We start from the raw sequence: 57671 nt of genomic DNA, 5'->3' as shown, positions 1-57671 counted from the left end.
AATTCCAAGTATAGTCAAAAGGTTGATCACCAGTCACTGTAGAGGTAAATAAAACAGGTTCGCCAGAACAAGAATTATTTGTAAATGTAAAATCAACCGTAGGAGGATCTTGAATAGATGGTCGTAATTCTCTAATTTTATTAAAAGCCAAGGCGCTTGAAATCACAAAAAGTATGATTCCAAAGCTGGCGTACTTTTTCAAACTCATAATTGATTAATAGCTAATTATCAAGGGTTAAAATAGAAAAAAATATATAGCATGAAATATCTAAACTGTTATTTTTCGTTTAGATTACTATAATTCCTTTAAACGGTAACACTCTAATGCTAAATTAGTTATAGCTTCAGCGTAAAACTATACCCAGTAAAGGGGATATCTAAATTTAAAATTGCCTTTAGTATTGCCAATGGGGCCATATGGATGTAATTTATAACGATCTCATATCAAAGTCGAGTCTATCTCGGGTCTAATTCGGGTCATAAGCGGGTCATATTCGGGTCAAGGGGTGTTTTTTCTTACAGGAAAATAGAAAGGACAGTAAGTCAATAAAAGATGAAGCTTAACTAAAAACTAACAGCTTAAGGACAAAACCTTCACACTAAATTAACATCTAAAAATTGTACCTTTGCAACTTTGCTAGAAATAAAGAAGAAGCGATAACCATCTATGAGCCATTTCGACGAGTCTATTGAAGTAAAAGGTGCACGTGTCCACAACCTAAAAAACATTGATATTAGCATACCAAGAGAAAAATTGGTGGTAATTACAGGGCTTTCGGGTAGTGGAAAATCTTCCTTAGCATTCGATACTATTTATGCTGAAGGGCAACGTCGTTACATCGAAACCTTTTCGGCTTACGCACGTCAATTTCTAGGTAATTTAGAACGTCCAGATGTTGATAAGATCGATGGCCTGTCACCAGTAATTGCCATAGAGCAAAAAACAACAAGCAAATCGCCGCGCTCTACAGTCGGCACCATTACAGAAATATACGACTTTTTGCGCCTACTATTTGCCAGAGCCGCAGATGCCTACAGTTATGAAACTGGTGAAAAGATGGTAAGTTATAGTGACGAGCAGATTAAAGACCTCATTCTGGAATCTTACAGTGGCAAGCGTATCAATATCTTATCGCCTGTTATTCGTTCTCGTAAAGGCCACTATCGCGAATTGTTTGAGCAAATTGCTAAGCAAGGGTTTGTTAAGGTACGTACCGATGGTGAGATTGTAGACCTTGAAAAAGGCATGAAACTAGATCGCTATAAAACCCACGATATAGAAATCGTTATAGATCGTTTAAAGATCGATGATACGCAGGACAACGAAAAACGTCTTATGGAGTCCATCAATACAGCCATGTATCATGGAGACGATGTACTCATGGTCATAGATCAAGACACCAATCAACCACGTTATTTTAGCCGAAATTTAATGTGTCCATCTTCTGGAATTTCATATCCTAACCCAGAGCCTAATAACTTCTCTTTTAATTCACCTAAAGGGGCTTGTCCTAATTGTAATGGTATTGGAGAACTTTATGTAGTTAATGAAAAAAAATTAGTGCCAGATGAAAACTTATCTATAAGAAACGGTGCCTTAGCACCTCATGGCCCTGAGAAAAAAAGCTGGATTTTTAAGCAATTCCATACCATAGCACAACGTTTCGACTTTACTTTAAACGACCCTTGGAAAGACATTCCCAACGATGCCAAACACATGATTCTCTATGGTGGTAAGGACAAATTTGCTGTAGAAAGTAAACTGCTTGGGGTGACCAGAGATTACAATATAGATTTTGAAGGTGTTGCTAATTTTATAGAAAATCAATACAAATCAGATTCTACATCCTTAGTGCGTTGGGCTAAAGAATATATGGATAAAGTAGAGTGTGACGTTTGCGAAGGGTCTCGTTTACGGAAAGAATCTCTCTATTTTAAGGTTGATGGCAAAAGTATTTCTGACCTGGTTAAAATGGACGTTGTAGAATTAGCCAAATGGTTAAAAGGCTTAGAAAACAGACTTTCTAAAACACAACGTAAAATTTCTGAAGAAATCATCAAAGAAATAAAAGCACGTACGCAGTTTTTACTAGATGTAGGCTTAACGTATTTAACTCTCAACCGTAGCTCTAAATCACTTTCTGGTGGAGAAGCGCAACGTATTCGATTGGCAACACAAATTGGTTCTCAACTTGTAGGCGTCCTATATATCCTAGATGAACCTAGTATCGGATTGCACCAACGGGATAACGAAAAACTAATTAACTCTTTAGAATCCCTTCGTGATGTAGGTAACTCCGTAATTGTGGTTGAACACGATAAGGACATGATAGAACGTGCTGACCATGTCATTGATATTGGTCCTTTTGCTGGTAAACATGGTGGTGAGATTATTAGTGAAGGAACTCCAAAAGAGTTATTATCTCATAACACCTTAACTGCCGACTATTTAAGTGGAAAAAAAGAAATTGAAATCCCAAAAGAACGTCGCAAAGGTAATGGCAACAAAATTGTTCTGAAAGGCTGTACAGGTAACAACCTAAAAAACGTTAATGTAGAATTTCCATTAGGAAAAATGATTGGAGTTACTGGTGTTTCCGGTAGTGGTAAATCTACTTTAATTAACGAAACCCTCTACCCTATTCTAAATGCTCATTTCTTCAATGGAGTTAAAAAACCGATGCCATACAAAAGCATTAAAGGTTTAGAGCACATCGATAAGGTAATAGACATTAACCAATCGCCAATTGGAAGAACACCAAGAAGTAATCCTGCAACATACACTAAAACGTTTGATGAAATACGTAAGCTATTCTCGCAAATACCAGAAGCTATGATTCGTGGTTATAAACCAGGGCGTTTTAGTTTTAACGTAGCTGGTGGTCGTTGCGAAACATGCCAAGGCGGAGGATTGCGTGTTATAGAAATGAATTTTCTACCAGACGTATATGTAGAGTGCGAAACATGTCAAGGCAAGCGTTTCAACCGTGAAACATTAGAAATTAGATACAAAGGTAAATCTATTAGTGATGTTTTAGATATGACTATAGACGAAGCTGTAGATTTCTTTGAACACATTCCAAAAATATATCGAAAACTAAAAACCATTAAGGATGTAGGTTTAGGATACATTACCTTAGGACAACAAAGTACAACCTTATCTGGTGGCGAAGCCCAGCGTATTAAATTGGCGACCGAGTTGAGTAAGCGCGATACTGGTAATACATTTTACATCTTAGATGAGCCCACAACAGGACTTCATTTTGAAGATATTAGAGTGTTAATGAAAGTTCTGAATAAACTGGTAGATAAAGGAAATACTGTTTTAATTATTGAACATAACCTCGATGTCATTAAAACTGTAGATTACATCATCGATATTGGATACGAAGGAGGAAAAGGCGGCGGACAAGTTGTAGCAAAAGGCACCCCAGAGCAAATTATAAAAGACAAAAACAGCTACACAGCAAAATTTTTGAAGAAGGAATTGAAATAACACTATATTGTGCCTCAATAAACTAATAAAAAGACATCTACATAAATATGAGAAAAGAAAGCAAGCATAAAGGCTGGAATGAAATAAAAACCAATGACTCATGGGCAATTTTCAAAATCATGGGAGAGTTTGTAAATGGTTACGAAAAGCTTAGTAAAATTGGACCTTGTGTCTCTATATTTGGATCTGCACGTACAAAACCAGACCATAAATATTATCAACTAGCTGTGGATGTGGCTCAAAAAATTGTCGAACATGGCTACGGTGTTATTACTGGTGGTGGACCAGGTATTATGGAAGCAGGTAATAAAGGTGCTCATATTGCAGGCGGAACTTCTGTTGGATTAAATATAGATTTACCTTTTGAGCAGCACGATAATCCTTATATAGACAATGATAAGAGTCTAGACTTTGACTATTTCTTTGTGCGTAAGGTAATGTTTGTAAAATATTCTCAAGGGTTTGTTGTAATGCCAGGAGGTTTTGGCACTCTAGACGAACTTTTTGAGGCAATCACACTTATACAAACTCACAAAATTGAAACGTTTCCTATCATTTTGGTCGGAAAAGAATTTTGGGGAGGATTGTTTGATTGGGTTAAGACCACTTTACTAGAAGCAGGAAATATAAGCCCTAAAGATTTAGACTTAATTCACTTAGTAGACTCAGCTGATAATGTTATAGATATCTTAAATAAATTCTATAAAGAATACGGATTAAGTCCAAACTTCTAATTTTTCCTATTTTTATAGTCTATGAAAAAGAAAAAAATAGGTTTCTTAATCTTCGGATTACTAAGCATTATTAATATTTCTGCACAAGAAACTTTCAAGGTTATGTTCTACAACTTACTGAATTATCCCTTGGAAGATGCTGTGCAAGGACGCGAACAAGACTTGTTTATTATTTTAGAACATTACCAACCAGACTTGTTTTTAGTTTGCGAACTTAATAACATTACAGGTGCCAATAACGTTCTTAGCCTTACAAGATCGGCAATAAATCCAAATTTTGAGATGGCAACTTATGTTTCCAATACTTCTGATGACAATTTTGGAAATCAAAACGACCTTCAGAATTTATTGTATTACAATAGTTCAAAGTTTAGTATTGAAGAAGAAATTATTGTTCCTACAGACTTGAGAGACTTTAATGTCTATAGAGTACGTTTAGATACTGTTGACCAAGATATTAATCCAATTGACGTTTATATTATTATTTGCCACCTAAAGGCTTCGAGCGGTACAACAAACGCTCAAAGACGCTTTGAGATGGTAACTGAATTAGATGCATACTTAGAAACATTACCATCAGACTCTAACATTCTTTTGGGTGGTGACCTTAATTTATATACATCTTCAGAGCCTGCTTTTCAAGAGCTTATAGATCCTGGTGACAATATTACGTTTGTAGATCCACCAAACCGAATTGGAAGTTGGCATAACAATTCTAGCTATGTGGATGTCTTTACCCAATCAACAAGAACACAGACTGGATTAGGTGGTACAACTGGTGGTTTTGATGATCGTTTTGATTTTATTTTAACCTCTGAAAACATGATCAGTACTGCTGATATTATCTATGTACCCAATTCTTATCAGGTATACGGTAATAATGGACTAACTTCCTGTTATAACAGCGCTATTAATTCTTCAAACTGTGGCGGTGTTAACTCCGAATTTTCGCAAGAAATTAGAGATTCATTACATAATTTCAGTGATCATTTGCCTGTGACTTTGTCGCTAGAAGCTGATGTTACACTCTCAACCAACGATCACTCACTAAAACCTCAAGAAATAGTTCTTAGTAACACATTAGTTGATTGTAAATTAAGTGTTTACATCAGCCAACCTCAACTATTTAACAAACCTCTATATGTTTACAATAATTTAGGCCAATTAGTTGAAATTCTTCAGACTAACTCCAATAAAAATCAAACATTTAATATTGTTAACCTTAGTGAAGGTGTTTACTTCCTTAAGTTCTCTAAACCAAACTTTAAAGCCTTAAAATTTGTTGTTTCGCATTGATTAAAAGACTTCTCATATCGTTTATATTTATGCTCTTCTACGTATTTGCGTATGGCCAAAATTTTATGGACATCAATGCAAACGTAGATGTAGAAACAAAGACCATTACTATATCCCAAACTATCATTTATAAAAATGAAACAAATGATAGTCTTAACAAAATATTTTTACACGACTGGAATAATAGTTACTCTTCTAAATCTACACCCTTAGCTAAAAGATTTGAAGAAGAGTTTAGTACTAAGTTCCACCTTGCCAAAAGTGAACAACGTGGTTTTACATTAATTACAGGCATTACAGATAATACAGATAAAACAGATCTTGACTTTGAATATTTGGATGCGCATCCAGATGTTTTAAAGGTTGATTTAAGCAAAACTGTTTTGCCTGGAGAATCTTACAACATAAACCTCAGCTATATTTTGGTATTACCAGATGCCACATTTACAGATTATGGTTTTACAAAAAATCGAGATTTTGAGCTTAAATACTGGTATATAACACCTGCGGTGTTTGATGGAAAATGGCATTATTACAGTAACAAAAACCTAGACGATTTATTTGTACCTAAATCAGATATTAAAATTACCATTGAGCATCCTTTGAATTATAGATCGAATTCTGAGTTAGATATATTGACTTCTGATCTAGATATAAAAAGAAAAAGACAAACCACTACTTATTTTGGCAAAGAGCGAACAGATACATATTTAGCACTTCAGAAGTTTCCATTTTTTAAATCCGTTCAAACCGACGATTTAATAGTAGTATCTAACATAAACGAAAAAGGCTTACCTGGCCCAGAAAAAGCAATTTTAACTGATAAGATTTCGCGTTTTCTAACTGAGAACTTAGGCAAGTATCCTCACAAAAAACTTTTGATAACCACTATAGACTACAATAAAGATCCTTTGTATGGACTCAATCAATTACCAGATTTTTTAAGACCATTTCCAGACCAATTCCAATATGAATTAAAATTACTAAAAGTTGCCTTAAAAAAATACTTAGCGAATATTTTATTATTAAACCCAAGAAAAGAACATTGGTTGTCTGAAGGTCTTCAAATTTACTTTATGCTAAAGTATGTAGAAGAATATTACCCAGATACGAAACTACTTGGAACTTTAGCTAATATTTGGGGGATTAGAGCTTTTCATGCCGCAGATGTAGACTTCAATTTTCAGTATTTTTTATATTCAATGGAAATTGCGAGAAAGAACAGAGATCAGCCATTGACTACTTCAAAAGATTCATTGATTAAGTTTAATGCCAATATAGCTGGGAAGTATAAAGCTGGTGTTGGGCTCAACTATTTAGATAAGTTTACAGACGACATTGATTTATCTAAAACAATTACAGAGTTTTTAAAACAGAATAAACTCAAACAAGATATAAGTATTGCTGATTTTGAAGATTATTTAAATAATAAAACATCAAAAGATATTGATTGGTTTTTTACCGATTACGTTGGCACACGTAAAAAAATCGATTTTAAAATTAAACGTGTTGAAACTACAGAAGACTCTATAAAAGTTACTGTAAAAAACAAGCGTAATAATAGTATGCCAATTTCATTATTTAGCATTAATAATGATTCTATTATTGGTAAGCAATGGGTAGAAAATATTAAAGGCACAAAAACCATAAGTCTTCCTAAAGATGATACAGAGAAATTTGTGTTGGATTATAATAATATAATACCTGAGTTTAATCAACGTGATAATTACAAAACGGTTAACGGTTCATTTTTTAGCAACAAACCTCTACAATTTAGGCTATTTAAAGACATTGAGGATCCGTACTACAACCAAGTGTTCTTTATGCCCTTAGTAGAATTCAACAACATTTATGACGGTTTAACACTTGGGACCAAGGTTTATAACAAAACCATATTAAGAAAACGTCTTAATTATAGATTTTCGCCCCAATATGCCACAAAATCTAAATCACTAACAGGCTCTACTTCTATTTTTTATACTCACAACATAGAAAACAAGAACTTATTTGACATCACTTATGGAATTTCTGCTGGTTATCAATCTTTTGCTGAAGATGCTTTCTTTACTACAATAAGACCCTCTCTTACACTTAGGTTTAGAAATGATAAAGATTTTAGAGCAGATCAGATAGATAATATAACTGCAAGATATGTTAGTATAACACGAGACGTCGGTGAGAATGCCATCGTAGAGATTGACGAACCAGATTACGGTGTTTTCAACCTTAGATACACACACTTTAATCCTGGGCGAATCAACTTCTCAAGTTTCAGCACAGATTTACAACTTGCAAGTAATTTTAGTAAACTCTCAGCAAGTTATGAGTTTAGAAAATTAACCAAGAGTAACAGAAATATCAATCTGAGACTGTTTGCTGGTGTATTCTTAAATAACGATACCGATCCAAATTCTAACTATTTTAGTTTTGCCTTAGACAGACCAACCGATTACTTATTCGATTTAAACTATCTAGGTCGTTCTGAAGCTGCTGGCTTATTTAGCCAACAATTAATTATTACAGAAGGTGGTTTTAAATCTATGTTAGAAACGCCTTTTGCAAATCAATGGATGACTACTGCCAACTTTAGTACCTCAATTTGGAGATATATACAGGCCTATGGTGATATTGGTTTGGTTAAAAATAAATTTGATAGCGCTCACTTTGTCTACGATTCTGGTGTTAGGCTTAACCTTGTTGAAGATTTTTTTGAACTCTATTTTCCTGTATATTCTAACCTAGGCTGGGAAATTGCAGAACCAAATTATGGAGAACGCATTCGGTTTATAATTACTGTAGATCCTCAAGTGCTTTTAGGTCTTTTTAGACGTAAATGGTATTAGCATATTCTTACTAAAATGTTAATTTTTTGTTTTTTTTTAAATAAAACCTAACAAAAACACAATTCTATTGAGAATTATTTAAAATTATCCATCTTCCAGCTATTGCACAAAAGGTCTATGTTTAGTACATTTGTAAGACTTAATATTCTGCCAATATGAAAACAAATCCCAACACAAAAACGGAAATAACTTTCGAAGATTTTAAAACAGAAGTAATCAATGATTACAAACTTGCGGTAACGAGTAGAGAATGTAGTTTATTAGGTCGTAGAGAAGTTTTAACTGGTAAGGCTAAGTTTGGGATTTTTGGTGATGGTAAAGAAGTACCACAAATTGCATGGGCAAAAGCGTTTGAAAATGGTGACTTTAGATCCGGTTATTACAGAGACCAAACGTTTATGATGGCTATTGGAGAATTAACCATAGAGCAATTCTTTGCAGGTTTATATGCAAATACAGATTTGAGCGAGGAGCCAATGTCTGCTGGTCGTCAGATGGGAGGACATTTTGCCACACATAGTTTAGATGAAAATGGGAATTGGAAGAATCTAACAGAACAAAAGAATTCTAGTGCAGACATCTCTCCTACTGCTGGTCAAATGCCAAGATTATTAGGTTTAGCACAGGCTTCTAAAATTTATAGGAATGTCGAAGGTATAGACACAACTAACTTTTCTAAAGAAGGAAATGAAATTGCTTGGGGAACCATAGGCAATGCAAGTACAAGTGAAGGTTTGTTTTTTGAAACCATCAATGCTGCAGGTGTACTGCAAGTACCAATGGTTATTAGTATTTGGGATGATGAATACGGTATTTCTGTTCATGCAAGACATCAAACAACAAAAGAAAATATTTCTGAAATACTAAAAGGCTTTCAACGAGATAAAGATACTAATGGGTATGAAATCTTTAGAGTAAATGGGTGGAATTATGCTGAATTAATAGACACCTACCAACGTGCTGCAAAAGTTGCAAGAAAAGAGCACGTACCTGTTATGATTCATGTACAAGCACTTACCCAGCCACAAGGTCACTCAACATCAGGTTCTCATGAGCGTTACAAAAACAAAGAACGTTTAGCATGGGAGGCTGAGTACGATTGTAATGCCCAGATGCGTCAATGGATGATTGACAATAATATTGCTACAGATGAAGAACTGTCTACATTAGAGAAGGAGATAAAAAAAGCTGTGAGAGATGGTAAAAAAGCTGCTTGGTCTGCTTTTATAAATCCAATGAAAGCTGAAAAAACTGAGGTTGTTTCATTATTAGAATCTTTAGAAAAATCGAGTTCAAACGGTGTCTTTATATCAAAGTTAAAGAATGATTTAAATGCTATTGACGAGCCTATTCGTAAAGATATTTTGTCAACAGCGCGTAAAGCATTACGTTACGTTATTTCAGAAACATCAAATGAGAAAATTGCACTCCAAGATTGGATAGATAATTATATCGAAAAGATTCAACCTAAATATAGTTCTCATTTATATAGTGAGTCTGAGTCAAAAGCCGAGTATCAATCGGAAGTATTACCTACTTACAATGCTGATGCCACAGAAGTTGATGGACGCGTAATATTAAGAGATAATTTTGAAGCCATTTTCAACAATTATCCTGAAGCTTTAGTATTTGGTGAAGATGCAGGGCATATTGGCGATGTTAATCAAGGCTTAGAAGGTTTACAGGAAAAGTTCGGTGAGCTTAGAGTTTCTGATACTGGTATACGGGAAGCTACAATTTTAGGTCAAGGTATCGGTATGGCTATGAGAGGTCTAAGACCAATTGCTGAGATTCAGTATTTAGACTACATACTTTACGCTCTGCAAATAATGAGTGATGATTTGGCTACTGTACAATACAGAACCAAAGGCCGCCAAAAAGCACCATTAATCGTAAGAACCCGTGGTCATAGACTAGAAGGTATCTGGCACTCTGGTTCTCAAATGGGTGGAATCCTTAACCTAATTAGAGGTATTCATGTTTTAGTACCTCGTAACATGACTAAAGCTGCTGGTTTTTACAACACGCTTCTTGAAAGTGACGAACCTGCGCTTATCGTAGAATGTCTTAATGGTTACCGCTTAAAAGAAAAAATGCCAAATAATATCGGTAAGTTTAAAACACCTATTGGAGTTGTTGAAACTATTAAGGAAGGAGAAGATATTACACTTGTATCTTACGGATCTACACTTCGCCTTGTGGAACAAGCTGCAAAAGAATTACTAGAGGTTGGTATTGATGTCGAAATCATAGATGTACAATCTTTATTGCCTTTTGATTTAAATCATGACATCGTTAAGAGTATTGCAAAAACTAATCGTGTTATGGTTATTGACGAAGATGTAAAAGGTGGTGCTTCGGCCTATATTTTAGATCAAATCTTAAATGAACAAAACGCTTATCAATATTTAGATAGCCAGCCAAAAACGTTAGCTGCTAAACCGCATAGACCAGCATATGGTACGGATGGAGATTATTTCTCTAAACCATCAATAGAAGATATTTTTGAAGCTGTTTATGACGTAATGCATGAGACAAACCCTAATGATTTTCCTAAGTTAAGATAGATTAACTTACATTTAAACTTCACAAAGCCTTTCAATAAATGAAAGGCTTTTATTTTACTCTCAACCTAATGATATTTATCATAAAATTTCTACTTACTAAGGTTTAAATTTGATATTCACCATATCAAATTTAATGCATGCTAACACAAGATACACTAACAACTTTTAGAAAACACTCAGACATAATTTCGTATTTAGAAAAACATAAAGCAGAAGACCCATTGTTTCAAACTGCTTTAGAGAAATATGAATATGAAAAAGAGCTACTTCTACTGCAGGCCGAACTTGTAGATTTTCAAAGATGGGTTCAAAAAGAAAATAAAAGAATCGCTATAATTTTCGAAGGACGTGATGCCTCAGGCAAAGGCGGAACCATAAAACGTTTTAAAGAACATTTAAATCCCAGAGCAATGCGTATTGTCGCATTAAATAAACCTACGGAAGTCGAAAAAACACAATGGTATTTTAATCGTTACATTAAAGAACTGCCAAATGCAGGTGAAATTGTGTTTTTTGATAGAAGTTGGTACAACAGAGCTGTGGTAGAACCTGTAATGGGATTTTGTGACAAAATACAATATAATCGATTTATGATTCAGGTACCAGAATTTGAGCATATGCTTTACGAATCTGGCACACACATCATAAAATTTTGGTTTTCAGTATCTAAAGAAGAACAACAAAGACGTTTTGAAAGCCGACTGAACAATCCATTAAAAAAATGGAAATTTAGTCCTGTTGATGAAAAAGGCCAAGAGCTGTGGGATGAATTTACCACATATAAAAACCAAATGTTTTCGAGAACTCACAATGCATTTGCTCCTTGGGTGATTATTAAATCAAATGATAAAAAACGAGCGCGAATAGAGAGCATTAAATATGTGCTTAGCTTATTTGATTACGACAACAAAGGAAACAATTACAAGTCTATACTACCAGACCCAAACATTGTACAACGTTATTTTAGAAACTCAATTCAATTAGATCAATAATGAGTCCATTAAGAAATTTATCCGATAAAGAATTAAGTATTATCAATACTAAGAAAGGCTTAGGTGCTTTACTAAGACAAAGCCACTTAGATATCAACAAAACGGTAAGAAATGTTAAATACGAAAAACGTCTAGAAAAACTTCAGGAAGAAATGCTCATTCTTCAACAATGGGTTGTAGCCAATAACAAAAAAGTTGTGATTTTGTTTGAAGGTAGAGATGCTGCCGGAAAAGGGGGTGCTATTAGACGCATCATTCAACATTTACCACCAAGAGCCATACGCGTTGTTGCCTTACCAAAACCAAACGAAACAGAAGTTGGTCAGTGGTATTTTCAACGTTATATAAATCGTTTACCAAACAACGGAGAAATCGTATTCTTTGATAGAAGTTGGTATAACAGAGCTGTTGTAGAGCCTGTAAATGGTTTCTGCACAAAAAAGCAATACGAGGTATTTATGTCGCAGGTTAATGAATTTGAAAAAATGATACAAGACTCTGGTATTTACTTACTAAAACTTTATTTCTCTATTACAAAAGCTGAACAGGAGCGTCGTTTCAATGATATTATTAATACTCCAACAAAAAAATGGAAATACAGCGATGTAGACAGACGTGCTTTAGCCTTATGGGATGACTATACTAAATACAAAGAACTTATGTTTAAAAAAACACAAGAATATGCACCTTGGAAGGTTATTAAAGCCAACAGAAAAACAAATGCTAGAATTAGAGCCTTTGAGTATATTTTAAAAATGATACCATACGAAACCAAAGATTTAGAAACCGTAAGGCCTAGAACAATACGATCAATTTTAAATGAATAGTAATCTCAATGTATTTTAAAATACAGATCTAAAACCATCATTTTTATGATGGTTTTTTTATATTTAAATACTAATAAAAGTCTTCATGCTAACAAAGTCAGATAAATCTCAACTAAGAGGTATAATTTTTCGTCATTTAGATGGTATAGCCACAGCAACTTCAGCATTTGCTTTGCACAAAAAGCAAATTCTAGGCTATATCTTAGAAAAAGAATCTATTACTTTAAAATCACTTTCTGACATTTTTGACGCTAATGAAGGCTACCTTAATGTAGCGCTTAGAGTTTTGTGCTCTCAAGGCTGGCTTAATCAAGACCTTAATAATAAAGACAATACAATAACATACACTACCAATGAAAAGTCTGAAGCAGCATTTCAATTAGTGTATCTTTATGAAGATGCTGTAAACCTATTACGCTATTCTGATAGATTTGCAACTGAAAAAATGATAAGTACAGATGCGTTTATTGCATTAGAACGCATTTTTAAAAAGTTTGAAAACAACTTTGGTCTAAACATTTCGGATGAGACTTCAATAGAATACCAAATCTACAAACATATTGAAGGCACAATTGCAGGACCTATTATTGTTTTGCTAGGCGTTAATGGGTTGTTTCACAAGTATTTTATGGAAGCCTCTTTTACAGCTGAAGAATACCATAAAGATCCTGAAAGCTTTAAAAAAATCCTCGATTTCTTTTCGCATTTAGGATGGTTTAAAAAGAAACGAGATACGTATCAATTTACAGACAAAGGCCTCTTTTTTGCAAAACGTGCCAGCGCTTATGGTGTAACCGTATCGTATTTACCAACATTTTTACAACTAGACGAACTTATTTTTGGTAATCCATTAGTACTTAAAACAGACTCGCCAAATGATACTGAAAAACACGTACATCGCGAAATGAATGTTTGGGGAAGTGGTGGTGCTCATGCCACGTACTTCAAAGTTATAGATAAGGTGATCATCGATTTATTTAACAGACCTATTGACCACCAGCCAAAAGGCATTTTAGATATGGGTTGTGGTAATGGTGCATTTATAGAGCATATTTTTAATATTATTGAGCAACAAACCCTTCGTGGTAAACTATTAGATGACCATCCATTATTTTTGGTTGGAGCAGATTTTAACAAAGCCGCTTTAAAGGTTACCAGAGCCAACCTCATTGCAGCAGATATTTGGGCTAAGGTGATTTGGGGAGACATTGGCAGACCAGATCTTTTAGCTTCAGATTTAAAAGAAGATTATAATATAGATCTCAAAGATTTACTCAATGTTAGAACCTTCTTAGACCACAATCGTATTTGGGAAGCACCAAACAGCAACTATGATTTTATTAGCACATCAACAGGCGCATATGCTAGTGCTGGTAATCGATTAAATAATAATGATGTAGAAGCCTCACTATTAGAACATTTAAGTAAATGGAAGCCTTATGTAGATAAATTTGGTCTCTTAATTATAGAACTACACACTATTGACCCTTCTCTAACAGCTAAAAATATTGGTAAAACTGCAGCTACAGCTTATGATGCCACTCATGGTTACAGTGATCAATACATTGTAGAAGTTGATGTGTTTAGAAACATCGCAGAAAAAGCTGGTTTAGCACCAGACGACATGCACTTTGCTAAATTTCCTGATAGTGAATTGGCAACTGTAAGTATTAATTTATTAAGAGGAAAAGATTAAATGCCCGAAATTAATAAAGACGAAAGCAAACCATTAACAACTCGCGATTGGCTTGCCATAGAACGTACCAAGCTTGCTAACGAACGTACTTTTTTAGCTTACTTTAGAACATTTTTGGTCATTCTCGGTACAGGAGTCACTATTTTGAAACTAGAGTTCTTTTCAGATTTAAAATCTTATGGTATTATTCTTATCATAGCCTCTGCTTTTATTCTAACTATAGGTGTTTATCGATTATTTAGAGTGAAACGCACCATTAGAAAACACTATTAAATTTACTTTAAAAGATTATCTCTAAATGAAGATAGCATCTATCGTTACCATAAAAAAAGAACTTCAACATTTGCCAAAGGAAGATTTATTAGAGCTTTGTCTTCGTCTTGGTAAGTTTAAAAAAGAGAATAAAGCACTACTCACCTATTTATTATTCGAAGCACATGACGAAGATGGCTACATTACAAGCGTGAAATCTTCGTTAGATGAATTATTTGATGGTATAAATACAGATAGTTACTTCTACATGAAAAAAACTATCCGGAAGATTTTGCGTCAGATTAGAGTTTACAGCAGATATTCTAACAAAAAATCTACTGAAGTTGAGCTCCTACTCTACTTTTGCGAGCAACTAAACGAACTGAGACCATCTATACATAGAAACAGAACACTGAGTAATCTATACCAAAGACAAATTCTGGCTTTAGAGAAAAAAATCAGTGTACTTCATGAAGATTTACAGTACGATTATAATTTGCAATTAGAAGCACTTCGGTAATTTTTCAATACACTATATTTGCCTTCAAATTTTTAGCAGCAAAAAATGAATAAAGCGAAACTATCTAACCTATTAAGGCAACTCAATCTTATTTACGTTGCTGATCTTATTAGATTTCGCATTCAAAAATTCAAAAATAGAAAAGCTAACGCTCAGTTTAAAAAAGTACATCCAGACGTTGTACTTCCGCCAGATTACCTAATGTATGAGTCATTCCAAATGAATTATGATAAATACTACAATGGTGGACGAAACATGGCTAAAACCCTATCGGAATACTTAAAAAAACACATAGAATTAAAGAATAAAAATGTTCTAGATTGGGGCTGTGGACCAGGCAGAATTATCAGGCATATGCCAGAAGTAATAAATAATGGCTGCCAATTCTTTGCAACAGACTACAATAAAAACTCTATAGATTGGTGCTCTAAAAACTTACCAAACATCCAGTTTAATAAAAATGAACTGGAAGCCAAACTACCATACAAAGACAATTCAATGGATGTTATCTATGGTATTTCAATTTTTACACACCTCTCAGAGCAAATGCATTACAACTGGTTTAAAGAATTACTTCGTGTCTTAAAACCAAATGGTATTATGCTATTAACCATGCATGGAGATAATTTTAAAGTAAAACTAACTGAGGCTGAGCTTTCAGATTACAACCAAGGTAATTTAGTGGTTAGAGGCAGTATTAAAGAAGGTCACAGAACTTATGCCGCTTTTCACCCAGAGGCATTTGTAAAAGATTTATTTAAAGCAACAACTGTTTTAGAACACATACAGTTGACCTCAGACACAAAATCTTGGGTACCACAAGACATCTGGATTATTAGAAAACCGTAACATACTCTTAAACTTGACAAATGTCATAGTAATTGTGAAGTAGAATTTAGAACTTTAAGAACATTCTAAATTACTGCGTTATGAGAGTTTATTCAATGATTTCGGGATTTTTGTTACTACTGCTTTTTAATTGTGCTGCAACAAGTGAAGTGGTATACGACTACAACTTAGAGGTAGATTTTAACCAATATGATACCTACGTACTCTGTATTGAGGATTTTACTGTTGAGCATCTTAACTATCCGCAACTAGATAACGATTTGGTAAGACAAACCATTGGTGATGCTGTTGCTTTAGAAATGGAAAACAAAGCGCATAAAACCAATGTTCTTAATCCACAATTGCAAGCTGGTTTTAGAATTATCATCAGTGAAGAGACTGTAGCGTTTGAAAACTGTGAGCATTCTAAACATTTAGAATATTGGGAAAGTTGCACCATACATGAGGAAACCTACGAAGAGGAAACACTCATTGTGTATGTTGCCGATTTTGAAACCAACAAGGTATTATGGCATGCCTCAGTATTGTGCGAACTCAACAAACCAGACAAAAAATTGATACCCTACATTAATGGTTTGGTTAAAGATTTATTTGATACCTACCCAAAAACACAAGTAGGCCGTAATCCTGATGAACAAAAAGAGCTTTAATCGTTTTGTTTTTTGGCTTTTCGGCTGCCTTCGTACATTTCGTATTTAACTAAGCGCGATTCTAATTTTGCGTTAAATACTTTTATTTTTCGAGATGGTCGCAAACCAATGTACTTTAAAGCTTCGAGATTAGAGGTTACCAGCCATGCATCAGTATTTGGGTAACCATGTTTTAGTGTTGTGCCAATATTACCATAAAACTCTTCTACATTAAGATTTTCTAAACGCTCGCCATACGGAGGATTAAAAACCATATGTAATTTAGATGAACCTGCTTTTTGAGTTTTAAAGAAATCCTCATGCTGTATATGAATAAATTCATCTAAATGCGCATTCTTAATGTTTTCCTTAGCTTTTTTTACAGCAGAAGGAGACTTATCATAACCTATAATTTTATGATGAAAATCTCTGGTTTTTTTCAGTAAAGATTCTTCAATCTTTTCAAATAAATCCACATCCCAATCTTGCCAACGTTCAAAAGCAAATTCCTTTCGCATTAAGTTTGGCGGAATGTTACATGCAATCATAGCTGCTTCGGCTAAAATAGTACCGCTACCACACATAGGATCCATAAAATCAGTCTGACCATCCCAACCACTCATCATAATTAATCCTGCCGCCAAGACTTCGTTTATTGGAGCAATATTAGTCGCTGTTTTATAGCCGCGTCTATGTAAGGATTCGCCAGAAGTATCTAATGAAATGGTACAGCGTTGACGGTCTATATGCACATTGATTTTTAAATCTGGAAATCGCAAATCTATATTAGGTCTGTTTCCATCTTGTTCTCTAAAACGGTCTACAATGGCATCTTTGGTTTTTAAAGCAGTATACTTAGAATGTGTAAAAACACTGTGATGTACCGTAGCATCAACAGCCAAAGAACCGTCAGACTTTAAGTAATCTTCCCACTTAATATTTTTTACGTTGTTATATAGGTCTTCCTCTCTGGCAACTCTAAAAGATTTTATAGGTTTTAAAATTTTTATCGCGGTACGCAAGCCCATGTTTGCTTTGTACATAAAGCCTTTATCGCCAACAAAGCTCACGTTTCGCACACCCTTTTCTACTTGCATTGCTCCAAGCTGCGTAAGTTCTTTAGCTAATATATCTTCAAAGCCAAATAAGGTTTTGGCTACCATTTTGAAATTATTGTCCATATAACACGTCAAATAGATTGCAAATTTAAACTATTTTTGCAGCACGTAATATCTTATGGCAAATTCAACAAAACAATGGTACGCGTCGTGGTTTGATACACCATACTACCACATTCTATATAAAGACAGAGATTATACTGAAGCTCAACTCTTTATGGATAATCTCACCAACTACCTTAATATTCCAGAAGGTGGAAAAATCTTGGATTTAGCTTGTGGTAAAGGCAGACACTCCATCTACTTAAATACATTAGGCTTTGATGTAACAGGTGTTGACTTGTCTGAGCAAAGTATAAAATACGCCAACCAGTTTAAAAACGATACGCTAAGGTTTGTTGTGCACGATATGACCAAACCGTATCCTGAAACGTTTGATGCTGTTTTTAATCTCTTTACAAGTTTTGGCTATTTTGAAGATGAGAGCTGTAACTTAAAAACCATTACATCTATTAAAGAAGAATTAAACACCTATGGTTTTGGAGTAATCGATTTTATGAATGTAAATTACGTTACGGAACACTTAGTTGCAGAAGATGTAAAAACTGTTGATGGTATAGACTTTCACCAAAAACGAAGTGTAAAGGATGGCTATATTGTTAAAGATATTAATTTTGAAATTGACGGAAAACAACACCAATTTCAAGAGCGTGTAAAAGCATTGACCTTAGATAATTTTAAAACTTTATTTGAAAAAGCTGATGTACACCTTCTCGATGTTTTTGGAGACTACAAACTAGGAAAATACCATCCTGAAACCTCTGAGCGCTTAATTATGATTTTTAAATAAATGAATAAGTATCTTTTTCCTATATATGCGATTATTATTGGTGTTGTCATTGCTTTTTTAACCAAAAAACAAAAGTCAATCTACACTAAGTTACTGCTGTCGTTTAGTGGTGCATTTTTATTAGCACTCACACTTTTTGATTTACTACCAGAAGTCTATCATCATTTAGACACCAAACAAACAGGTCTTTTTATAATGTGTGGTATCTTACTACAAATTGTCTTGGAATTTTTATCTAAAGGCGCAGAGCATGGCCATGTACATTTGCACCAAGAGGACAACAAATTTCCTTGGTTGTTATTTATAAGTTTATGCATTCATAGCTTTTTAGAGGGTTTTCCTATCCATCAGCATAACGATATGGTATATGGTGTTTTTATACACAAAATACCCATTGCAGCTTTACTTACTTCTTTTTTATTACAATCAAAATATGCTAAAGAACAAGCCATTACTTTTATACTGATCTTTGCAGCAATGACACCTCTTGGTACATTGGTATCTAATACTACATCTTTAAGCCCTGACCTTCTTGTAAGTATTAATGCCGTGGTTATTGGTATCTTTTTACATATTTCTACCACTATTTTATTTGAAACCGGAGAAGGCCATAAATTTAATTTATCTAAGCTAATGGCTATTGGCTTAGGAATATTAATTGCTTACTTTATTTAAATGTTCAGTAAGGAAGAAAGCCGATTATTACGCCAAGAATTTTGGACCAGTTTTGGAAAATCATTTCCCAGAAAATGGATATTATATAATACCAAAATAAAAGGATTATCTTTTAAATTTCATTTTGATATCAAAAAGGCATTTATAGCACTAGATCTGGAAGACGATCTCGAAAACCGAATTAACTGCTGGGAAAAACTTGTAGCTTTAAAAAACATACTTCACGCAGATTACTTACCAGATGCCATTTACGAAGAAGAATACTATTTAAACAATGGCAAAGAAATTTCGCGCATATACTTACCGTTAGAACAAAAAGTGTCTATCCACAACAAAAATACTTGGAGAGCTGTCATGGAATTCTTTAATACCAACATGATGTTATTTGAAACCTTCTTTGAAGAATATAAGGATATCATAAAAGGATAAACCAAACCCAAAACTTGGTTTACCCCGTGAATGGAACACATTCAGCGGAAGCTGACCAAAGTGGCTACACAGCTGCGCTGTTCCCACCCCTTTGGAAATGTGTTCCATCGACCTGCTAAACCAAATTGCAACCAGGCTAACCAGCTAAGAACAGCTCCCGCTGCCCATCGAGGGAAAACGTGAGCCATCGGTACCTATACGCAATTTGGTACGACCAATCGAACTCTCGATCCAATAAAGTGGCTTACTTATCAAATTTTTTTAATGAAAAAATTCGATAAGCAAGATGGCTAATAATAACCGTTTACGCGTGGTCGCGCGTAAACGAACATCATTATCTTCCACTTTTTGTATCTTCGTTCTCATGGCCGAACTGCGTTTAGCAGGTCGTTGGCAATCATTTAAGAATACGTAACAATTTAAAATCGAATTACAAATACTAATCGTGAAATTATGCTAACTGATATCATTCCGAAATTACCAATGCGTGACAAAAATGTTGCCAGAGCATTTTATATAAATAAGTTAGGATTTAAAGAAATAGGCGATTATGAAGCGTATTTAATGGTTCGAAAAGATAAAATAGAAATTCATTTCTTTCAATTTAAAGAACTTAAGCCTAAAGAAAATTACGGACAAGTTTATATTAGGACCAATGGCATCGACGATTTTTACCAAACATTACTAGACGATAAAATAAAAATACACCCAAATGGAAAATTGGAATCAAAACCTTGGGGACAAAGGGAATTCTCATTACTTGATCCAGATACTAACCTATTGACCTTTGGACAAAGCATTTAAAAAAATTAAAAAACGAACCGACAATATTGGCTATAAGTAATTGCTTGTTCTCGCTTACTTCTGAAAATCCTCGCAACTACTCATAGCCGAGAAAGTTGTACATAAGCTGAAAAACGAACTCAAAATTGATAAAAAGAGCAATAATATTAACCTTAATTCTGAACTCTATAATCCTTATTGGAGTTCCTGCTGGACACGGTTACGGAATAATGATAATGTTTGAGTTTATAAGTATTCCGACTCTAATCAAAAACGGATTTGACTTTCAAAAAGAATATCCTTTTGAGAGCAGTCTAATTTTTATAGCTCTTGTTTCCTTAATTGGAAAACTAATTTCAATTAGATTATTGTTTTCAAAAAACATTTTGACCAAAAAGAACTGGATTTATTTCGGACTAACTTTAATGATAGTTTCTTATCTCTTTGTGTGCTACAAAGCTTGGATTTATGATAATTTTCTCTTTGCGATAACATTTGGAAGTGGAATTCCATTCTCAATGTATTTCGGTAGAGTTTTATATTTAATTAATAAAGAAAAGAATAAATCGGAATTAGCAAGCGAATGAAAAAAAAGTCAGCGTACAGCAATGTATAACCGCAATTATAGCGGAATTTTCCAATGGAAAATTCTCACCTTCATTGAAAGTACGTTAAGCTAAAAAATAGTAACTTAAAAACCATAACTAACGGTTATACGAGACCGTTGTGTACAATGCCTAGAAATGACAAAGAATTTTAACTTGAAACTTATTTTACTAGAATGTTTGGCTTTGATTTTCATTGTAAGCGGAATCAAAAGATTTTACGTTGCATACAATGGGAAAGAATTTGATGCTTTATTAAATAAGGATTGGGGAAAATTTGACTCTTTGACCAATTTATCTGGACCAGAATTTCTAGTAAATCAAATATATTGGACTATTATAAGTCTAATAATCGGAATATTAATAATTGGAATATTAAACTGGAAATATAAATTTGGAATTATAAACTCAATAATAGTTCTAATTCTGACTTTTGCAATTTCTGCAACTGGGATTTATTCATCTAGTATTATGAACAGATACCTTAATTACTTTTGTGGATTTTTTGCCGAAGGATATGGAATTGCTTTTCTAATTGGTGGTTTAATAATATTATCAGTCGGAATCATCATTTTGTGGAAAACCGTAACATTGAATAAAAAGAACAGGACACAACAATGGCTATAATTCATTGCAACTAATCGCATATTCCAAAAATTAGCTTAACTTTAAATGGCTTGATTTCTACAATCGAAAATGAAAAATAAAAGAACAGTTCTCACTTTAACGCTTTTGACAGTGTTATTAACAAGTTGCAAATCGCTAAAACCTTTACAAAATGAAAAAGAAAAATATAATATTATACACGAATCAAAAGGTGACATAAATCTTGATGGAATTTCTGATTTTGCAATTGTTTCATCTAAAAGCGATAGTGAAAAAGGACAAATAATTGTTTTTATCACAAACTCGAAAGGAAATATATCCAAAAAAATTGTGAACGATAATCTTACGGATACTTATATTGAAATGTATAATCTGTTACCAGAAATAGAAATTAAAAATGGTGAACTTACAATTTCTTATTATGGTGGAATGTGTCATCGAGAAAGTCGAAATATTATATTTAAATTTAATAAAGATTTAAAAGACTTATTTTTTGAAACATTCAACACCTCTGAACATAATGTTTGTAATGATTCAGAACCAAGAGGAAATGAAATTACAAATGTTGAATTAAGGAAAATAAAGTTTACGGAATTTATAGATAACTTTTAAATAAAAAAAGCCAGCACGTAACAATGTATAATCGCAAATTTTAGCGGATTCAGCTATCCTTCTACTACGCTCTGGGCACTCTCAAGCGAATCCACTCGTAGTTGGCTACGTCGAACCTAAAGGTTTGCTAACGTCAGTCCTAAACCGAAAATTATTAACTTTAATCCCGTAACTGACGGTTATACAAAGCTGTTGGCCACAAACGAATGAAACCGAAGTATACGTATAAAAATTCCTCAGAATTTATTGAAAATTTAGACTTTGAATACTTTGAAACTTATTCACTTCAACGAGGACTAAAATTTGAAAAGAAAATCGAAACACTGGAATCGGAATTTAATAATCTGAAATCCAAAACTGACCTAAACGAAAAGCAAAAAAATAGACTGTCTGAATTAGACCAATTATTGAATATTGTTCAAGTTATTATCAACAAGAAAGGACAATTCCATTTTTCATCAGAAAAGATTAACCGAATTGAAAAGACGGATTCTAGATCAAAAAAACTGATTGACATTCTGAAAACGGAAATAAATGATGTTCCAAATTGGATGTGCGCACCAATTTATAGAGATGCAATATTATTTTACAACAAAAATGGAATTTTAATTAAACAATTGAATATTTGTTTGAGTTGTGAATATATGGTAACTGAATTATTTAATCACATCAACGCTGATTTCAAAACTTACGAATTAATGCGTGAATATTTTATTGAAATCGGACATAAGATAGAATCGAAAACAGCCAGTAACTAACAATATGTAAACTCAATATTCGGATTCAACTACCTCTGACTATGGTCAGGGCTGGCTCGAGCGAATCCAATTGGAATTGCTAACAATATTGCTAAACCGAAAATCGTTAACTTTAATCCTAGAACTAACGGTTTTAAGAAGCTTTGGCAACAAACTAAGAAAACTCGCTTACATGAAAAAAACATACTTATTTATAATACTATTTTTATCTTTCAAAATTTACAACGCACAGTCTAATGAAGCATCGTTTAATGCAGACAACTTTGAAATTGAGTTCTTAGAGTACAATCCAATTCAAAAAAACGACGTATCAGAAAAAGATTTTAAGTGGGCGCAATTTGTGATTAAAGAAACAAAGAAATCAATAAAAGAAAAAAGTGGAAATTACAATGTAGCTCATTATTGGAATATTATTTCAGCCTTTGACAAGCTTCAAGAAAACATTGAAACTTTGAAATTAGTATTTATAAAATTGGCTAATTCTGAAGGAGGTTGTAAATACATTACCTCTTTTAAAGACAAAGTTAAATTTGACAATAAAATCCCTAAATTATACAACCAATATTACAAATCGTGTAATAGAGATCAAGAGGATGATACAGAACTAAATATTGAGGAATATATTACAGACAACAAGCTAAATAAAGAGTTAGTAAAACTTATTAATATTATCAATATTAATGACCAAAAGTTTAGAAGTTCTGACGAACAAACATATGAAACCAAACAACCTGAATTAGACAGACATAATCAAAAGCTCATCGACTCATTATTTCATAAATACGATCAATATATAGGAAAATCGCTAGTTGGTGAAAAATTTGAGTTTGTAATGTGGAGTGTTATTCAACATTCGAATCTTGAAATGATGGAAAGATATTTACCAATAATTCAAAAAGCTGTTCAAGACAAAGAATTAAATAAAACACCATTTAAAATGTTAATAGATAGAATATACACCCAAAAATATGATTATCAAATTTTCGGTTCTCAAATCGGAGTTAAAAATGCCGATGAAAAAACTCGAAATGAAATAATAAAAAAATACGGAATAGAATAAAAACCGGTTGCTAACAATGTATAACCGCAATTACGGCGGTTTCGACTACCCTTCGACTTCGCTCAGGGTAGGCTTAAACAAATCCACTGAGAATTCCGAAGGTCAGTGCTTAACCAAATTTAATCTTAAAATTATCTTTAACTGACACTTACATAAAACACTTCTACGCAACTTAAAAAACATTCTATGAAAAGATTATTGTTACTATTTATAATTACAGTTTTTGCATTATCCTGTAAGAACGAAACCAAAAAAGAAGAAAATTATAAAATCAATGAAAAGTCTGAACTTAAAATTGCAAAAATCAAGGAAGAGAATTTTGATTTGAGAAATGATTCAATACTATTCAGTGGTGGAACTATCGAGAATTTCGATAAGGATGGTAACTCAATTGACGTTTATTGGATTGGAGAAAAAAAGACACAATATTAAGATTTTATAGAAAATATGATGAAAGCAAGGAACTTATCGGAGCTGAATACTATGAACAAGGCGATACCGAACCAAGTAGAGACACAGTTTATGTAAATTCAGATGGATTAAAGGTCGAAGCTTCACTGAATACTGAAAACCAAATTTCATGGAAGTCTACAATCACAACAGATAATAATGGGAATCCCGTACTCAAAACATATCAAAATGGAAAAGGAGAATATCGTGGTTTAGATAGCTTATTTTTTAACAATCAAAACCTTGAAATTAAAGGGTTTTATGAAAATTCTAAAGGCAAACGGTATAGCATTAGAACTTACGAGTATATTAGATTCGATGAGCAAGGTAATTGGACGGAAAGAAAAATGTTTAAGAATGATACTTTGAACCAAAAACAAGTGAGAACCATGACGTATCACGAATAAAAACCAACTACATCAAAGGTTGTAAGTAATTGTTCATTCTAGCCTACCTTCAAAAATTCTTCCGAATTTTCTATTCGGTTTGTATTTGCTAAATTCGTTGCTTAACTATCAACCAACTTACACAAAATCACAATAAATTTAGACCCAAACTATGGAGAACAAAAAACATTGGACACAAAAACCGATTCCGAGCTTAATTATATCAATAATCGGATTACTATTTATAGTATTTGCATTAGCCAATCTCTTAGGTCTAGTAGATAGACCAATTGAAAACACGAAGAGTTTTGGCGGAATTATTGTAGGTTTAATTCTAATGTATCCTATTTTTAAGAAAAAACAGAAAAAAAATTGAGAATAAACCTATCAACCATACTGACCGTTTTTGTCATTTTATTTTCATGCAAAGAGAATAAAAAGCAAACAAAAGAAGAGAAATATTTAAAAGAATCCTACAAGGAACAAAAAAGTAAAGGAAAAATATCTGAACATTCGGAGGATTTTGACCCTTCTACAAATATTTATTCAAACTATAAATATCTGATTTCGATTGACGCACCTGACAATTGGAAAGTCGATTATGGTACTGCAAAGCATAGTATCTTTAGAGGAAATGACCCGGAGCTTGCGCTTACATTTTCTATAGTTGTAGTAGAACCAAAATCTAAAACTTCTCAAAATGCTTGGGAATTTTATATCAATAACAAAACTAAGCAGGATGCGGAGCTAAGAAATGTTGTTCAGACCCAGTTTAACACCAAAATTCAAAATTACAGCGCAAAAAAAAGTTACATAAGAAATATTGTTTCAACCAAATATTCCTACGATTTTCTCGTACGCAGTGCTGACTTAGAATACATAAATCATGTAATTAGTCACCAAATTTACAAGGACGATTTTATTTATACATTAACTGCGCATGTGCCTAAAATGGTTTATGACAAACAGCCTGAATATTTTGAAAGAATATTTAATTTGGTAACGTTTTTACCCAATTCAGAAAAAATAAATGGATAAAAACTAACGAAGGTTATAATTCATTGCTGCTGAATTTATAATAAGACTTCAGCAAATGTTCTGTTTTTTTTAAGTTCATATTTTTTTCAAAAAAGTAAACTTCACGTTTTGAGATTTTTAATCCTATATTGCTCTCACAACATAATTAAAACTTATAATGTTAGGACTCTTATTACTCTACTGGATAGGCAAATACTTTTACAAATTAGCGGAAGAATACAACAAAAATAAATGGATATTTGCCATTATTGGTATTGTAACATATTATGCTGGCATCATTATATTCAGTTTTGCCATAGGAATAATATTAGAGCTTGTTTCGCCAGGAGCCATAGATTCTATTGACGATACTCTTCTTGGTGTTATGATGTTACCGTTTGGCATATTAAGTTGTTATTTACTCTATAAATATTTAGATAAAACTTGGGAGAAGAATTTACCCGTTGATGAGATTGATCAGATAGGCAGCTAAAAATTAATTTTATATCACATGATTAAAAATCATAAAAAAATGGCAAATAGCTCCGCATAATACAAATAGGTGCCAAATAACATGGTTGTATGGTATACGCTGTATAGCGTAAAAAACAATACCAACAGTGTAAGATAAGCCGCCTGCAAATAACCATAAAACACCTGTTGAGCCAATAGCATCCGATAAGTTAGAAAAATCGAAAATAATCAGCCATCCCATAACCAAATATAGTAGTGTAGAAAACACTTCAAACCTACCAGTAAAAAAGAGTTTTAATATTAATCCAAAAGCGGCTATTCCCCAAACTACCCAAAATAGTGGCCAGCCATTACTTTCTCTAAGTGTAATTAAAAGTACAGGAGTATAGGTTCCGGCAATGAGTAGATAGATACTTATATGGTCTACAATCCTAAAACTATGTTTGCGCTTCTCCCCTTTTACAGCATGGTATAAGGTTGAAGCCATAAATAAAATGATAATAGAAATACCATAAACAATAACACTAAATAGACTCCAAGGCTTAGCTTCATTGTCAGAAAAAACAATAAGCAACACCAAGGCAGCAATTCCTAAAGCAGCACCAATACCATGAGACCAAGCATTTAATTGTTCTTCTAGTTTGGTTTGTGTACGCATTGATTATTCAGATTTGTTGGATTTCTTTTTAGGTTCTGACCACTTGTTAACACAGGCGTAATAATCTATTTCAAAGGCTGCATCTTGCTTGTTTAACTGTCCATTTTGAAAGGCTCTTTGTAAAATATCTTCAATGAGATAATCTTCCTCAACCTTTAATGGGTCAAACTCTTTTTTTAAGGAAATATCAAATAAACTTGCCGTATTGTTAAACCAAAAGGCGCGCCAACCATTCCGTAGTTCTTTAATAAGTTCAAATGTGGTTTTACCTGTTTGTCTGTGAATAAGCTTTACGAGAATTTGTCCTTCGGTTTTGGTCAGTTTTTTTAATTCAGCCGAAAATTCATCCTCAATATACTTTTGTATAACCTTGGCATACTTCTTTTTATCTCGCTTACGCTCTAACTGATCTAGTCTTTGTTGTAAAGCTTCTAAACGCTCAGCAGCCAATTTTGCATACGGAAAAACCTTGTGTGTTTTTCGTCTTAAAACAATATATCTAATTCGTGCCTTTCTGTCTTTAAAGTTAAGGTTTGGAAGCATCAGTACTTCATCTAACTCAACCTCTGTAACAGGAATAGAATCGCCTTCAATAATCATATAATGCACAACCGTAGAGTCTTGCTCTACAGGATCAACCTGAGCAAAAACAAATGTTGAAAATAACAATGCTATGTATGTAATATATTTCATATTAAACACTACAACTAAAACCGTTCCAAAGAACAAATTTTAAGGGATTCAAAATTAACAATTATTACTTCTATTAACCCTAAAATCGTATTAATATTATTATTTTTAAAGAAAATTTTTACCAATGGCTAAAAAGCAATTACTCAACAAAAAGTCGATGGACTTTTTAGAAAAATACTTAAATAATGCCTCACCTACTGGTTACGAATGGGATGGGCAAAACATATGGATGGATTACTTAAAACCGTATGTAGATGAGTTTATAACAGACACCTACGGTACTGCTGTTGCAGTTATAAATCCAAAAGCAAAATATAAAGTTGTAATTGAGGGACATGCTGATGAAATTTCGTGGTACGTTAATTATATTTCGGATAATGGCTTATTATATGTGATAAGAAATGGTGGTAGTGATCACCAGATTGCACCAAGTAAGGTTGTGAATATCCACACAAAAAAAGGCATTATAAAAGGCGTGTTCGGTTGGCCTGCAATACATACACGCAATAAATCTAAAGAAGAACCACCTAAACCAGATAACATTTGCATAGACATTGGAGCAAAAGACAAAGAAGAAGTTGAAAAAATGGGAGTGCATGTAGGATGTGTTATTACGTATCCTGATGAATTCCATATTCTTAACAAAGACAAATTTGTATGTAGAGCACTCGATAATAGAATGGGTGGTTTTATGATTGCTGAAGTAGCGCGTTTACTGCACGAAAACAAAAAGAAATTACCTTTTGGACTTTACATTACCAATTCGGTCCAAGAAGAAATAGGCCTGCGTGGTGCAGAAATGATAACCGAAACCATAAAGCCAAATGTAGCTATCGTTACCGACGTAACACACGATACCACAACACCAATGATAGACCCTAAGAAACAAGGTTTAGCAAAAATTGGCGATGGTCCTGTTATTGCATATGCGCCCGCTGTACAACAGAAATTACGTGATTTAATTACAGATACAGCTGAAGAAAAGAAAATACCTTTTCAACGTGCTGCACTATCTAGAGCTACAGGTACAGATACCGATGCCTTTGCGTACAGTAATGGTGGTGTAGCTTCTGCCCTAATCTCTTTACCATTGCGTTACATGCACACAACGGTAGAGATGGTTCATAAAGATGATGTTGAAAACGTCATAAAACTCATTTATGAAACGCTTCTAAAAATTAAAGACGGAGAAACGTTTAGTTATTTTAAATAATGAAAATTCCCACGAAAGTGGGAATCTTTTTTATATGGATGAATACATAGACATAGTCACTGCAACAGGTGAGCCAACAGGTAAAACTGCTCTTAAATCTGAAGCGCATAAAAATGGTTGGTATCACAACACCATTCATCTTTGGCTGTACACTAAAAATGGTGAAATTCTTCTACAACAACGTTCTCATAAAAAGGCAATTCACCCATTACTTTGGGATGTTTCGGCAGCTGGACATATAGATGCAGGAGAATCCTTTATTGAAGCTGCTCTTAGAGAAACCAAAGAAGAGCTTGGTCTATCATTAAACTCTAATAATTTAAAGAAAATTGGCACAAAACTTCATGAAAGTTCTTATGCTAACGGTAATATTCAAGACAATGAATTTCATCAGGTTTATATTGCGGAATTAAAAGTGAATCTAACGGATTTAAAGCCACAAGAAGATGAGGTTGAGGCTCTAAAACTCGTTACTTTTAATGAGTTTGAAACTTTGTTAAGTCAAAGTGAAACAAACAATCACTTTATACCAACCAACAAATCGTATTATAGCTTTATCTTAAATGCAATTAAAGCCCAACTAGAACTATGAATTTAATTCTTTGTGCTATTGCACCAATATTTACCATAATCATTTACATTTATTTTCAGGATAAATATGAAAAAGAACCTGTTGGTCTTTTAATTGCTAATTTTCTTTTTGGTGCTGTAGTTAGTATCCTTATTGTAATTATCCTATATCTTATTACAGGACGCTTTATTCCTATTACAGATGAATATAGTGTTTGGCAACAATTTATTCAGGCCTTTGTGGTTGTTGCACTTTCTGAGGAATTTAGTAAATATGTCATTGTAAAGTATTTTGCCCAACCAAAAAAAGCTTTCAATGAACCATACGATGGTATTATATATGCGGTTATGGTATCCATGGGCTTTGCTTGCACGGAAAACATCATGTATGTATTACAAGGTGGCTACGAAACCGCAATTCTTAGGGCATTCACAGCGGTACCAGCACATGCAACTTTTGGAATTCTAATGGGTTATTTTATGGGACTGGCTAAATTTTCAAACAATAGAATAAAACTCAATATGGCTGGTTTATTTTTAGCTGTATTGTTTCATGGCGCTTATGACTTCTTCCTCTTTATACGGTTTATTCCTGGTATCTCTGTTGGTGCTTTTGTGTCTTTAATCATTGGAGTTCTTTTATCAAGAAAAGCGATTCGTAGACATCAAGATAACTCAACATTTAAAACCGATTAGGAAACATAATTTATTCTGTCAATAAATTGTTATAATCTCCTAAAGTCTTTCTGTAAACATGATTTATTTCATATTTTAGAACTCTATTAAAATATAACTTAGCCAAAGTTTAATAAACCTCTACATATGTATAAAGCAAAAGTTAATGCTTCTTATGAGTTTGATGTAACCGAAGAAGCAGTAGACCAACTTGATGCTGTTGAAACCTCAACAAATAAGTATCATATCCTTCAAAACAACAGTTCAATTAAAGCTAATATTGTTAGCTCAGATTTCAACAAAAAAACATACAACGTTAAAGTGAACAACAACACTTATGATGTTGAACTCAACGATGCCTTAGATCAGCAAATAGTTGCTCTAGGTTTTGAAATTGGTGCTTCTAAAAAAGTAAACGATATAAAAGCACCTATGCCTGGTTTAATCTTAGAGATTAATGTAACAGAAGCTCAAGAAGTTAAAGAAGATGATCCTCTATTAATTCTTGAAGCCATGAAAATGGAGAATGTTATTAACTCACCTCGCGATGGTGTCATAAAATCCATTAAAGTGAGCCAAGGAAATACCGTTGAAAAAAATGCACTTTTAATCGAATTCGAATAAAATGATAAGTCAGTTCGAGTGTTTTGTGAAGTATGACAGAACTTCTCGATAAAATTTTTTATCAAAAACCTTTCGAAGTGACGCCAAAAGAAACTCACATGAAAAAAATATTAGTTGCCAATCGTGGCGAAATCGCAATTCGTGTCATGCGAACTGCAAAAAAAATGGGAATAAAAACCGTAGCTGTATTTTCTGAAGCTGATAGAAACGCCCCTCACGTAAAATTTGCAGACGAAGCCGTTTGCATTGGTCCAGCACCATCAAATCAATCATATCTAAAAGGTGATAAAATTATTGAAGTTGCAAAATCCTTAAACGTTGATGGCATCCATCCTGGCTATGGTTTCTTAAGTGAAAATGCTGATTTTGCAGAGTTATGCGAAAAAAATGATGTCATTTTTATTGGCCCACGTTCTAAAGCCATAAAAATGATGGGAGATAAATTAGCAGCTAAAGATGCTGTTAAAGATTACGATATCCCAATGGTACCTGGTGTAGATCATGCAGTTACAGATCCAAAAGAAGCGATTGAAATCGCCAAACGAATTGGCTTACCAATCCTTATAAAAGCAGCTGCAGGTGGTGGTGGAAAAGGCATGCGTATTGTTGAAAACGAAAAAGATGTTGAAAGTCAGATGAAACGTGCCATTAGTGAGGCTACTTCTGCATTTGGCGATGGTTCTGTATTTGTAGAAAAATATGTTACCTCACCTCGACACATCGAAATTCAGGTTATGGCAGATACGCATGGTAATATTGTTCATTTCTTTGAACGCGAATGTTCAGTGCAACGTCGTCATCAAAAGGTAGTTGAAGAAGCACCTTCTGCAATATTAACTCCAGAACTTAGAGAAAGGATGGGACAAGCTGCTATAAACGTAGCACGTTCTTGTGATTATGTTGGTGCTGGTACTGTTGAGTTCTTAATGGATGCCGACCATAATTTTTATTTCTTAGAAATGAACACAAGATTACAAGTAGAGCATCCTGTATCAGAGTGGATTGCTGGTGTTGATTTGGTCGAGCTTCAGATTAAAGTGGCTCGTGGTGAAGTTTTAGACATTAAACAAGAAGACCTAAAAATTAATGGTCATGCCTTAGAACTTCGTGTGTATGCCGAAGATCCTATGAATGATTTCTTACCAAGTGTTGGTAATTTAGAAGTTTATCAATTACCTGTTGGTGAAAATATTCGAGTAGATAATGGTTTTGAAGAAGGTATGGACGTACCAATCTATTACGATCCTATGCTATCAAAACTTATCACTTATGGTAAAACACGTGCTGAAGCCATTGAGCTGATGATAAAAGCTATTGACAACTATCACGTTAAAGGTGTGCAAACTACACTTCCTTTTGGTCGTTTTGTTTGTGAGCACGATGCGTTTAGAAGTGGAAACTTCGATACCCATTTTGTTAAAAAGTACTACTCACCTAGCCTTTTAGAAGCGCAACATAAAGCTGAAGCAGAAATTGCTGCAAAACTAGCCTTAAAGCAATATCTAGCAGATCAAAAATTATTAAGACTACCTAATTAAGATACTATGAGTTCTAAAATAAAAACACTTAATGAAAAAATGGCCTTATCTAAATTGGGTGGAGGTCAAAAGCGAATAGATAAACAACATGAAAAGAAAAAACTAACAGCAAGAGAACGTATTCTTTACTTATTAGACGAAGGTTCTTTTGAAGAAATTGGTGCTTTAGTAACACACAGAACCAAAGACTTTGGTATGGAAAATCAAAAGTTTTATGGAGATGGTGTTGTTACAGGTTATGGTACAGTTGATGGCCGCTTAGTTTATGTTTTTGCACAAGATTTCACGGTATTTGGCGGTTCACTATCTGAAACACATGCCGAAAAAATCTGCAAAATCATGGACATGGCTGTTAATGTTGGTGCGCCAATTATAGGTCTTAACGATTCTGGTGGTGCACGTATTCAAGAAGGTGTACGCTCACTGGGTGGCTATGCCGATATTTTTTACAGAAATGTACAAGCATCGGGTGTTATTCCACAGATTTCTGCTATAATGGGTCCTTGTGCTGGTGGTGCTGTTTATTCACCTGCAATGACAGATTTCACTATCATGGTACAAGACACAAGCTACATGTTTGTAACTGGTCCAAATGTTGTAAAAACTGTAACCAATGAAGAAGTAACAAGTGAAGAACTTGGTGGTGCTAGTGTCCACTCAACCAAATCTGGTGTGGCACATAAAACTTCTGCCAACGATGTAGAATGTCTTGAAGACGTTAAAAAACTTTTAAGCTATCTACCACAAAGTAATAGAGAAAAACCTGAAGATATCGTCTTTGAACTTAAAGACGAAATAAGAGAAAGTCTTTCTGAAATCGTTCCAGATAATCCTAACAAACCTTACGATATGCACAGTGTTATAGAAGGTGTTATTGATACTGATTCGTTTTACGAAATTCATAAAGACCATGCTGAAAATATTATTGTAGGTTTTGCTAGGCTTGGCGGAAAATCGATAGGAATAGTTGCTAACCAACCCATGTTTTTAGCAGGAGTATTAGATGTAAATAGCTCTAAAAAAGCGGCACGATTTGTACGTTTTTGTGATGCTTTTAATATTCCGCTATTAGTATTTGAAGATGTACCTGGTTTCTTACCTGGAACAGATCAAGAATGGAATGGTATTATAGTACATGGTGCCAAGTTATTATATGCGTTTAGTGAAGCTACTGTACCAAGAGTTACTGTTATTACGCGTAAGGCTTATGGTGGTGCTTATGATGTAATGAACTCTAAGCACATTGGTTCTGACATGAATTTTGCCTGGCCTAATGCTGAAATTGCTGTGATGGGTGCAAAAGGTGCAGCTGAAATTATTTTTAAACGTGAAATTACTGCTGCAGAAGACTCAGAAGCAAAGTGGAAAGAAAAAGAAGCTGAATATGCAGAACTTTTTGCAAATCCTTATAGTGCCGCTGAGCGTGGCTATATTGACGAAGTAATCTTACCAAAAAACACACGAAGAAAACTAATTAAAGCATTTAGCATGCTAGAAAATAAAGATGTTAATACGCCTAAACGCAAACATGGGAATATTCCTTTATAATTAGAAAACTTATTTTTTAATACAATCGGCACATTGACCTTGGAGCATAATACTCGCTGAATCAATGTGTCGATTATTTATTTGAGGGATTTCTATTTCTAATTCTAAACACTCTACCTTTCCACAATCTTTACATTCAAAATGCGGATGCACATCATGGTGATGATGTGTTGTGCAGGTTTGGCATTTTGCATACCACATTAAACCCTTACTGCCTGTAAAAGAGTGTATTACACCTTCATTCTCTAAACGTTCAAGAATACGATAAACCGTAGTTTTATTCATATCATCCTTAAACTCATCAACCAAATCTACGACAGATAAAGCTTCTTCTCGCTGTTCAAAAACAGATAGAATTGCATTTAAAGATTTTGTTTTTCGTTTTATACTCATACTTCAAATTTAATGCAACATTGTTGCATTTTCAAATTTTATATTATTTTTGCAACTAAGTTGCGTTAATTTATATACTATGATAAAATGGCGGGCACTTGTAAAGTGGAGTATAATTAGATGGCACTTTAAAATAGTTTTGTTAAAATTTTTGCCCGCCATTCTTTAATTATAAAATCTGAAGAGTAAAACTCAATGATATTACTAAACACATCGTTCAAAAAAAACAATTCTGATTTCATAGGTGCATTTGCAAGTGGATTATGTCTAATTCATTGTATTGCAACACCCTTTATTTTTATAGCCCAAACTTGCTCAGCAACATGTTGTGAAACAGCACCATTTTGGTGGACTGCTTTTGACTTTTTATTTATTGGCATCTCTTTTTTTGCAGTGTATTGGTCTGTTAAAAACAGTTCTAAATCATGGATGAAATATTCTTTATGGATAAGTTGGTTTCTGTTGTGTCTAGTGATTCTTAATGAAAGAATTGAGTTCTTACCACTCCCTGAAATGAGTATTTACTTTCCTGCTTTAGCTTTAGTCATATTACATATATATAATCGTAAATATTGTGAATGTAAAGACACTACTTGCTGTACCTCTACAAATTGATTCTTAAAATGACAGAAAAAGAAATAGACGCTTTAGGCGACGGCCACATTGGAACAAGTATAGATACACCATTACGAGTTGATGCTTTTTTAAAATCTGATGATGAAAAAATAGAAGCCATTCAATATCATTTTAAGGCTATTATGCATGAGCTTGGATTAGATCTTAGTGATGATAGTCTATCTGGTAGACCTTATCACTTTGCTAAAATGTACGTTAAGGAATTATTTTATGGTCTCAATCCAAAAAACCGTCCCAAGATATCTACTTTCAACAATAAATATGGTTATAACAAACTTATTGTAGAGCAAGATATAACTATAGACTCATCTTGTGAGCATCACTTTCTACCAATAATTGGCAATGCTCATATTGGTTACATTCCAAAAGACAAGGTTATTGGGCTTTCAAAAATAAATCGTTTAGTCGATTATTATGCGCACAGACCTCAAGTACAAGAACGTCTCTGCATACAGATTCTTAAGGATTTACAAAATGCCCTACAAACAGAAGATGTTATTGTAGTTATTAATGCCAAACATTTGTGTGTTTCTTCTAGAGGCATAAAAGACAAGAGTAGTTTTACTACCACCATGGAGTATGGAGGTTGCTTTGATAATGCAGAAGAGCGCAATACCTTTCTGAGACAAATTGATTAATGAATCAATTTATTATGTTTAATTAAATTAAACGATTTGTTTAAAATAAAAGCTCACCTCTATGGGTGAGCTTTTATTATTGAGATTTTATTCTAATTCTAATTAAGCCTCACAACTTGAGCATTCTTTCTTTTGCTTAAACTTCTGGGCTGCATTCATACTGTGCTGATAGTACAGAGACTTTAAGCCTAATTTCCATGCTGTTACGTGGATTTTATTGATCTCTTTCACGGACATATCTGGATGTACTATGATATTAACTGATTGGCCTTGATCGATGTGGTTTTGTCTATTAGCTGCCTGATAGATAATATCCATTTGATCGATTTCAGAATAGGTTTTAAAGACATCCTTTTCTTCATCAGTCATAAAATCTAAATGCTGTACAGACCCATCGTAGTCTCTAATACTTCTCCATACTTCAGTAGTGTTTTGTCCCTTCGACTCTAAAAATGCTTCTAAATATGGGTTCTTAATTGTTGTCTTGATCTTCGCAATATCTTTTACATAAATGTTAGACCAAATCGGCTCAATGCCTTGAGATACTTGCCCTAAGATAAATGCAGAAGACGTTGTTGGAGCAACAGCGTTTAAGGTAGTGTTTCTTCTACCATAGCCTTTTAATACCTTTGGCTCACCGAAACGTTCAGCTAATTCCTCAGATGCCTTGTAAGATTTCTCTTTTATAAGCTTGAAGATCTTACTATTTAAGTTAAATGCCTCTTGACTGTTGAATGCCAACATTTTAGACTGCAACAAAGAATGCCATCCTAAAACACCTAATCCTAACGCTCTGTTGTCTTTTGCAAAGTTATAAGCACGCTCCATAAATAAGAATGTTTGTTGATCATCTCTGTTTGGAGAATCCTTATAGCGTTCTAATTTTTCAGTAAACTCAGTAATTATAGCATCTAAGAAATAAATCATAGTCTCAACTGCATCTGTATCTTTCCAATCTTCGTAGTGCAATACGTTTAGTGATGATAGGCAACACACAAAAGACCAATCATCGTTAGATGGTAACATAATCTCTGTACAAAGGTTACTTGCATAGATTGGCATTTTTTTGTCTTGATACACATCAGCAGCACCATTATTAGCATTATCGGTAAAGAAGATGTAAGGATAACCCATCTCGCCTCTTCGCTGTAATACTTTTGCCCATACTGTACGCTTATCCACATCACCATCAATCATTTCTTCCATCCATTTGTTGGTAACAGTAACACCATGCGTTAACTCTTGTATTGGATTTCCTTCCGTACCTATTTCTAAGAACTCCATAATGTCTGGATGATCTATTGGTAAGTATGGTGAAAAACGTCCTCGGCGAACAGATCCTTGACTTACAACATCTACCATAGACTCAAATAACTGCATAATGTGTACAGCACCTGAAGCTTGGCCATTATTCTTTACAGCTGCACCACGATGTCTTATCTTACCAAAGAAGCCTGATGTACCACCACCAAGTTTAGACATCATACCAACTTCTGATTGGGTATAAAGTATATTACCCATATCATCATCTACATGAGATCCAAAACAAGATATAGGAAGCCCTCTTTCTTTACCAAAGTTGGACCATACTGGCGATGACAATGAGAAATAACCTAGAGACATATAGTTAAAAAACTTATCTGCATAACCTGGAATTCCCAAGATTTGTTCTGCTCTGTCTGCAATTTCTTTAATGCGCTCTTCTGCCGATACACCTTCTGTTAAATAACCAGACGCTAAAAATTTACGACTGTGGTCTGTTAACCAACTAAAATCACCATCTGTTTTGGTTTTTAATTGTTGTAATGACTTTTTTCTTGCATTTATTAATTCGTTTTCTGTTTTACTTTCTGTTGTGTTTACGCTATTAATCTGGTTTTGTTCTATCATTTTTAAAAAAGGTCATCACTGGTTATACTTTGAGTTCTTTTGCTATAGTTGATTGATCGCTTCACGAAGAAATCACCATGCTTGGTACCTATAATTTCGTCGTCAAACCATTCTGTTTCTGCTAATAATTTTTCGTCTGTATCAAAAATTGTTTCAATTCCAATACTTTTTAAGGATCTATTAAACCTGTCTTTAAGGAATTCATTTACAACGGCTTTTGGTAAGAAGTCTATTTCTCCTTTTTCAAAAATCCAATCCACAATTTTACTTTCTGCATCAAAGGCTTCTTTGCACATATCCTGAACTGTTGCATTGTAATCTTCATCAAACCACTCTGGGTTTTCGTTTTTGATTATTCTAATGATATCAATACCAAAATCACCATGAATTTGTTCCTCCTTAGATGTTGCTTCCACAACGTTAGAAACACCTTTTAAAACATTCTTATGCTTATTAAATGCCATTATAATAAGGAACTGAGAAAATAGAGATACATGCTCAATGAATAATGAGAATAATAATACTGCGTCTGCATAAGCTCTGTTATCATCACTCTTAGAATTCTTTAAAGCACTTTCTAAATACTGAACACGACGCATCATTACAGGCTTCTTTTTTAGGTCTTTAAACTCTTTATTAAGACCTAAAATCTCTAATAGATGAGAATATGCATCATGATGCCTAACTTCACTCTCAGCGAATGTTGCACCAACAGATCCTATCTCTGGCTTTGGCATTTTGTGATAAATATCGCCCCAAAATGATTTTACCGCGACTTCTATCTGAGAGATAGCGAGCATTGTGTTTTTAATTGCACTACGCTCAACATCAGATAATCCCGCTTTGAAATCTTGAATATCGCTCGTAAAATTAAACTCTGTATGAATCCAATACGAATGCCTTATTGCTGGCACATATTCATACAAATCAGGATATTCATAAGGCTTGAGATTAATTCGCTTTTCAAAGATGTTAGTTTTACGTTTTCTGGCTTGCTCATCTCTGTAAAGAATGTAAGCCTTTGCTACATCAAAGAATGAGTTTTCCATTAACGCATTCTCAACAGCATCTTGTATTTCTTCAACAGTTGGCACGTATTTAGGTTCCTTTTCTTTTTGCTCTAATAACACATTTAAAACATTCTGAGAAATTCGTTCAGCATCTTCTAAACCACCATGTTCTAGAGCTGTCATGGCCTTTAAGACTGCGTTGGTTATTTTACTAAGTTGGAATGGTTTTGTTGAAAAATCCCGCTTTTGGATATGTGTTATTTGCATGAGGAAATGTATTTAGATTAATATTTGGACGAGACCAAATATCCAATTTATTCCTCCTCATTTTGAAATCAGAAATTCATTTTTTTTAACACTTTTATTAACATTAAGATAACGTTAGATAAACATCAAAAAAAACGACGATTTAGATAATTATCTTCAAAAAAAAAGTTAATTTTTAGGGTTAGACTGAAAATTCAATAATGAAAAAAACACAGAAATATTTATAAACAAATTCTCAACAATTTGCCACCGAAAGATTAAAATTTCTTATACGTCAAGTAGTCGTCTGTGATAATTAATCTGACCTAAATGATATGCTAAATGCGTTAACAAATGTGTAAGGAAGAATTCCGTAGACATGTAGTCCTCAAAAGGGTTTCGCCTATATTCAGCTTGCAAAGTTTCTTTGGTTAAGTTACTCAAAGTTTGTTCTATTACAAGCATTGTATCTTCAATTTTCTTTACCATTTCTTCTACAGAGACATCTTTAAGAGAAAACTCTAAATCACGTTGTCTAACATAACCTGTTTTACCCAAAACCGCTCCAATAAAATGATTTAGGTTACCAATGATGTGCAAACATAAATTACCTGCTGAATTTGATATTTCATTAGATATAATCCAAAGCTGTTTTTCGGTTTTATAGGCTGTTATTTCTTGCTTTAATTTTCCGAGATCTCTTTTGAATAAATTTATAAGTGTTTCTGTAGTCATCTTAACAAAGGTTTAGTATTTACCTCTTATATTCTGTTCAAAAATAGGTAATAAATAGTTTACTTTTGCGCCATGGAAAAACAGAAGCGCTCACAATTTGAATTTGTTGTTTTGATGGCTGCATTAATGTCTATTGTTGCGCTTTCTATAGACGCGCTTTTACCTGCCTTACCTCGTATTGGAAATTATCTTAGTATTAGCGAACCTTTAGAACTACCTAAACTTATCACTTCTATTTTTCTTGGTCTAGGCATCGGTCAATTAATCTTTGGACCATTATCAGATAGTTTTGGAAGAAAACCTATAGTCTATGTTGGTTTTGTACTATTTATATTAGCTTCAATAATATGCATAACGACCAAAAGCTTTGAGATGATGCTTTTTGGTAGAGTTTTACAAGGAGTTGCGCTTGCCTCACCAAGAACTATGTGCATAGCCATGGTAAGGGATTCTTATGAGGGAGATTACATGGCTAAAATTTTATCCGTCGTAGTTATGGTATTTATTCTTGTACCTGTTGTGGCGCCTACGTTAGGGCAGTTTTTAATGAACCATTATCACTGGAAATCTATTTTTACATTCAATCTTATTTTCGGAATTTTTGTTGTGATTTGGTATTGGCTGAGACAACCTGAAACCCTAAAAGACAAGTACAAAATACCGTACAGACTTTCTATTTTTAAAACAGGTACCGTACAGTTTTTTAAAATTAAATCTGCAGTAATTTATACCCTATTATCTGGTTTTATTACAGGTTCTTTTATGGTATATCTTAGTACATCGCAACGCATTTTTGAAAAACAGTACAATCTTGCTGATGAGTTTCCTCTTATATTTGCCAGCCTAGCTATTTCTGTTGGTCTTGCAACGTTTTTTAACAGTCAATTAGTAGTGCGATTTGGAATGAAAAACATTGTGCATACTGCCATGATAAGTTTTATAGTAATATCATTGTTTTTTATTATTCTATTTAACTCTGGTAAAAATCCAAGCATAGAAATTCTTATTACATTTTTTGCACTTCAATTTTTCACTATTGGATTTTTGTTTGGTAATCTTCGTGCATTAGCTATGGAACCTATGGGACATATTGCTGGTATTGGTTCTGCCTTAAACGGTTTCATTTCTACAGTTATGGCTGTACCTATAGCAGATTACATAGGCACTTATGTCGTTGATTCTGTAACACCCTTGTTCGTCGGGTTTTTAGTTTGCGGAATAATTTCTTTGGCTCTGTTTTATTTTAATAGTAGTAAAGGCGTTAAGTTTATAAATCGGATTTAAAATATCTCTAAACTTCCCTTGCCTTCTCTTACAACTTTTGGGGAATCCTCTGAAAGATCTATAATAGTAGACGCTTCATTGCCACCATAGCCACCATCGACAACTATATCGACTAGATTATCCCATTTTTCTAAAATCAGTTCTGGATCTGTTGTATATTCTATAATATCATCTTCATCTCTTATAGATGTTGACACTATAGGATTACCTAAAGCACTTACCAAAGCTAAAGCAATAGAATTGTCCGGTACTCTAATACCTACTGTTTTTCGCTTTTTAAAAGGATTAGGTAAGCTTTTAGAACCTGGCAGAATAAATGTATAAGGACCTGGCAAAGCACGTTTTAGAATTTTAAAAGTAGAAGTATCTATTTGCTTTACATAATCACTAAGGTTACTTAAATCTTCACATACAAACGAGAAGTTAGACTTTTCTAGCTTCACACCTTTAATCTGCGCTATACGCTCAAGCGCCTTGATGTTAGTGATATCACAACCTAAACCATATACAGTATCTGTTGGGTAAATTACCAATCCACCTCGTTTTAAGACCGCAACCACTTTCTGAACCGCTTTTGGGTTCGGATTTTCGGGATATATTTTAATGAATTCTGCCATAATTTAAAGATACATATAAATGCTAAAAAAATTATAAACTTTTTTAAGACTGTAACAATTAATATGTATTTGCAGTCTATAGAGTATGCATCAATCAATCAAAATAATCATCGTACTCCTGTTCTTTGCAAAAAGTTTTGCAACTGAAAAAAAAACCATAAAGGATGTGCCTCCTTTCTTTTTCACTAAAGCAGAGTTTGTAAACGCTTCTACTACGCGTATACCGTTTAAGGTTGTAGACCAACTCATAGTTGTTGAAATTGAAATTCTTAATGAAGTTGGCGATTTTATCGTAGATACAGGTTCTGAAACACTTATTTTAAACAGTGCTCATTTTAAACCTACCAGAAAATATGGTGATGATGGTAAGCAAAAAAGTGGTGTTAACGAAAATATTGAAGATGTAAAGGAAAAGCATCTCAGCCTATTAAGCATAAATGAGATAAACCTTGAGAAGCTCAACGCTGATGTTGTAGATTTATCTCATATTGAAAAAACCAAGAAGATTAAACTTTTAGGCATTATTGGATACAATGTCCTTAAAGATTTTGAAATTTTTATAGACATGCACCTTAATCAGTTAACCTTAACTCGAATTGATAAAAAAGGAAATAAATGCTCTAACAAAGTCTATGCAGAAACTATTGTAGATAGTATAGATTTCATACTAAAAAAGCATACAATTATTCTGGACGCTTATGTTGGTGATAAGAAAGTACAATTTGGTTTAGACACAGCTGCAGAGTACAATCAGCTTAATAAAGACTTAGATTCAGAAATTTTAGATTACTTTTATCCAAGCAGAGAATTAAAACTTACAGGTGCCAGCGGCAAAAAGAAAAAGGTTTTGGCAGGAAAATTGTACAGAGTAAAATTGAACGATTCAATTTACTTTGGACCAATGAAAACAGTACTTGCTAACTTAAAAAAAATGAATACAGCATTCGGTACTAACTTAGATGGTATTTTAGGTTTTGAATTCTTCATGCAAAAAAGAACAATAATCAATTACAGGAAAAAGAAGCTATATTTTATAGCGAATCCTATTACTGAGCCTTGATAATAAAAAACAAGATATTACTACCTTTTATAGGTCTATTATTTTTAACCATCAACATTAATTCCCAAAACAAAAAGGGCTACAAAATTGAGGGCGAAAATCTTACATTCATATTCAATGTTAATGACTATTCTAATATAAAAAATAATGGAGATAAAATAGAATACGTGTGCGTTTCTGGTGAGTTTAACGATTGGACGAAAGACAATGACAAATGGAAAATGAATAAAGTGAATGATAGCATTTATGAATTGAAAAAAGACCTTTCCATTTTTACATCGGATTTTGACTGGGAATTTAAATTCATTGTTAATGGATTTCACTGGGCAGAACCGTCCGAAGATTTTGAGAATATTGTAGATGCCAGAGATTATGGAGGTCATAAACTTATGACCTATAACCTTAAACTTTACAGTGCTTTTGCTACTGATTATGGTAATGTTACCTTTAGGTTAAAAGGTTATAAAGACGCCGAACAAGTTATCCTTAGTGGCACTTTTAACCGTTGGGACGAGACTGGTTTTAAAATGATACCCACAGATAATGGCTGGGAAGTAACCTTGCAGTTAAAACCAGATATTTATCAGTACAAATTTATTATAGATAAACATCTTTGGATTATTGATCCTCAAAATCCATCAAAAGTTGAAAACGAATATGGTGGTTACAACTCTATAATCGATATACAAAAGAATGTAACATTTAAACTTTGTGATTATCTAGATGCTGAAACTGTTATTCTCAGTGGTGATTTTAACGGTTGGACCGAAGATGAATGCGAAATGACAAAGATAAATAATTGTTGGGTTTATAATAAGAGCTTATCTGGTGGAAAATACCATTATAAATTTATTGTAGACGGAAAGTGGATCACAGACCCAACTAACTCTGTAAAAGAATATGACGATGAAGGGAATATTAATTCGGTATGTATGGTAAAATAAATACTTTAATATAAGTCTAGAAAAAAACTTTATCTACAAAAGCCTCATTTCCAAAATTAAACTTCAAACCAATATTTAAGGTATTATAAGTTCCTTCCTCAAAAAAGGATTTTAATTCATTTGGTACCTCAATCTCAGATTTTATTTTTCTCCAATTGTACTCCAACAATACATTTAGATTTCTAATAAACTCGTACTCAAAAGTGATACCCAAGTTTCTTAATTTTCCAAAATCTCTATTGCCATAACCAGACTGAATTGAATTTGTTAAAGTGGCATTTCCAAAGACCGAAGCATTAACTCCTAACCTAACCTTAGGTAGTGGAACAAACTCATAGCCAAGCACACCACTAATCTCTTCAAGAGTACTTTTAGTATAACTACCCAATAATTCGGTATTTATATTGTTAAAATGACTAAAGCCATAACTAAAACCTACAAAGAAGTTTTTAAACACATAAACCTGAAATTTAAAATTGTAACCACCTTTACCTTCAAACCCTTCACCAATAAAATTGTCTCCATAAGGCATTGGGTTCTGATATGTTAGTGACATTGCACCTAAGTATTGACGTTCGTCATCAAATAAAAAAGGAATTTTAGACTTTTTTTTATTTTGACCTATACTATCATTTTGAGCATTCAACTGAAAACCAAAAGCAAGAATAATTAAAATCTTAGTAGCTAAATTGAAACGCATAGTCAGCTGAATTAACGGTTATAAATTCAGAAATTTCATCATCTTCATTAAAGCGATAAGAGAACTCAACCTGAGATTGCAATGGTACCACAAAACTTATATTTTCAGCATTAGGCGATGCATCATCTAAAGTAGAGCCTATAACTCTGGTATTATCGCAATTGCTAAGAGACTCGTTTAAAATACCTTCTTCATAAACTTCCGTACAATTAGCATCAAAATATGTAAATCTATAGTACAAGGTATTGCTTTCTCCACTTTCTCTTATGATGTTATAAGTAAAGTTGGTCATGGCATTCAACGCTACAGTTTGTAAATTAAAAGTAAGATCACCAGGAGTAAACTCTTCTGTATTGGTTTGATAACGGTAAGTGGAATACTGAGCGCCTGAAGAAATATCTACAAGAAACAATTGATTTGGTCCAAACAAAGATGTGATATTAAAACTCCCTGAAGCATTGCTAACACCTTCACCTAGCAGTACTCGATCTGCACCAAAAGCATCTGCATCTGCATACACTTTAACATTAGCATTAGCAATTGGTTGTGCGTTTTGGTCTATAACATTACCTGTTACCAGAACTCTAATATTATTTTGTATTTCAGTGTCTTCGCAACTAAAAACAGCGATTAGTATTAACCAAATTGCAAGATGAAGTTTCTTGGGCATAATGAAAAGTTTATTTTTAGATGAAAAAAACTACAAAGGGTTGCGTTAATAGACTAAGAAATTATTTCAAGCTTAGCAAAACGCAATAACAGTTTTTTAGTATCACCATTTTCAAACTTAATTTCGGCTTTTAAGTCACCTCCAGCTCCTTCAATTTTAAGCACCTCACCTCTACCAAAACGTTGATGATTCACTATATTCCCTACAGTTAACTTGGTATCAAATAAATTGGCTCCAGTATTGGTCTGACTTACCGGCTTTAACTTTTTTGGTGTACTAATTTGAAACTTCTCAGATTTCTTGGCCTCTTTCTTTTTAAACTTTGGCGACTTTGGTTTTGCAAAACGGACCTTATTAGGCTCAATATCACCAAAAATTGAAGCATCTAGCATTGGGTTAAAACGTTGTTCTTTTAATGGAGTTGTGATGTTTACAAATTCATCATCAATTTCTTCAATAAATCGGCTTGGCTCTGCATCAATTAGTTTTCCCCATCTATAACGCGATACTGTATAGGTAAGATAGGCTTGTTCCTCAGCTCTCGTTAATGCCACGTAGAACAAACGACGCTCTTCTTCAAGCTCGCTTCTGGTATTCATGCTCATTGCACTTGGAAACAAATCTTCCTCCATACCTACAATAAACACATGAGGAAACTCTAGACCTTTTGCCAAGTGAATAGTCATTAAAGCCACGTGGTTTGGATCGCCTTTATCACCATCTAAATCTGTTGCTAGAGCCACGTCTTCTAAAAACTCAGCTAAGGATCCTGTGCTGTCTGCAACTTCTATCTGACCTTCAACAAAATCCCTAACACCATTCAATAATTCCTGTACGTTATCGAGTTTTGTAACGCCTTCCGGTGTGCCATCTTTGCCCAACTCGCGTGTAAGACCACTTGTTTTAGCAACGTGTTCAGCCAATTCAAACGCATTGGCGTTTTGGTTCATAACCTTGTAACTTTCTATCAATGTTACAAAGTCCTTTAGCTTATTTTTGGTCCCATTATTAATATTGATAGATACACTATCAATATCTTTCATAATCTCATAAATGGTCTTTCCTGTTGCATTGGCTGCTACAACTAAACGATCTACCGTAGTCTGACCAATACCTCTTGCCGGATAATTAATAACACGCTTTAAAGCTTCTTCGTCCGAAGTATTTAAAATTAAACGCAAATAAGCCGTTACATCTTTAATCTCTTTTCGTTGATAAAAGGATAATCCACCATATATTCTATATGGAATATCACGCTTACGCAATGCATCTTCTATAGCACGAGACTGCGCATTTGTTCGGTAAAGCACTGCAAAATCGCTATTTTGCAATTGCTTGTTCATTTTGGTTTCCCAAATAGTACTAGCCACATAGCGACCTTCGTCTGCATCTGTCATAGTTCTATGCACAATGACTTGTTCGCCAACATCATTAGCTGTCCAGACAATTTTATCGAGCTTGGTTTTATTGTGTTCTATAACAGAATTGGCAGCCCCAACAATCATCTTTGTAGAACGGTAATTTTGCTCTAATCTATAGACTTTTACATCGTCATAATCCTTCTGGAAATTGAGGATGTTATTAATATTTGCGCCACGAAAGGCATAGATACTTTGTGCATCGTCACCTACCACACAGATATTCTGAAACCGGTCGGACAAAGCTCTTACGATAAGATACTGCGAATGGTTTGTATCCTGATACTCATCTACCAAAATGTATCTAAAACGATCTTGATATTGGGCCAGTACCGCAGGAAAACGCGTCAATAACTCGTTAGTTCTTAATAACAAATCATCAAAATCCATAGCACCAGCTTTAAAACAACGGTCTACATATGCTGCGTAGATTTCCCCCATTTTTGGCCTTCGCGCCATAGCATCTGCTTCCATGAGCTCTGGATTCCTAAAATAAGCTTTAACAGTAATGAGGCTATTCTTATACGAAGAAATACGACCATAAACCTGTTTGGTTTTGTAGATATCCTTATCCAGTCCCATTTCTTTTATAATGGAACCAATAAGCTTTTGTGCATCTTGAGTATCGTAAATGGTAAAGTTACTTGGAAAACCTAAATGATGACCTTCAAACCTAAGAATTTTAGCAAACACAGAGTGAAACGTACCCATCCAAAGATTTTTAGCTTCGCTATCACCAACAATATCTGCAATTCTACCTTTCATCTCGCGAGCTGCTTTATTGGTAAAGGTTAATGCCAAAATATTAAAGGCATCTACACCTTGACTCATTAAATAAGCGATACGATATGTGAGTACGCGTGTTTTACCAGAACCTGCACCAGCGATAACAATCATTGGGCCGTCTTTCTGTAACGTAGGTGCTAATTGTGCGTCGTTAAGTTGACTGAGATACTTTTCCAAGACTTCATTTTTTCAAACCGTGAAAATACACATTGTCTCAGGCTTTTCCATGTTTCTAATTCAATAATTATAAACAAAATATCAAGAATTTCATATCATCATTTTTCAATATATTAGTCCAAATTTTTATTTCACATTATGGATTCAGTCTTAGAATTCTTAGGCAATATACCTTGGTGGTTTTGGCTTATCATTTTTTTAGTACTCGTTGCCATCAGAGACATATTCTTTCAGCGCAAACATACCATCAGCCACAACTTTCCTATAGTTGGTCATTTACGCTATTTACTAGAAAGCATCGGACCCGAAATGCGTCAATATTTTGTCGCAAACAATCGTGAAGAATTACCATTTAACCGCATAGAACGTGGATGGATTTATGCATCTGCAAAACAAGAAAACAACTACGAAGGTTTTGGTACAGATAGAGATATATACGCACATCAGCATATTTTTATAAACAATGCGATGATGCCCTATAAGGTTGAAAAACATCACCCAAGCGCACTCGACAAAACCTTTATACCTTGTGCAAAAGTAATGGGCGCCTATAACAAGCGTAAACGACCTTACAGACCAGCATCTATTATCAATGTATCTGCAATGAGTTTTGGTTCTTTGTCCGCAAAAGCCATAGAGTCTTTAAATAAAGGTGTAAAACTTGCTGATGCTTACCACAATACAGGAGAAGGTGGTTTATCTCCTTACCATAGCAATGGTGGTGACGTCGTATTCCATTTTGGTACTGGTTATTTCGGTGTACGTGCTGAAGATGGAGGCTTTTCAATGGGAAAAATGGTGAAACTGGTTGAGGACAATCCTTTTATCAGAGCCATTGAAATAAAATTATCTCAAGGTGCTAAACCTGGAAAAGGCGGAGTGCTTCCTGGAAAGAAAATTACTAAAGAAATAGCAGAAATCAGAGGCGTTGAAGTTGGTAAAACTGTATTATCACCACCAAATCACAACGCCTTTTCTACCGTACCAGAACTAGTGGATTTTATTGAAAGTATTGCTGAAGCCACGGGTTTACCTGTTGGTATAAAAGCTGCTATTGGCAAGCTAGAACAATGGGAAGAATTAGCGCAAATCATGGAAAAGGAAAACCGTGGACCAGACTTCATTACTATCGATGGTGGCGAAGGCGGTACAGGCGCAGCACCTCCAAGCTTTGCCGACCACGTTTCTTTACCTTGGGTTTATGGATTTAGCGATGTATACAAACTTTTTCAAAAACATAATCTTACTGAACGTATTGTTTTTATTGGCAGTGGCAAGCTAGGATTTCCCGCAAAAGCAGCAATGGCATTTGCAATGGGAGTCGACTGCATCAATGTAGCGCGTGAAGCCATGATGAGTATTGGATGCATACAAGCACAAATTTGCCATACCAACCGCTGTCCTGCAGGTGTAGCCACCCAGAAAAACTGGTTGCAAAATGGTATTAATGTACCTCTAAAATCTGAGCGTTTAGCACAGTATTTTAAAACGTTTAGAAAAGAACTTATGGAAATTACGCATGCAGCTGGTTACGAGCATCCATGCCAATTTACCATGAAAGATATTGAAATGAATGTAGATGACCACAATCTCGCTAAAGAGTTTAAGCACACTTTTAAATATGATAAAACACCTGTTGCTTTTAAAAATATGCAAGAATTAAAAGATTGTGTTTATCTTGGCGGCAAAAAGGATAACTAATTTTATGGAACAACAACTTCTTAATCTTTTAATGTACACAATTCCTGCACTTATAACAGGTGCTATTGCCTATTTATTTTTTAGAGAACAAATGGATAACGAAAACAAAAGACGTCATTTTTTACTCACAAAAGATTTACAAAAGGAATCATTTCCATTAAGGCTTCAAGCGTATGAACGCATGTCTCTTTTTTTAGAACGTATTAAACCACAAAGTTTATTAACAAGAACCAATCCAACCTCTTCAAATAAAGATAATTACGAAAATTTACTTATAGCTACTATTGAACAAGAATTTGAACATAATCTAACCCAACAAATCTATGTTAGCGACCAATGTTGGAGTATAATTTTAGCTGCTAAAAATGCTACTATTCAATTGATTAGAAAAGCAAACATGAATGAAAAAACCGATAGTGCCGATAAGTTGCGTGAAGTAGTTCTAACTGAGCTTATGGACAAACCTGCACCAAGCAATGCAGCGCTTTCTTTTATAAAAGAAGAGGTTAGTGAGATGTGGTAACTAATCCGAATGCTTTTTCTCAGCATAATCATAACCTTGCTGCCACCATTTTTCCATTAAACGCTTACTAAAAATCAAAGAATTTTCTGTTAAGCTTGTAGGTGTGTAATACAAATTAAGTTTTACATCTCTATTTTTTGCCGCAAGTTTACCTATAACAATATCGCTTCGTTCTACTTGATCGAGCAGGTGACCGAATAAATTCATCATTAAAGAGAATGGGTTTTTACCCAGCACACGTTGCTTACCCATTGTTTCAGCCTCTAACACAACAGCATCCACTTCGGTTGCACCTCTTAATATCGCCTCTCTTATGGGGATTACACAGCCTAATCCTCCATCAGCATATTCATACCCATCTACTTTTGCTAAAGACATAAATGGAATGTAATTACACGAAATCCATATCCAATTACAAAATTCTTCATAAGAACAGTCATTAATAGATTTATACTCCACCCGATTCATTGATAAATTAGAAACCGTAACAACGACGTCATGTTTTTCGCGCTTTATTCGCTGGTATTCTTCAATGGTAAAGTGTTTCCTTATATGTTTTCTAAGTGCTTTACTTTCGCCAAAAGTGCGCTTCATACGTATAAATTGCCATAACGAATTCACAAAATCAATGGATACATATTCTCTTTCCCCTTTTTTTCGCTGTACAAAAGGACTAACGCTAAAGATATCTTGCTGTTGAACATTAGTAAAAATATCATAAAGTTTAGAAATATCACCAACGGCAAGATGCGGCACCAGCAAACTACCTGTAGATGTCCCTAAAAACATATCGTACTTACGATTTTCACGCTCCATAAGATATTGCGCTACTCCACCTGCAAAAGCACCTTTACTTCCACCACCAGAAATTACTAATGCTTGCATTATTGTTTTTTCTCTAATTTTTCAGACATATCTTTTGCAAACTTAACCATTCTCCAGTTATGATGCGATTTAGCTTTTTCAAGATTAGATTTACAGGTATCGTTACACGCATTCATAAGATTAAGATAGTTAAAGGCATTCATTCGCAAATCTGCATTGTAGCGCTCATCAGTGTAACTTACCAATTCTTCAAATAAGCCTTGTTTATTATCTGCCTGATAAAACGGTGTGTTAAGATTTAAAGCAATCCACAATAAGCGTACATTCTTGTCATTGAAGCCTTCTACATTTCTGGTTTTAGATAGGTATTTTGCGCGTTCTTCCGGAAATGATGTCCAAAGATTATATAAGGCATTTTCTATAGTTACGTAAGACTTATCATCTAACAACGATTCATAGTTTTCCTTAAGCTCTTTTGGTATTTGCCTTACGTATTGTGAAATCGCTTGCCTTACCTTAAAACCATGCTTAAAGGTATCATTTGTCACCAATTCCGGCATTTGAGAAATCACTTTAACCTTTGCTTCGTCCGAGACATAATATTTTAAATACTCTTTACACTTAGAGGTTTTTGCCTGGCAATCTACCATGAGATACTCGTTAATAAAAGTAGATTCATTTTGAAGTAATCCAAAAGCTGCATCAACAGGAAAATCCTTTCGCTTAATCCACACATCAACAAATGTATTTAGTGATTTACCATAGAAACGTTCTACTTCATTTATAAAATCTGAAGTTTCAACGTTTTTAAACTGATGTTTTTCCAAATAAGCTTTCACAGCCTTTTTAAACACATTGTCACCAACCAAACTTCTTAATGCATGAAGCACCCAAGCGCCACGCTGATAAAAGGTTAAACTACTTGATTTTGCATTTAAAAGCGACGTGCCATCACCAGCCAAATCTTGCCGTCCTAAATCTACAGCAGATTCATAGAGTTTGAAATAATAATGATTGTCACCAAAAATATCACGCTCTGCTAACAAGGCGTAATAGGTTGCAAAACCTTCTTGCAACCAATGATGCTCACCAGACGTTGCCGTTACTAAATTACCAAACCATTGATGGGCCAATTCGTGTGCATTAACATTAACATAACTTTTATCATTAAAACCTATATCATCTACCATAAAAGCATCCGAAAAAATGGTACAGCTCGTATTTTCCATACCAGCATATAAAAAATCGTGTACTGGCACTTGTTTGTAGTTTTGCCAAGGGTAAGCAAATCCAATCTCTTCCTCTAAAAAATCGAACATTCTTTTACTATAACGATAGGTTGGCTCAAATTTTAAAGAATCTTCAGGGTAATAGTAATACTCTAAAGGAATACCACTTTTTGAAGTTTCTGATTTCTTGTTATATTCTCCAACCACAACAGCCACCAAGTAGCTAGACATAGGCTTTTGCATATCATATTCCCACAAAGTATTACCAAGACTATCAGACTTTGATTTTAAAGTACCGTTTGAAATAACCTCATACTTTTTTGGTGCAAGAAACTTTAAATCAAACTCAATTTTATCGTTTGTGTCATCAAGACTTGGCAACCAATTACTTGTGTATTTCCCTTGACCCTGTGTCCAGATTTGATTCTTACCCTCATGTTCCCAGACTATAAAATACATAGCCTTTTTGGGAGCATTATTAAATACAAAACTTAATTTGTAAGATTCATTAGGTTTAAAATCATTGAAAACAATTAATTTTTCACCATCATTTTTAAATGTTGCCGCCGAATTATCTAGAGCTACATGCTTAAACTTCATATTTACAGCATCTAAATAAATAGAATCTGTTGGTTTTAAAATTTTAAAATCAATTTCGTAAGAATTATAAGTTGTGCTATCTACTGCTAACTGATTAAAAACCATTAAAGCTTCCGCTCTTCTAAAATCCACATAATCCGTTTGCTGTGCATTAGAAAACACAGAAACAAAAAGCAGACAAACAACCAATAATTTTTTCATAAGCTCAATTAAATCAAGGATTAGACCAAAATACAATTTTCTGTTATTTCTAAACAGGGGAAAATCTAAAATATAAGATTCTTCGCTATACTCTGAATAAAAAAAGAGATTCCTGCCTACGCAGGAATTTATGTAAATTCGCAACTATGAGTGTGAACTTACAAACACCTATCGATTACCTTAAAGGGGTTGGACCAAACCGAGCGGATTTGTTGCGCTCAGAATTAGGTATTCACACGTACCAGGACTTAATAAACCTATTCCCTAATCGGTATATAGATCGTACCAAATACTATAAAATCAACCAATTACAACGCAATAATGCCGAAGTCCAAGTAGTTGGAAAAATAAGCAACTTTAGAGAAGTAGCCCAAAAAAGAGGAAAACGTTTGGTAGCCGAATTTAGAGACGACACAGGTGTTATGGAACTCGTATGGTTTAGAGGGCAAAAATGGATTAGAGAAAACCTAAAAACCGGTCAACCTTATGTTATTTTTGGAAAAACCAATTGGTTTAATGGTAAATTTAGCATGCCACATCCCGAAATAGAACTGCTATCGGAACATAAAAAAAACCTGCGTTCTGCCATGCAAGCCATTTATCCTTCTACCGAAAAATTATCAAACAAAGGGATAACAAATCGTGTTGTAACCAAAATAATGCAGCAATTATTTTTGGAAACCAAAGGACGTTATGCTGAAACTTTATCAGATACAATTAGAGGAGAATTAAAATTATTATCAAAATCCGATGCTCTTTTTAATGTACATTTTCCGAAGTCTCCAGAGCTACTTTCTAGAGCACAATTTAGATTAAAATTTGAAGAATTATTTTACATTCAATTGCAATTAATTCTGAAAAATTTAATCCACAAATCAAAAATAAAAGGCTTCACTTTTGAAAAAGTAGGAGACTATTTCAACACCTTTTTCAAAGACCATTTACCCTTCGAATTAACCAATGCACAGAAACGTGTTCTTAAAGAAATTAGAGCAGATTTAGGAAGCAATGCACAGATGAATCGTCTTTTACAAGGTGATGTAGGTTCTGGTAAAACCATAGTTGGCTTTATGTCAATGCTCATGGGACTTGACAATGGTTTCCAATGTTGTTTAATGGCGCCAACTGAAATTTTGTCAGTTCAGCACTACAATGGATTATTAGAATGGTGTAAAAAATTGAATATCAGTATTTCATTATTAACTGGCTCAACTAAAACTTCAGATAGACGAATTATTCATGAAAATCTCGAAAATGGCAATTTACAAATCTTAGTTGGCACTCATGCGCTACTCGAAGATAAGGTAAAATTTAAAAATTTAGGACTTGCAATTATCGACGAGCAACATCGTTTTGGAGTAAAACAAAGATCAAAATTGTGGCATAAAAACGAACTGCCTCCAAATGTTTTAGTCATGACTGCTACTCCAATTCCGAGAACCTTAGCAATGTCTGTTTATGGCGACTTGGATATTTCAATTATTGACGAATTACCAGCTGGCAGAAAACCGATAAAAACAGTTCATCGATACGACAATAATCGACTGAAAGTTTTTCGATTTATGAAAGACGAAATTGCCAAAGGCAGACAAATCTATGTCGTGTATCCTCTCATTCAAGAAAGTGAAAAAATGGATTATAAAGATTTGATGGATGGTTACGAAAGTATCTCAAGAGAGTTTCCAACACCAGACTATCAAATTTCTATTGTTCATGGAAAAATGAAAGCCGAAGACAAAGATTATGAAATGCAACGCTTTGCTGAAGGCAAAACCAACATTATGGTTGCCACCACTGTTATTGAAGTTGGTGTTAACGTACCAAATGCTTCGGTTATGATTATTGAAAGTGCTGAACGCTTTGGTCTATCGCAATTACACCAGCTACGTGGACGTGTTGGTCGTGGTGCCGAACAGAGTTATTGTATCTTAATGACTGGACATAAACTGAGTAATGACAGTAAAACGCGCTTAGAAACTATGGTGCGTTCTACAGATGGTTTTGAAATTGCCGAAGTAGATCTAAAACTTAGAGGTCCTGGTGATATTATGGGTACACAACAGAGTGGTGTTTTAAATCTTAAAATTGCAGATATTGTTAAGGATAAGGACATCCTTGAGCGCGCGAGATATCATGCGAAGTCGGTTTTAAAGCTTGATCCTAGCTTAGCTTTACCTGAACATAAAATGATTTTGAATACTTACAGACAAATGAGTAAGTACCGTAATATCTGGAATTATATTAGTTGAGGTTTTGAAATTGCTCACAGCAAAAAGTCCTCGATACGATTTCTCGTAACTCAAAATCACTCGAACTGACTTACTCATTAATAAGGGACTCAGAAATACTGAAATAAATTCAGCACAAGCAAGTTCAGGATGACAATATGTGGTTTATATAGATATAAAACCTATTGTAATGAGATTCCTGCTTTGGTAGGAATGAAAAAAAGGCCTGGCACCAACAACAACCAGACCTTCAAAACATAACCAAACGTGTTTTGCTGATGAATATGTTTTCAATGTATACCGATTTTAAAAGCAAGGCTGTTAGCGACTTGTTAAAGAACAGTAACCAATTGTTAATTAACGTATTATTAAGACAAAAGAAAAGAGGCATGACCAAATCACACCTCTTAAAAATTTCAACTTTAATGTTAAGTCTTAAACTTTTTTATTAATTCATAGCAACTTCAAAGGCTTTACCTATCAAGGTTTCACCTTCTAATATTTCAAAAGTTTTGTTTTTAGGCGCATCATCATGTAAAGCTCGCACCAACGTTTGTGCAACATCTGCCCTACTGATTTCCCCTTGCTTGGTCAATTCGTTTTCGGCAATTTCAATTTTTCCTTTTCCCTCTTCATTCTTTAAAGTTCCTGGTCTAATAATGGCATATTTTAAGTTACTTTCTCTTAAATGCTCATCTGCATTTTGCTTGGCTTGCATGTAGTCTTTAAGTTCATCAAACTTTTCTGGAGTATTGGCGCCCATTGAACTTAGCATTACAAATTTATTTACGTTAGCCATCTTGGACACATCTATTAGACGTTTTGCACCTTCCTGATCGACTTCTACAACATTCTTCCCACCAGATCCTGCTGCAAACACCACTTTATCTACATCTTTTACAACATGCGTTAAATCCTTAGTTAAATCACCTAAAATGGTATCTATATTTTCATTTTTAAATTGCTCTAACTGCGATTCTTTTCGCACCATGGCAATCGGATTAAAATATTGCGAATTCTTTAAAAGGTTAACAACTTGTTTTCCTGTGGTACCATTGGCACCAGCTACTAATACATTTTCCATAAATTATTTTGTTCTTTTATCATGTTTCTTAAAGCTTCATTTTTCAGCTTTAAGTATAACTACGATTTGTACGTAGTTACTATTCAGTTTCATTTAATTTAAAGTAACATATCTAATTACAAATTGTGTTAAGGTTGCCCTAATTTATATCTAGAAAACGCTAAAACAGTCTTAAATCAGAGTATAAATCACAGTAAACTTTGTTCTATAGGTTTTTAAAATTCAATGTAAATTCCGATTTTTAGCAAAATAACACCAACCATGATTACCAAACTCGGTCAGAAATTTACAGATGGTTTTACCAAATACATGCCAAGTGCTTATGTGTTTGCGCTGTTGCTTACACTACTTACTTTTGTTTTAGCCCTGGTATTTACAGACCACCAACCAATTAATATTTTACAAGGCTGGTATGATGGCTTTTGGAGTCTTTTATCATTCGGTATGCAGATTGTGCTTATTATCATTACTGCTTACTGTATTGCGCAATCGTCACCTGTAAAAAAAGGTATTGATTATATTACTAAATACATAAAAACACCAACACAAGTTTATGTAATTATTATTGCACTTGGAGCATTACTATCATTAATAAGTTTTGGAATGGTTGTGGTTACAGCGATTTTGGGACGTGAATTGGCTTTGCGTATTAAAGGTATTCACTATCCGTTTTTAGTGGCTTGCGTGTACTTTTCTTTTAATGGTTGGGTTTGTGGCTTATCGAGCTCTATTGCCTTATTGCTTAATACCGAAAACAACTTTTTAATACAAGAAGGTATTTTAAACGACACCATTTCTACAAGTTATACTTTAGGTGCGACGCTAAATATTGCGATGATTGTTTTGTTTGTTGTTGTTTCTCCATTATTGATTTGGCTGCTTATTCCTAAAACTCATGAAGGTAAAGAACTCAAGGATTTACAAACCTCGTTAGATAACGAAACCCATTCGGTTAAAGACGAAGCTCTTTCTTACAAGCTACCTTACAAAGCATTATCTGATGCTTTAAATAATGCTGGCTGGCTGCAGCTTACTGTTGCTGCACTAGGATTAACATATATCATTTACCACTTTGCAACCAAGGGCTTTGATCTCAACTTTAACATCATGATTTTCATCTTCTTTGTAGTTGGTATGCTATTACACATTACACCAATGCGCTACAGCATTGCCATGAAACGCGCCAGTAGCAATATCTCTGGAGTGTTGTTTCAATATCCGTTTTATGCAGGTATAATGGGTATTATGCTAGCTTCTGGTTTGGGTGAAAAAATCACAAACACTTTAGTAACCATTGCTACTACCGAAAATTATGCTTTTATCTCTTACCTATCAGGAGGTATTATCAATTTTGCAATACCATCTGCTGGTGGTGAATTTGCCGTAATTGGTCCCAGTATTTTAAACATGGTACAAGAACTCAGCACCAACCTCTCACCTACCGAAGTTACGGCAATGACAGCCAGAGCCTCTATGTCTGTTGCGTATGGCGAAAGCTTAAGCAATCTATTACAGCCCTTCTTTTTACTCATTGTATTCCCGGTAATGGGTAAAGGCATTAAAATACAAGCCAGAGATGTGGTTGGGTATTTGTTTATACCTTTTGTGGTGTTGTTTGTGGTACAAGCACTTATGGTGACATATTTGCCCTATTAAGAAACATAACGACCTAAAGCTTGGTCGATTCACAGAGTTAAATTCTTTAAAAACCAATCCTTTATTTTATTTGTGAAAATTATTGATTAATACATTTCATCCGTTTTAGTGAAGCATTAAAGAGCTTTTAAGTGCAAAGGTGCGACATAACTCATTTTTATATGGTTATGTTACAACTTGCAAAAAGGTACTGAATAACACACTGTTAGGGTTGTATATACGTACTTTTTTGGCTAGGTTTGTATATATAACCGTTCTACGCAATTTGACCAAACCTATGCACGTATATTTTGACTTAAACATTTTTGACAGAATCGAGAAGAAAGAAAATCTTCCTGAATCTGAAAATGAAATATATACGGAATTGGAGAATTTGG

The 57671-nt window shown here is 34.0% G+C and carries 56 protein-coding genes (1 of these 56 running past the window's edge); 41 read left to right on the top strand and 15 right to left on the bottom strand.

All coding sequences use genetic code 11. The features are described 5' to 3' along the window. Positions 1–202: the 5' portion of a PKD domain-containing protein gene (locus FC091_RS11465; RefSeq protein ID WP_171032512.1), read on the bottom strand. The gene continues 5537 nt to the left of window position 1, outside the view; only the first 202 of its 5739 coding nucleotides appear in the window; it begins with the start codon at positions 200–202; the stop codon falls past the left edge of the window. Positions 203–667: 465 nt separating this feature from the next. On the opposite strand from FC091_RS11465, the gene uvrA reads away from it, so the two are divergent. From uvrA to FC091_RS11405, 12 genes are all read left to right on the top strand, one after another. Next, complete coding sequence (gene uvrA, locus FC091_RS11460) at positions 668–3496, top strand: excinuclease ABC subunit UvrA (RefSeq protein ID WP_138434422.1); 2829 nt, start codon at positions 668–670, stop codon at positions 3494–3496. Between the two features lie 47 nt (positions 3497–3543). Further along, entirely contained in the window at positions 3544–4230 is a 687-nt protein-coding gene (locus FC091_RS11455; RefSeq protein WP_138434421.1) for an LOG family protein, read from the top strand. A 21-nt stretch (positions 4231–4251) separates the two neighbouring features. Then, positions 4252–5526, top strand: coding sequence for a T9SS type A sorting domain-containing protein (locus FC091_RS11450; RefSeq protein ID WP_138434420.1), 1275 nt, complete (start codon positions 4252–4254; stop codon positions 5524–5526). 65 nt (positions 5527–5591) lie between these two features. Beyond that, positions 5592–8369, top strand: coding sequence for a gluzincin family metallopeptidase (locus FC091_RS11445; RefSeq protein WP_246035889.1), 2778 nt, complete (start codon positions 5592–5594; stop codon positions 8367–8369). 155 nt (positions 8370–8524) lie between these two features. Then, positions 8525–10936: an alpha-ketoacid dehydrogenase subunit alpha/beta gene (locus FC091_RS11440; RefSeq protein ID WP_138434418.1), complete on the top strand. Its 2412-nt coding sequence runs from the start codon at positions 8525–8527 to the stop codon at positions 10934–10936. A 137-nt stretch (positions 10937–11073) separates the two neighbouring features. After that, positions 11074–11928 carry a polyphosphate kinase 2 gene (ppk2, locus tag FC091_RS11435; protein ID WP_138434417.1) on the top strand — a complete coding sequence of 285 codons (855 nt, stop codon included), beginning with the start codon at positions 11074–11076 and terminating at the stop codon, positions 11926–11928. Further along, positions 11928–12755, top strand: coding sequence for a polyphosphate kinase 2 (ppk2, locus tag FC091_RS11430; RefSeq protein ID WP_138434416.1), 828 nt, complete (start codon positions 11928–11930; stop codon positions 12753–12755). Before ppk2 (FC091_RS11435) ends, ppk2 (FC091_RS11430) begins: the two co-directional genes overlap by 1 nt. 85 nt (positions 12756–12840) lie before the next feature. Beyond that, positions 12841–14451 (top strand): class I SAM-dependent methyltransferase, encoded by a 1611-nt coding sequence (locus FC091_RS11425; protein WP_138434415.1) that lies wholly within the window; start codon positions 12841–12843, stop codon positions 14449–14451. After that, a complete protein-coding gene (locus tag FC091_RS11420) occupies positions 14452–14724 on the top strand; it encodes a DUF202 domain-containing protein (RefSeq protein ID WP_138434414.1) in 273 nt (90 codons plus the stop codon). 25 nt (positions 14725–14749) lie between these two features. Then, positions 14750–15223 (top strand): hypothetical protein, encoded by a 474-nt coding sequence (locus tag FC091_RS11415; protein ID WP_076614934.1) that lies wholly within the window; start codon positions 14750–14752, stop codon positions 15221–15223. 45 nt (positions 15224–15268) lie between these two features. Beyond that, on the top strand, positions 15269–16072 hold the full coding sequence (locus FC091_RS11410; RefSeq protein WP_138434413.1) for a class I SAM-dependent methyltransferase: 804 nt from the start codon (positions 15269–15271) through the stop codon (positions 16070–16072). An 80-nt stretch (positions 16073–16152) separates the two neighbouring features. Next, positions 16153–16722: a DUF4136 domain-containing protein gene (locus FC091_RS11405; protein WP_138434412.1), complete on the top strand. Its 570-nt coding sequence runs from the start codon at positions 16153–16155 to the stop codon at positions 16720–16722. On the opposite strand, the gene FC091_RS11400 is transcribed toward FC091_RS11405, so the two are convergent. Then, positions 16719–17882, bottom strand: coding sequence for a THUMP domain-containing class I SAM-dependent RNA methyltransferase (locus FC091_RS11400; protein ID WP_138434411.1), 1164 nt, complete (start codon positions 17880–17882; stop codon positions 16719–16721). The genes FC091_RS11405 and FC091_RS11400 overlap by 4 nt on opposite strands. Positions 17883–17937: 55 nt before the next feature. On the opposite strand from FC091_RS11400, the gene FC091_RS11395 reads away from it, so the two are divergent. From FC091_RS11395 to FC091_RS11330, 14 genes are all read left to right on the top strand, one after another. Then, a complete protein-coding gene (locus FC091_RS11395; protein WP_138434410.1) occupies positions 17938–18669 on the top strand; it encodes an SAM-dependent methyltransferase in 732 nt (243 codons plus the stop codon). Further along, positions 18670–19344, top strand: coding sequence for a ZIP family metal transporter (locus tag FC091_RS11390; RefSeq protein ID WP_138434409.1), 675 nt, complete (start codon positions 18670–18672; stop codon positions 19342–19344). Beyond that, positions 19345–19773: a DUF4268 domain-containing protein gene (locus tag FC091_RS11385; RefSeq protein ID WP_138434408.1), complete on the top strand. Its 429-nt coding sequence runs from the start codon at positions 19345–19347 to the stop codon at positions 19771–19773. A gap of 429 nt (positions 19774–20202) precedes the next feature. After that, entirely contained in the window at positions 20203–20577 is a 375-nt protein-coding gene (locus FC091_RS11380) for a bleomycin resistance protein (protein WP_262708976.1), read from the top strand. Positions 20578–20702: 125 nt separating this feature from the next. After that, a complete protein-coding gene (locus FC091_RS11375; protein WP_138434406.1) occupies positions 20703–21143 on the top strand; it encodes a hypothetical protein in 441 nt (146 codons plus the stop codon). 156 nt (positions 21144–21299) lie between these two features. Beyond that, positions 21300–21788 carry a hypothetical protein gene (locus FC091_RS11370; protein ID WP_138434405.1) on the top strand — a complete coding sequence of 163 codons (489 nt, stop codon included), beginning with the start codon at positions 21300–21302 and terminating at the stop codon, positions 21786–21788. A gap of 69 nt (positions 21789–21857) precedes the next feature. Further along, positions 21858–22379, top strand: coding sequence for a hypothetical protein (locus FC091_RS11365; protein ID WP_138434404.1), 522 nt, complete (start codon positions 21858–21860; stop codon positions 22377–22379). A gap of 206 nt (positions 22380–22585) precedes the next feature. Further along, positions 22586–23137 (top strand): hypothetical protein, encoded by a 552-nt coding sequence (locus tag FC091_RS11360; RefSeq protein WP_138434403.1) that lies wholly within the window; start codon positions 22586–22588, stop codon positions 23135–23137. A 172-nt stretch (positions 23138–23309) separates the two neighbouring features. Further along, positions 23310–24197: a hypothetical protein gene (locus tag FC091_RS11355; protein WP_138434402.1), complete on the top strand. Its 888-nt coding sequence runs from the start codon at positions 23310–23312 to the stop codon at positions 24195–24197. A gap of 186 nt (positions 24198–24383) precedes the next feature. Further along, complete coding sequence (locus FC091_RS11350; protein WP_138434401.1) at positions 24384–24629, top strand: hypothetical protein; 246 nt, start codon at positions 24384–24386, stop codon at positions 24627–24629. After that, positions 24599–25054, top strand: coding sequence for a hypothetical protein (locus tag FC091_RS11345; RefSeq protein WP_138434400.1), 456 nt, complete (start codon positions 24599–24601; stop codon positions 25052–25054). The genes FC091_RS11350 and FC091_RS11345 overlap by 31 nt, the downstream gene beginning before the upstream one ends. A gap of 151 nt (positions 25055–25205) precedes the next feature. Continuing rightward, entirely contained in the window at positions 25206–25409 is a 204-nt protein-coding gene (locus FC091_RS11340) for a hypothetical protein (protein WP_138434399.1), read from the top strand. Continuing rightward, positions 25406–26071 (top strand): hypothetical protein, encoded by a 666-nt coding sequence (locus FC091_RS11335; protein WP_138434398.1) that lies wholly within the window; start codon positions 25406–25408, stop codon positions 26069–26071. Before FC091_RS11340 ends, FC091_RS11335 begins: the two co-directional genes overlap by 4 nt. A 157-nt stretch (positions 26072–26228) precedes the next feature. Beyond that, a complete protein-coding gene (locus FC091_RS11330; RefSeq protein ID WP_138434397.1) occupies positions 26229–26543 on the top strand; it encodes a hypothetical protein in 315 nt (104 codons plus the stop codon). A 9-nt stretch (positions 26544–26552) separates the two neighbouring features. Here FC091_RS11330 and trhA read toward each other — a convergent pair whose 3' ends face one another. Both trhA and FC091_RS11320 read right to left on the bottom strand, forming a co-directional pair. After that, the gene (gene trhA / locus FC091_RS11325) at positions 26553–27182 is read right to left on the bottom strand and encodes a PAQR family membrane homeostasis protein TrhA (protein ID WP_138434396.1); all 630 of its coding nucleotides are present in this window, start codon (positions 27180–27182) and stop codon (positions 26553–26555) included. A 3-nt stretch (positions 27183–27185) separates the two neighbouring features. After that, positions 27186–27875, bottom strand: a complete 690-nt coding sequence (locus FC091_RS11320; protein ID WP_138434395.1) for a DUF4294 domain-containing protein — start codon at positions 27873–27875, stop codon at positions 27186–27188. Between the two features lie 124 nt (positions 27876–27999). Between FC091_RS11320 and FC091_RS11315 the strand changes: the two genes are divergently transcribed. From FC091_RS11315 to FC091_RS11290, 6 genes are all read left to right on the top strand, one after another. Continuing rightward, positions 28000–29088: a M42 family metallopeptidase gene (locus FC091_RS11315; RefSeq protein ID WP_138434394.1), complete on the top strand. Its 1089-nt coding sequence runs from the start codon at positions 28000–28002 to the stop codon at positions 29086–29088. A gap of 34 nt (positions 29089–29122) precedes the next feature. Next, positions 29123–29680, top strand: coding sequence for an NUDIX hydrolase (locus tag FC091_RS11310; RefSeq protein ID WP_138434393.1), 558 nt, complete (start codon positions 29123–29125; stop codon positions 29678–29680). Further along, the gene (locus FC091_RS11305; RefSeq protein ID WP_138434392.1) at positions 29677–30354 is read left to right on the top strand and encodes a PrsW family intramembrane metalloprotease; all 678 of its coding nucleotides are present in this window, start codon (positions 29677–29679) and stop codon (positions 30352–30354) included. The genes FC091_RS11310 and FC091_RS11305 overlap by 4 nt, the downstream gene beginning before the upstream one ends. A 126-nt stretch (positions 30355–30480) precedes the next feature. Beyond that, complete coding sequence (locus tag FC091_RS11300; RefSeq protein WP_138434391.1) at positions 30481–30957, top strand: acetyl-CoA carboxylase biotin carboxyl carrier protein subunit; 477 nt, start codon at positions 30481–30483, stop codon at positions 30955–30957. Between the two features lie 98 nt (positions 30958–31055). Next, a complete protein-coding gene (accC, locus tag FC091_RS11295) occupies positions 31056–32495 on the top strand; it encodes an acetyl-CoA carboxylase biotin carboxylase subunit (RefSeq protein ID WP_076621386.1) in 1440 nt (479 codons plus the stop codon). Between the two features lie 6 nt (positions 32496–32501). After that, the gene (locus tag FC091_RS11290; protein WP_138434390.1) at positions 32502–34043 is read left to right on the top strand and encodes an acyl-CoA carboxylase subunit beta; all 1542 of its coding nucleotides are present in this window, start codon (positions 32502–32504) and stop codon (positions 34041–34043) included. 9 nt (positions 34044–34052) lie between these two features. Here FC091_RS11290 and FC091_RS11285 read toward each other — a convergent pair whose 3' ends face one another. After that, entirely contained in the window at positions 34053–34436 is a 384-nt protein-coding gene (locus FC091_RS11285; protein ID WP_138434389.1) for a Fur family transcriptional regulator, read from the bottom strand. A 195-nt stretch (positions 34437–34631) separates the two neighbouring features. On the opposite strand from FC091_RS11285, the gene FC091_RS11280 reads away from it, so the two are divergent. Both FC091_RS11280 and folE read left to right on the top strand, forming a co-directional pair. After that, positions 34632–35051 (top strand): MerC domain-containing protein, encoded by a 420-nt coding sequence (locus FC091_RS11280; RefSeq protein ID WP_138434388.1) that lies wholly within the window; start codon positions 34632–34634, stop codon positions 35049–35051. Positions 35052–35059: 8 nt separating this feature from the next. Next, complete coding sequence (gene folE, locus FC091_RS11275) at positions 35060–35710, top strand: GTP cyclohydrolase I FolE (protein WP_138434387.1); 651 nt, start codon at positions 35060–35062, stop codon at positions 35708–35710. 102 nt (positions 35711–35812) lie between these two features. On the opposite strand, the gene FC091_RS11270 is transcribed toward folE, so the two are convergent. The 3 genes from FC091_RS11270 to FC091_RS11260 all read right to left on the bottom strand — a co-directional run bounded on the left by FC091_RS11270 (position 35813) and on the right by FC091_RS11260 (position 39591). Further along, positions 35813–37600, bottom strand: coding sequence for a ribonucleoside-diphosphate reductase subunit alpha (locus FC091_RS11270; protein WP_138434386.1), 1788 nt, complete (start codon positions 37598–37600; stop codon positions 35813–35815). Positions 37601–37602: 2 nt separating this feature from the next. Next, the gene (locus tag FC091_RS11265) at positions 37603–38877 is read right to left on the bottom strand and encodes a ribonucleotide-diphosphate reductase subunit beta (RefSeq protein ID WP_138434385.1); all 1275 of its coding nucleotides are present in this window, start codon (positions 38875–38877) and stop codon (positions 37603–37605) included. 267 nt (positions 38878–39144) lie between these two features. Then, positions 39145–39591, bottom strand: a complete 447-nt coding sequence (locus tag FC091_RS11260) for a DinB family protein (protein WP_138434384.1) — start codon at positions 39589–39591, stop codon at positions 39145–39147. Between the two features lie 72 nt (positions 39592–39663). Between FC091_RS11260 and FC091_RS11255 the strand changes: the two genes are divergently transcribed. Next, positions 39664–40875, top strand: coding sequence for a multidrug effflux MFS transporter (locus tag FC091_RS11255; protein WP_138434383.1), 1212 nt, complete (start codon positions 39664–39666; stop codon positions 40873–40875). Here FC091_RS11255 and FC091_RS11250 read toward each other — a convergent pair. Continuing rightward, positions 40872–41492 (bottom strand): L-threonylcarbamoyladenylate synthase, encoded by a 621-nt coding sequence (locus FC091_RS11250; protein WP_138434382.1) that lies wholly within the window; start codon positions 41490–41492, stop codon positions 40872–40874. The genes FC091_RS11255 and FC091_RS11250 overlap by 4 nt on opposite strands. Before the next feature lie 85 nt (positions 41493–41577). Between FC091_RS11250 and FC091_RS11245 the strand changes: the two genes are divergently transcribed. Both FC091_RS11245 and FC091_RS11240 read left to right on the top strand, forming a co-directional pair. Beyond that, entirely contained in the window at positions 41578–42552 is a 975-nt protein-coding gene (locus FC091_RS11245; protein WP_138434381.1) for a pepsin/retropepsin-like aspartic protease family protein, read from the top strand. After that, complete coding sequence (locus FC091_RS11240; protein WP_138434380.1) at positions 42549–43496, top strand: hypothetical protein; 948 nt, start codon at positions 42549–42551, stop codon at positions 43494–43496. Before FC091_RS11245 ends, FC091_RS11240 begins: the two co-directional genes overlap by 4 nt. A gap of 16 nt (positions 43497–43512) precedes the next feature. Here FC091_RS11240 and FC091_RS11235 read toward each other — a convergent pair whose 3' ends face one another. Genes FC091_RS11235 through FC091_RS11225 form a run of 3 tightly spaced genes read right to left on the bottom strand, consistent with a single transcriptional unit; the run spans position 43513 to position 47247 of the window. Next, positions 43513–44196 (bottom strand): porin family protein, encoded by a 684-nt coding sequence (locus FC091_RS11235; protein ID WP_138434379.1) that lies wholly within the window; start codon positions 44194–44196, stop codon positions 43513–43515. Beyond that, positions 44174–44866 carry a carboxypeptidase-like regulatory domain-containing protein gene (locus FC091_RS11230; protein WP_138434378.1) on the bottom strand — a complete coding sequence of 231 codons (693 nt, stop codon included), beginning with the start codon at positions 44864–44866 and terminating at the stop codon, positions 44174–44176. Before FC091_RS11230 ends, FC091_RS11235 begins: the two co-directional genes overlap by 23 nt. Before the next feature lie 53 nt (positions 44867–44919). Continuing rightward, positions 44920–47247 carry an ATP-dependent helicase gene (locus tag FC091_RS11225; protein WP_138434377.1) on the bottom strand — a complete coding sequence of 776 codons (2328 nt, stop codon included), beginning with the start codon at positions 47245–47247 and terminating at the stop codon, positions 44920–44922. A 138-nt stretch (positions 47248–47385) separates the two neighbouring features. Here FC091_RS11225 and FC091_RS11220 point away from each other — a divergent pair, with 138 nt between their 5' ends. Together FC091_RS11220 and FC091_RS11215 are read left to right on the top strand one after the other, a co-directional pair. Next, complete coding sequence (locus FC091_RS11220) at positions 47386–48948, top strand: FMN-binding glutamate synthase family protein (RefSeq protein ID WP_138434376.1); 1563 nt, start codon at positions 47386–47388, stop codon at positions 48946–48948. Positions 48949–48952: 4 nt separating this feature from the next. Then, positions 48953–49471: a DUF7935 family protein gene (locus FC091_RS11215; protein WP_138434375.1), complete on the top strand. Its 519-nt coding sequence runs from the start codon at positions 48953–48955 to the stop codon at positions 49469–49471. Here the strand turns inward: FC091_RS11215 and FC091_RS11210 are convergent, their stop codons facing one another. Beyond that, positions 49472–50356, bottom strand: coding sequence for a patatin-like phospholipase family protein (locus tag FC091_RS11210; RefSeq protein ID WP_138434374.1), 885 nt, complete (start codon positions 50354–50356; stop codon positions 49472–49474). Beyond that, positions 50356–52326: a M1 family metallopeptidase gene (locus tag FC091_RS11205; protein WP_138434373.1), complete on the bottom strand. Its 1971-nt coding sequence runs from the start codon at positions 52324–52326 to the stop codon at positions 50356–50358. The genes FC091_RS11210 and FC091_RS11205 overlap by 1 nt, the downstream gene beginning before the upstream one ends. Before the next feature lie 146 nt (positions 52327–52472). On the opposite strand from FC091_RS11205, the gene recG reads away from it, so the two are divergent. Beyond that, positions 52473–54575, top strand: a complete 2103-nt coding sequence (gene recG, locus FC091_RS11200) for an ATP-dependent DNA helicase RecG (protein ID WP_138434372.1) — start codon at positions 52473–52475, stop codon at positions 54573–54575. 427 nt (positions 54576–55002) lie between these two features. Here the strand turns inward: recG and FC091_RS11195 are convergent, their stop codons facing one another. Beyond that, a complete protein-coding gene (locus FC091_RS11195; RefSeq protein WP_138434371.1) occupies positions 55003–55638 on the bottom strand; it encodes an SDR family oxidoreductase in 636 nt (211 codons plus the stop codon). A gap of 261 nt (positions 55639–55899) precedes the next feature. Here FC091_RS11195 and FC091_RS11190 point away from each other — a divergent pair, with 261 nt between their 5' ends. Then, entirely contained in the window at positions 55900–57294 is a 1395-nt protein-coding gene (locus FC091_RS11190; RefSeq protein ID WP_138434370.1) for a short-chain fatty acid transporter, read from the top strand. The last annotated feature ends 377 nt before the right edge of the window (positions 57295–57671 follow it).

It is taken from the genome of Winogradskyella algicola (assembly GCF_005869935.1).
Classification (GTDB): Bacteria; Bacteroidota; Bacteroidia; order Flavobacteriales; family Flavobacteriaceae; genus Winogradskyella; species Winogradskyella algicola.
The sequence above is the reverse complement of the archived record's forward strand: the minus strand, read 5'-3'. Positions and strand labels throughout refer to the sequence as shown.

What these genes read in the sequence shown, in the direction of transcription:
- FC091_RS11300 (WP_138434391.1), top strand. Translation starts at nt 30,481, where the DNA reads ATGTATAAAGCAAAAGTTAATGCTTCTTATGAGTTTGATGTAACCGAA.
- FC091_RS11390 (WP_138434409.1), top strand. Translation starts at nt 18,670, where the DNA reads ATGAATAAGTATCTTTTTCCTATATATGCGATTATTATTGGTGTTGTC.
- FC091_RS11230 (WP_138434378.1), bottom strand. Translation starts at nt 44,866, where the DNA reads ATGCCCAAGAAACTTCATCTTGCAATTTGGTTAATACTAATCGCTGTT.
- FC091_RS11210 (WP_138434374.1), bottom strand. Translation starts at nt 50,356, where the DNA reads ATGCAAGCATTAGTAATTTCTGGTGGTGGAAGTAAAGGTGCTTTTGCA.
- FC091_RS11315 (WP_138434394.1), top strand. Translation starts at nt 28,000, where the DNA reads ATGGCTAAAAAGCAATTACTCAACAAAAAGTCGATGGACTTTTTAGAA.
- ppk2 (WP_138434417.1), top strand. Translation starts at nt 11,074, where the DNA reads ATGCTAACACAAGATACACTAACAACTTTTAGAAAACACTCAGACATA.
- recG (WP_138434372.1), top strand. Translation starts at nt 52,473, where the DNA reads ATGAGTGTGAACTTACAAACACCTATCGATTACCTTAAAGGGGTTGGA.
- FC091_RS11365 (WP_138434404.1), top strand. Translation starts at nt 21,858, where the DNA reads ATGAAAAATAAAAGAACAGTTCTCACTTTAACGCTTTTGACAGTGTTA.
- FC091_RS11305 (WP_138434392.1), top strand. Translation starts at nt 29,677, where the DNA reads ATGAATTTAATTCTTTGTGCTATTGCACCAATATTTACCATAATCATT.
- FC091_RS11250 (WP_138434382.1), bottom strand. Translation starts at nt 41,492, where the DNA reads ATGGCAGAATTCATTAAAATATATCCCGAAAATCCGAACCCAAAAGCG.
- FC091_RS11285 (WP_138434389.1), bottom strand. Translation starts at nt 34,436, where the DNA reads ATGAGTATAAAACGAAAAACAAAATCTTTAAATGCAATTCTATCTGTT.
- FC091_RS11195 (WP_138434371.1), bottom strand. Translation starts at nt 55,638, where the DNA reads ATGGAAAATGTATTAGTAGCTGGTGCCAATGGTACCACAGGAAAACAA.
- FC091_RS11410 (WP_138434413.1), top strand. Translation starts at nt 15,269, where the DNA reads ATGAATAAAGCGAAACTATCTAACCTATTAAGGCAACTCAATCTTATT.
- FC091_RS11350 (WP_138434401.1), top strand. Translation starts at nt 24,384, where the DNA reads ATGAAAAGATTATTGTTACTATTTATAATTACAGTTTTTGCATTATCC.
- FC091_RS11235 (WP_138434379.1), bottom strand. Translation starts at nt 44,196, where the DNA reads ATGCGTTTCAATTTAGCTACTAAGATTTTAATTATTCTTGCTTTTGGT.
- FC091_RS11405 (WP_138434412.1), top strand. Translation starts at nt 16,153, where the DNA reads ATGAGAGTTTATTCAATGATTTCGGGATTTTTGTTACTACTGCTTTTT.
- FC091_RS11355 (WP_138434402.1), top strand. Translation starts at nt 23,310, where the DNA reads ATGAAAAAAACATACTTATTTATAATACTATTTTTATCTTTCAAAATT.
- FC091_RS11340 (WP_138434399.1), top strand. Translation starts at nt 25,206, where the DNA reads ATGGAGAACAAAAAACATTGGACACAAAAACCGATTCCGAGCTTAATT.
- uvrA (WP_138434422.1), top strand. Translation starts at nt 668, where the DNA reads ATGAGCCATTTCGACGAGTCTATTGAAGTAAAAGGTGCACGTGTCCAC.
- FC091_RS11425 (WP_138434415.1), top strand. Translation starts at nt 12,841, where the DNA reads ATGCTAACAAAGTCAGATAAATCTCAACTAAGAGGTATAATTTTTCGT.
- FC091_RS11215 (WP_138434375.1), top strand. Translation starts at nt 48,953, where the DNA reads ATGGAACAACAACTTCTTAATCTTTTAATGTACACAATTCCTGCACTT.
- FC091_RS11255 (WP_138434383.1), top strand. Translation starts at nt 39,664, where the DNA reads ATGGAAAAACAGAAGCGCTCACAATTTGAATTTGTTGTTTTGATGGCT.
- trhA (WP_138434396.1), bottom strand. Translation starts at nt 27,182, where the DNA reads ATGCGTACACAAACCAAACTAGAAGAACAATTAAATGCTTGGTCTCAT.
- FC091_RS11395 (WP_138434410.1), top strand. Translation starts at nt 17,938, where the DNA reads ATGGCAAATTCAACAAAACAATGGTACGCGTCGTGGTTTGATACACCA.
- FC091_RS11400 (WP_138434411.1), bottom strand. Translation starts at nt 17,882, where the DNA reads ATGGACAATAATTTCAAAATGGTAGCCAAAACCTTATTTGGCTTTGAA.
- FC091_RS11290 (WP_138434390.1), top strand. Translation starts at nt 32,502, where the DNA reads ATGAGTTCTAAAATAAAAACACTTAATGAAAAAATGGCCTTATCTAAA.
- FC091_RS11280 (WP_138434388.1), top strand. Translation starts at nt 34,632, where the DNA reads ATGATATTACTAAACACATCGTTCAAAAAAAACAATTCTGATTTCATA.
- FC091_RS11455 (WP_138434421.1), top strand. Translation starts at nt 3,544, where the DNA reads ATGAGAAAAGAAAGCAAGCATAAAGGCTGGAATGAAATAAAAACCAAT.
- FC091_RS11360 (WP_138434403.1), top strand. Translation starts at nt 22,586, where the DNA reads ATGAAACCGAAGTATACGTATAAAAATTCCTCAGAATTTATTGAAAAT.
- FC091_RS11440 (WP_138434418.1), top strand. Translation starts at nt 8,525, where the DNA reads ATGAAAACAAATCCCAACACAAAAACGGAAATAACTTTCGAAGATTTT.
- FC091_RS11385 (WP_138434408.1), top strand. Translation starts at nt 19,345, where the DNA reads ATGTTCAGTAAGGAAGAAAGCCGATTATTACGCCAAGAATTTTGGACC.
- FC091_RS11270 (WP_138434386.1), bottom strand. Translation starts at nt 37,600, where the DNA reads ATGATAGAACAAAACCAGATTAATAGCGTAAACACAACAGAAAGTAAA.
- FC091_RS11415 (WP_076614934.1), top strand. Translation starts at nt 14,750, where the DNA reads ATGAAGATAGCATCTATCGTTACCATAAAAAAAGAACTTCAACATTTG.
- folE (WP_138434387.1), top strand. Translation starts at nt 35,060, where the DNA reads ATGACAGAAAAAGAAATAGACGCTTTAGGCGACGGCCACATTGGAACA.
- FC091_RS11190 (WP_138434370.1), top strand. Translation starts at nt 55,900, where the DNA reads ATGATTACCAAACTCGGTCAGAAATTTACAGATGGTTTTACCAAATAC.
- FC091_RS11260 (WP_138434384.1), bottom strand. Translation starts at nt 39,591, where the DNA reads ATGACTACAGAAACACTTATAAATTTATTCAAAAGAGATCTCGGAAAA.
- FC091_RS11450 (WP_138434420.1), top strand. Translation starts at nt 4,252, where the DNA reads ATGAAAAAGAAAAAAATAGGTTTCTTAATCTTCGGATTACTAAGCATT.
- FC091_RS11220 (WP_138434376.1), top strand. Translation starts at nt 47,386, where the DNA reads ATGGATTCAGTCTTAGAATTCTTAGGCAATATACCTTGGTGGTTTTGG.
- FC091_RS11370 (WP_138434405.1), top strand. Translation starts at nt 21,300, where the DNA reads ATGACAAAGAATTTTAACTTGAAACTTATTTTACTAGAATGTTTGGCT.
- FC091_RS11205 (WP_138434373.1), bottom strand. Translation starts at nt 52,326, where the DNA reads ATGAAAAAATTATTGGTTGTTTGTCTGCTTTTTGTTTCTGTGTTTTCT.
- FC091_RS11245 (WP_138434381.1), top strand. Translation starts at nt 41,578, where the DNA reads ATGCATCAATCAATCAAAATAATCATCGTACTCCTGTTCTTTGCAAAA.
- FC091_RS11265 (WP_138434385.1), bottom strand. Translation starts at nt 38,877, where the DNA reads ATGCAAATAACACATATCCAAAAGCGGGATTTTTCAACAAAACCATTC.
- FC091_RS11445 (WP_246035889.1), top strand. Translation starts at nt 5,592, where the DNA reads ATGGACATCAATGCAAACGTAGATGTAGAAACAAAGACCATTACTATA.
- accC (WP_076621386.1), top strand. Translation starts at nt 31,056, where the DNA reads ATGAAAAAAATATTAGTTGCCAATCGTGGCGAAATCGCAATTCGTGTC.
- FC091_RS11420 (WP_138434414.1), top strand. Translation starts at nt 14,452, where the DNA reads ATGCCCGAAATTAATAAAGACGAAAGCAAACCATTAACAACTCGCGAT.
- FC091_RS11330 (WP_138434397.1), top strand. Translation starts at nt 26,229, where the DNA reads ATGTTAGGACTCTTATTACTCTACTGGATAGGCAAATACTTTTACAAA.
- FC091_RS11310 (WP_138434393.1), top strand. Translation starts at nt 29,123, where the DNA reads ATGGATGAATACATAGACATAGTCACTGCAACAGGTGAGCCAACAGGT.
- ppk2 (WP_138434416.1), top strand. Translation starts at nt 11,928, where the DNA reads ATGAGTCCATTAAGAAATTTATCCGATAAAGAATTAAGTATTATCAAT.
- FC091_RS11320 (WP_138434395.1), bottom strand. Translation starts at nt 27,875, where the DNA reads ATGAAATATATTACATACATAGCATTGTTATTTTCAACATTTGTTTTT.